Origin of the sequence: Amycolatopsis sp. NPDC023774, from assembly GCF_040639695.1 — a bacterium.
GTDB lineage: Bacteria > Actinomycetota > Actinomycetes > Mycobacteriales > Pseudonocardiaceae > Amycolatopsis.
In genome coordinates this window covers 230,687-283,107 of the sequence record NZ_JBFAAJ010000006.1, presented here as the reverse complement: position 1 = coordinate 283,107, position 52,421 = coordinate 230,687, and the positions used below count along the sequence as shown (strand labels likewise).

The window sequence follows — 52,421 nt, the reverse complement described above, 5'->3', positions numbered from 1 at the left end:
TTCCACAAAGTGGTGATTTTCCCGGCCGCCCCCCCCCACTCTTTTTGGAGACCCGCCCCCGGGGGGGGCCGGGGGCCGGGGGTCGGGGGCGCGCGCCGGATCCCGGAGGCGCCGGCGGTGATCTGAGGCCGCGTGCCGCGCGGGTCGACGTCGGCGAGGATGGGGTCGACGTCGGCGAGGATGTCGTGGCGAGGGCGGCGTAGGCCGTGGAGACGCGCTCAGGCAGGCTGCTGCTCGAGGTTGCGCAGGTGCGCCATGATGCGGTGCAGTTCGACGGGAAGATCGCCGGGTTTGCGGGCAGTGAAGATGGTGCCGTCCTGGACGACAGGCTCGTCGATCCACGTGCCGCCGGCAGCCTCGATCTCGGGGCGTACCCCGTACCACGCGGCGAGCCGGCGTCCTTCTGCCAGCCCCGCGGAGATCAGAACCTGGGGACCGTGGCAGACCAGGCCCATCGGTTTGTCCGCGGCGGCGAAGGCCCGGATGAACTCCAGCGCCAGAGGGCTGTCCCCCAGCTCGACCGGCGCGTAGCCGCCAGGCACATACAGCAGGAGGTAGTCGGAGGCGGCGACGTCGGCAACTGCCAGGGTCTGCCGGATGCCGAGGCCTGCAGCGCCGGTGAGGACGCCGCCCGACGGCGTGATGACGTCGACGTCGTAGCCGGCCTCGACGAAGCGGTAGTAGGGGTAGAAGAACTCGATGTCCTCCACCTTGTCGGCAGTGAGGACGGCGATGCGGCCCTTGCGGGGCTCGTTGGTCGGCACAGCGACGCGGATGTCGGCGACGGGCACGGTGTCGGACACGGGATACCTCCTGGGGTGATGCTTCTGCGGATCTCTTACAACCTCTAACCTAGGTCGAGGGAAGGAGACGTAAAATAGTGAACAGTCCAGTTCAGGAAATAGATCGTCCAGAACTGCTGGACCCTCTCGAAAGCATCCTGTCGTTGACCGGTGCTCGGGCCCGGCTCACGGCGAGGCTCGTCGGCCATGGTGACTGGGCGGTGCTGTTCCCGGCGCCGCCGGGGGCGAAGTTCAACGCCGTGCTGGAAGGCCAGTGCACGCTCACGGTCGACGACCAAGCGCCGCTCACGCTCCGGTCCGGGGACGTCTTCCTGCTGACCCGGCCGGCCGAATACGTGCTGGCCACCTCGCCCACAGTCGACGTGCAGCCGGCCGCGCCGTACTTCCGCTCCACGCCTGCCGAGGCGGCTCTCGTCGGACCACCGACGGAGCCGGTCACCGCCCGCCTCGTCGGCGGCAGCTTCGAGTTCGACGGTCGGGCCAGGCAGCTGCTGTTGGACGGGCTGCCCCCGGTCATCCACCTTCCCAGCCACGCCGAAGGCGCCCTGACGACCCAGCAGATGCTCACCCGGATCGACCGCGAACTCCGCCAGGACCGGCTCGGCTCCCGCATCGTCGCCGAACAGTTCGCCCTCGTCATGCTCATCGACCTCCTGCGCCACCACATCAGCGACAGAACAGCGGGCCGAGGCTGGATATACGGTCTCGCGGAGCCCGTCACCGCGACCGCGCTGCGGGCGATGCACGCCGACCCCGCCCGCCACTGGACGGTGAAGCAACTCGCCGACACCGCCCACGTATCCCGCTCCACCCTCGCCGCCCGGTTCAAACAGGCCGTCGGCCAGGGGCCGCTGGAGTACCTGACCGGCTGGCGCCTGGAACTGGGAGCCGACCGGCTGGCCAGGACCGACCAGAGCATCGCGGCCATCGCCCGCTCCGTCGGTTACGGCTCGGAGACAGCATTCAGCCTGGCGTTCAAACGGATGACCGGCCAGGCACCAGGCGCCTACCGCCGCCGGACCCGCGGCCACACCGATGAAGCCGCCTGAGCGGTGTGCTGGTGAACGAGCCGTCCGGACGTGCCGGCGATGGTGCCCCGGAGAGCGCTCGCTGCCGTGGAAGCGTCGCGGCTTGAGCAGACAGGCCGTTCGCGGGCGATCGCCAGTGGCATAACCGAGGTCGGATCGTAGGACTAGCTAGATTAGAACTAACTGCCGTGCTCTCCGGCGAGTGCCTGATACACCGGCCGGAGCAGCTCGGCGACGTCTTCGCCGCCCACCGTGATCGCGAACGGCGGGGCCTGGCCAAGCAGCGCATCGAACGACGTTCGCGGCCCGTGCAACGGCGCCGCGCCGCCCAGGCCCGGGGCCTGACCGCAGTCGAAGAAGGTGTCCAGGACGTCGGTCAGGGCCGGAGAACTGTCGTCAGGATCGAGCGGCTCGGCGGAGATGAGCCGGTTCTTCAGCTCCTCGAGCAGCGTCTCGCGGTCCCGGCCGCGCAGAGCGAGGATGGTGAACGGATCGTCGCCGACCCGCGCCACGAGCGCGGTGAACACGGCGTTCAGGTGCCCGCACGGCACCTCGACGTCCGGGCAGGTGCAGTCCAGTGACACCTCCCGCGCCGACGACGGGAACACGGGCAGCCGGACCGCTTTGAAGATCTGTTCGACGTCACGAGGCAGCTCGCCGCTGAGCAGCAGGACCGTGGACGACGCTTTCGCGGCGAGGGCTTGGGTGATCGCCGCCCAGTCCGATTTCCCGAACGCCGTCAGTCCGATTCTCACCTGGTACGGGCGCGGCCGGCTGTCCTGAACCGTGGCGTCGACGCGCCCGGCACCGACCTCCAAGAACACGACGCGCCCCTGGCCGCGCGCGGGCAGGAGGACGCCGATCGCCGTCAACGCCCGGATGAACCGGGTCGGCCACCACGGGAGTGGCTCAGTCATCGATCGCTTCCTCCCCCAGGGTGAGCACGCCGCGCAGCGCGTCCGTGGACAGTTCGGTGAGCCAGCTTTCGCCCTCGCCGACGACCATTCCCGCGAGCGCGCGTTTCTTGGTGATCAGGGTGTCGATGCGTTCCTCGATGGTGCCTGGGCAGACGAACTTCCGGACCTGGACGTGGCGTCCCTGCCCGATCCGGAACGCCCGGTCGGTGGCCTGGTTCTCCACGGCCGGGTTCCACCAGCGGTCCAGGTGCAGGACCTGGCTCGCGGCGGTCAGCGTGAGCCCAGAGCCGCCTGCCTTGAGCGAGAGCAAGAGGATCCGCGGCCCGTCGCCGGCTTGGAAGCGTTCCACGATCGCGTCTCGCGACCCTTTTGCCAGGCCGCCGTGCAGAAACGCGACTTCGGCGCTGAGTCGGTCCGACAGATGGGGCACGAGCATATGGCCGAATTCGGTGTACTGCGTGAAGCACAGCACCCGATCGCCCGACGCCAGAATCTCCGCCAGGACCTCTTCGAGGCGGATGATCTTGCCGGAGCGGTGGCCGATCGGGGAGCCGTCGTGCAGCAGGTGCGCGGGGTGGTTGCAGACCTGCTTGAGTTTCGTGATCGCGGCGAGGATGTTGCCGCGGCGCTTGATGCCCTGACTGTTCTCGATCTTCTTCATCATCTCGTCGACGATCGCGCAGTACAGCGTGCCCTGTTCGCGGGTGAGCCGGTATTCCTGCCTGATTTCGATCTTTTCCGGGAGCTCGGGGACGATCGTGGGGTCCGTCTTCACCCGGCGCAGCAGGTACGGCTGCGTGAGCCGGCGCAGGGCGGCGGCCGTGGCGGTGTCGCCCCGCCGCTCGATCGGGACGGCGAACCGCTGCCGGAACTCGAACCTGTTGCCGAGCAGTCCGGGGTTGAGCAGGTCCAGCACCGACCACAGGTCCGCCAGCCGATTTTCCACCGGGGTGCCGGTCAGCGCCAGCCGGTGTCCGGCCGTGAACCGGCGCACCGCCTTGGCCGTCGCGGTGTCGGCGTTCTTGATGGCGTGCGCTTCGTCGAGCACCAGGCGTCGCCAGGTGAACGTCTCGAGTTCGTCGGCGTCACGGGCGGCGGTGGCGTAGGTCGTGACGACGAGGTCGGCCGCGGCGACCTGCTCGGCGAGCGCGTCCCCGTGTGCGCGGGCGCTGCCGTGGTGGGCGTGGACACGCAGGCCCGGGGCGAAGTTCGCCGCCTCCCGCTGCCACATGCCGACCAGCGACATCGGGCACAGCACCAGCGTCGGCCGGTGATCGTGGTTTGCGCGCTCGACGGCCTCGAGCGCCAGCGTCTGGACGGTTTTGCCGAGGCCCATGTCATCGGCCAGGCACGCACCGAGCCCCAGCGCCGACATGAAAGCCAGCCAGGCGACACCCCGCTGCTGGTAGGGGCGCAGCGTGGCACGGAACGACGGCGGCAGCTCGACCGGCGCCACGGCCTGGTGCACCCGGTCGGCCAGGACGTCCCCGACCCAGCCGTCGGCGCTGACGTCGGTGACCGGGAGCGGCGTCTCCTGCGCGAGGTGGACGAGCTCCAGCAGCTCGGCCGCGGTGGGGCGCTGGGCGTGCCGGTGCGGGTCGCGGCGCAGGAACTCGAGACCGGCGCGGAGCCGGTCGGCGTCGACGCTGATCCACCTGCCCCGCAGCCGCACCAGCGGTGTCTTCGCCGCGACGAGCCTGGCCAGCTCTTCTTCGCCGATTTCGTCGTCGCCCACCGCGATCGACCAGCGGAACCCGGCCAGCTCGTCGCGGCCCACCCGGCTGCGGGTGACGACCTGCTCGGAGGGCGTGCTGCGGACGGCGAGCCGTAGTCCGAGCCGGCGCCTGCCGTCCCAGGTGGCTGGCAGCTGCACTTCGAACCCGGCCTCGATCAGCCGGGTCGCGCCCGAGGTGAGGAACCGTTCGGCTTCCTCGACGGTCAGGTCGTACTCGGACGGCTGGGTCCTGCGCAATGCCGGCGCCAGCACCGGTTCCACCAGCGCGGCCCGGCCCAGTTCGGCGACGAACAGCCCCTTCGGGTCCCTGACCAGCCCGTTTGCCCGGCCGGACCAGATCTGCCCCGCCGACAGCAGCAAACTCGGATCGGGCGTCGCACGCAGGAGGAACTGCAGCTGCCACTTGGTGCCGTCGCCGGTCTGGTCGTCGGGATCGGCCGCGTCCGGCTGACGCAGTGTGCCGACTTCGGCCAGCCGGAAACACGCCCGGCCGTCGACGACGTCGGTGTCGGCGACCTCGTCCCACTTCGCGACGGCGTCGGCCAGGACACCGAGCTCTCCCAGCGGCAGGCCGACGCGGGGAACGCCGCCCTGCAAAGCGGACAGCCACACCCCGGCCGCACCCCGGCCTCCGCGCAGGTCGACGAGTGGATCCGCCCGCGCCAGCCGGTCGCGGACCGCCGCGTCGACCAGGGCATGGAGCGCATCAGTGACGAGCGCGCGCGGTGAGGCGCCGGTGAGCGGCGCGATCTGCTCGGCCCGCCCGACCGGCGGCATGGCCGCGACCAGTGCGTCGAACGCGACGAAATCCACGCCCTGCAGCACCGGGCGCCATCGGGCCTCCGCCGTATCGCCCTGGCGGACCAGCGTCGGCAGAACCCGCCCGCGCCTCACCAGATCCGCGGCCATGCGGGCAACCGCCCGCAGGTAGGTGACCGAAGCGCCGTATGAGGCCGAGTCGTCGAGGTCGTCCAGCTCGGTCGCGTCCACGATCAACGCCGGCACCGACCACGGCCGCAACGTCAGCGCCGAGCCACGCCGCTTAACGCCCGCCGCCGGCTCGGAGGAGGCGAGCGGCCGGTTCGCCCGCGACGGGAGCAGCAACGTCGCCGACGTGGGCTTTCCGGGATGCAGAGCGGTCAGCTTCGCGCTGGAGACCGCGAACGGATGCGGGAGCGCGACCCGCGCCGAACGACTCGACGTGCCGGCCGGGCCTCGGTCGTGCTCCGCCCAGAGCAGCAGACCCCGGCCCGGAGACCACAGAGCGTGCACCAAAGGCAAGGTCTGAGGCTCCTTCGTCCGATCCGGATTCCCCGCAGATCGTCGCACGGCAGACGTAGAGGTCGCCGCCCGAGACCACGGCGGCCGTGACCCGACTGGCAGTGAACTGGTTCGATCCCAGTTTTGCGCACCAGCTGAAACCGCAGATCAGAAGCCCTGTTCCTCTTCGGAGGGCAGGTCTTCAGTCGTCGAACGGCGATGATCCGGCGGTGGCCCCGGGCTCGATCGCCCGACGGGCCCGAAAGTGCGGGGACCACGACACCAGCTTCGCCCGCTCCCCCGGAGGACAACGCCGCCGGCGATCGTCCGGCGCGTCCGGGGTCTGGTTCACCATCGCCGTGGTCACGTGGTCGTCGATCCCGCGCGATGCCTTTCGGCTTCTGCCGCAACCGGCGCCCGTCGCGCGACTTCCGGGAGTCCATTCTCGGTCGGCCACGCGCGTGCGTGTGCCGGCCCTCGGGTGACCGTCGGCAGAATCGACGGTCGCCACTCCCCCGCCCCGGAGGCATCGAGCTCGATCCCGTCCCCCGGCCGGCCGCCCGAACCGGATCCGGAAGTTCGACCACCGCCACGGATACCCCTCGGGTGTGCTGTGCACGAAGGGATGGCGATGGCTGTCCATCAGTTCCTCGCAGAGCACCGCGATCCCCGACGGCAGCGTCCACCAATCGCGTGCCCACAGGAGTCTTGGCCGGCGCCTTCTTCGGGCGGGTGTTGCCACGCCTCGTTGTGACCCCGCCTTCCACTGCGGGAGAGGCTGGTTGTCGAGGCCGACCCTGCCGCCGGCATCCCGCACGCCCGTTCACGTAACGCCGCCCGGCTGCAACAGGAACCGATTCGGACAGGTCGAGAACGTACAGTTCGCGAAAGTTCAGACCTTCGACGTCGAGCTCGCGTTCTCATCCGAGGTCGGAAAGCGAGAACTGTCGAGTACAGCTCGTTATCTGGCAATCGCGCACCACTTGCGGGTTGTTACCGGGCTTTCACACCGTCTGGGCGCTTGTGGCTCCGCTCGATCCCGGACAGCCGAAGCCACGGACGGTCTCGCAGGAATCGGCTCGCCGCCGGGCCGAAAAGCGGGTGTCCTCAGTGCACAGCGGGACTCGATCACTGCGCGGCCATCCCCGCGGTGAGGGAGCCCCGCCCCGCGCGCCGGGCCGGGAGCGCTGCGGCGATCGGGGCCGCGAGCACGGCTGCGGCCAGCAGTACTGCGAGGCGGGCCCAGGGCAGCGTGAACAGCACGGGCTCCGCGTCCGTCGAGGCCACGCGGGCGATCAGCCACGCCGAACCGATCCCGAGCAGCAGGCCGCAGGCCGCGCCGAAGACGGCCACGAACACCGACTCGGCCGCCAGCGCGGCGCGCAGTCCGCCCCGGGTCAGGCCGAGGGCTCGCAGCAGGGCCGACTCGCGCGTGCGTTCGAGGACCGAGAGCGACAGCGTGTTGGCGATCCCGGCGAACGCGATCAGCACGGCGAGCGCGGTCAGCGCCCACAGCAGGTCGAGCGTGCTGCGCAGCGGTGCCGACAGCTGGTCTTCGAGCTCCGCGATCGTGTTCAGCTTCGCCAGCGGAGTCGGTTCGAGTGCCCGGTCCAGCGCGGTTGCGACCTGGTCGGCGTCGGCGCCGTCGGCGAGTTTCGCGAGGATGCTGCTGTCGTGTTCGCTGTCCGGCAGAGCGATCTTCGGCAGCTCACCCAGGTCGACGAGCGCGAGGCCGAGGTCGGCGCCCGGTGCGTCGACGCTGTCGTAGACGGCCACGACCCGCAGCGGCGCCCCCGAACCCGTGCGTGCGGAGGCGCCCGCCACGAGCCCGGTCTCTTCGGACAACTGCCGGCTCACCGCCAGCTCACCGGGGCCGAGCCGGTCCAGCGCGCCCGAGAGGATCACCGGCCGCAGCAGAGCGCCGAGTGCGTCGCCGCGCACGGCGGTCATGCCGTAGGCGCCGAGCGAGCCGAGGTCGCCCGTGAACTCGGTGACCGGCGCGGTGGCCCCGACCCCCGGCACCGCCGCGAGCGTGGCCGGCAGGGTCGCGGGCAGTCCTTGCCCGCTGACCACTGACGTCACCGTGAACTCGGCACGCAGCTGTTGTTCGACGCCTTGGCCACGGCCGGCCTCGAGGCCCGCGGTCACCGTGGTCACGAGGGCGACGACGGCCAGTCCGATGGTCAGCGCGGCAGCGGTGGCGGCCGTGCGGCGGGGGTTGCGGTCGGCGTTGAGCGCCGCGAGCTTCGCGGGCTCGCCCAGCGCCGGGGAGGTGAGGGCACCCAGCACGCGCACGGCGGGCCCGGCCAGCAGCGGCCCGACCGCGAGCAGAGCGCCCAGTAGCGCGATCATCGCGACGACGGCCAGCACCGCGCCGTCCTGGGCCTCGGCCGTGAGCGCGGCGACCGCCGCTCCGATTCCGGCCACGAGCAGCACCGCCGCGACGATCGTGCGTGGCCGTCCCGCGCGGGCCTGGCGCCCTTCGACCGGCTTCCGCAACGCCGCCACGGGCGCCGTCCGCGTCGCGGCCCGCGCCGGGGGCACGGCTGCGAGCACGGTGACCAGCACACCGACGACGAGCGCCAGGACCGCGGTCCGAGCGGTCAGCGGGACGTGGACCGGTGCCCCTGGCGAGCCGGTGATCGCCTGCAGCGCGGCGGCGACGCCGAGGCCGCCGAACAGCCCGACGACGGAGGCCACCACGCCGACCACGGCCGCTTCGGCCAGCACCGCGCCGAAGACCTGCCGCTTCCCGGCGCCCACGCACCTCAGCAGCGCCAGCTCGTTGGCGCGCTGCGCGACCAGGATCGTGAAGGAGTTGGCGATCACCATCGCGGCCACGATCATCGCCAGCACGGCGAACGCGGTGAAGAACTTCGTGAGCCCCGCCGAGTCGGGCGCGGTCGTGCTCAGCAGTTCGGCGGCCGCGTGGCTGCCGGTGACCACGGAAACGCCATGACCGCCCACCGACCGGTCGAGCTGCGCGACGAGCTGCGCCGGGGCGACCCCCTGCGCCGCCCGGACCACGATCTCGTCGAACTCCGCGTCGGGCGCCACCTGGCGCAGCCCTTCGGGCGTGAGGACCAGGCTGTCGGCCCCGATCCCGGCGTCCGTCGGCCGGCTGAAGGTCCCGACGAGCGTGTACACGTGCGCTTTGCCCTGCTGGTCGAACAGCGTCACATGCCGGCCGAGCGAAAAGCCCTCGACGGTGGTCTTCTCCATCGCGAGTTCGCCGGGCTGCTGCGGGAACCGGCCACCGGCCAGGTCGAACGGCCGCAGCGCGGCGTCGGCGGGCAGCGCGGTGGCGGCCGCGTCGGTCGCGTGCCCGGAGGCGTCGCGGATCGGTGCGCTCACGGTGACGCGGCCCTCCGCCGCGGCCACGCCGGGCACTGCCCGAACCTTCGCGAGCAGCGCGTCGTCCAAGCCCGCACCGCGGGTCTGGCTGATCACCGCGTCGACCCCGCGCAGGCGGAAGGACACAGCGTCGCGGAGCCCGGCGCCGACGGCCCCGGAGAGAATGAACGAACCGGACACGAACGCCACCCCGAGGGCGATCGCGACGGCCGAGAGCAGCAGACGCAGGGGCCGGGCCCGGATCCCCGCGGCAACGACGCGCAGCATCACACCCCCAGGCCGGTCAGCGCGGCCAGCACGGAGTCGGCCGTCGGACGGGGCACGTGGGCGGCGACGCGGCCGTCGGCCAGCAGCACACCGTGGTCGGTGTAGGAAGCGGCGACGGGGTCGTGCGTCACCATCACCACCGTCTGGCCGAGCTCACGGACCGATGCGCGCAGGAAGCCGAGCACTTCGGTGCCGGAGTGCGAGTCGAGGTTGCCGGTGGGCTCGTCGGCGAACACGACTTGCGGCCGTCCGATCAGTGCCCGCGCGCACGCCACGCGCTGCTGCTGGCCCCCGGAGAGCTCACCGGGGTGGTGGCGCAGGCGTTGCCGCAGGCCGAGCGCGTCGACGACCACGCGCAGCCACGCCGGGTCGGGCTTGCGGCCGGCCAGACGCAGGCCGAGCAGGATGTTCTCCTCGGCCGTCATCGTCGGCAGCAGGTTGAACGACTGGAACACGAACCCCACGTGGTCACGCCGCAACCGGGTGAGCGCCGCGTCGGAGAGCCCGGTGAGCTCGGTCCGTCCGATGCGGACGCTGCCCGAGTCCACGGTGTCCAGTCCGGCGAGGCAGTGCAGCAGTGTGGACTTGCCGGAGCCCGACGGTCCGAGCACGGAGGTGAACCGCCGCGCCGGGAAGTCGAGGGACACGTGGTCCAGCGCCCGCACCGCGGTGTCTCCGCGTCCGTGGACTTTGACGACCTGCCGCACTCCCGCGGCGACGGGACTGTCCACTGTATCTGGTTGCATCCGCTCTCTCCCCGACCTCGGCGCGCCGCACTCGGCGCCTCGGCACGAGCTTGGCGAGGCCGCGCTGAAGCCTTCCTGAAGAACCCTGAAGAACGCTTCAGGAACCCGCGCGGGCGTCTGAGAAGATCAGTGGCATGAGGGTGCTCCTGGTCGAAGACGAGAAACGGCTGGCCGAGACGTTGCGGTGGGGGCTCGAGGCCGACGGGTACGCCGTGGACCTCGCCAGCGATGGCGAAGCCGGGCTGGAACTGGGACAACTGCACCCGTACCAGGTGATCGTGCTGGACATCATGCTGCCGAAGCTCAATGGCTACCGGGTCTGCGCCGCTCTGCGCGAGCGCGGGGTGACGACACCGATCCTCATGTTGACGGCCAAGAACGGCGAGTACGACGAGGCGGAGGCCCTCGACACGGGCGCGGACGATTTCCTCAGCAAACCGTTCTCCTACGTCGTGCTCACCGCCCGCCTGCGCGCGCTCGTCCGCCGCGGCCGGGCAGGTGCGGCGGCGGCTTTGACGTTCGGCGACCTGGTGCTCGACCCCGCGAAACGCACCTGCCGGCGTGGCGGCACGCCGGTGGCGCTGACCACTAAGGAGTTCGCGGTGCTCGAATGCCTGCTGCGCCACGACGGGCACGTGGTGGCGAAGCACGAGATCCTCGACCAGGTGTGGGACGTCGCGTACGAGGGCGATCCGAACATCGTGGAGGTCTACGTGAGCGCGTTGCGGCGCAAGCTGGACGCGCCGTTCGGGCGGCGCACGATCGCCACCGTGCGCGGCGTGGGGTACCGGCTGGTCGCCGACGAGCCTGGCGCGTCCGCATGAGTAGGTGGTGGCCCGAGTCGGTGCGCCGGAGCACGGCGCTCGCGGCGTTGCTGCTCAGCGTGGCGGTGTTCGGGCTGGGGTGGTGGGGGATCCGGCAGTTCGTCGTGACGCAGCTGTCGCGCAACGTCGTGCAGTCGACGTGGGCGCAGCTCGACCGGGTCGCCGACGCCTATCGCCTGGGTGCCCTGTCTTCGGCGGCTCTCAACGGCGACGCGATGTTCGAGGTGGTCACCGACGACGGCCGGGCCGTGGTCCACAGTGGCAACCTCACCCGGCTGGATCCAGCGTGGCAACCGCTGCCGCCGGCGCCTCGTGATGCGCCGCACGGCTGGACGACCACCACGACCGCCGCGCTGCACCCGGGCACACATCCGCAGTGGCGCGAGTACCGCACGTACACCGTGGTGGGGACCGTCGTCGACGACGTGCCGGCCGCCCTGGTGGAACCGCTCGGCCGAGAAGGCTCCACTGTGGACGCCGGACTTTCGCGTGCCGCCCCTTCGAGCGAGCACTACCGGCTGACGCTGTACCTGTTCGTGCTGCCGTGGGACACGCTCACCACGCTGGCGTTGTTCGACGACACCCTCGAGGTGTTCGTGCCGTTGGCCGTGCTCCTCACAGCGCTCGTCGCGTGGTTCGCCGCCGGCCGCGCACTGCGCCCCGTGGAGGCGATCCGCGGCGAGCTCGCCGAAGTGAGCGGCAGCCAGCTCGGCCGCCGCGTGCCGGTGCCACGCTCGCGTGACGAGATCGCCCGGCTGGCGCACACGACCAACGCCACGCTCGAGCGCCTGCAGCACACTCACGAACAGCAAGAACGGTTTGTCGCGGACGCGAGCCACGAGCTGCGCAGCCCGCTCGCGAACCTGCGTACCGGCCTGGAGGTCGCGCTAGCGCACCCCGAGCGCGCCGACTGGCCCGCCGTCGCCGAACGTTCGCTGCTCGACATCCGACGCCTGCACCGCATCACCGCCGACCTCCTGCAGCTGGCCGTCGACCCCGGTCGCGTCTCGCCGGTGGAGGTCGACCTGGCGGATGTGGTGGGTGAACAGGTCGCCGAACGTGCAGCCGCGCCCGACGGCCCGGTGGCTCATTCCTTTGTGGACGGTCCGGTCCGGGTGCTCGGCGAACCAGTGCAGCTCGAACGCCTGCTGCGCAACCTCCTCGACAACGCGGTCCGCCACGCGAGTTCCGCCGTGACCGTCACCGTGGGCCGCCACGGCACCACCGTGGTCCTCGAAGTCCTCGACGACGGCCCCGGCATCCCGCCGGCCGATCGTGAACGCGTCTTCGACCGCTTCGCCCGCCTGGACGACGCCCGCACCCGCGACGCCGGCGGCTCCGGTCTGGGTCTCACCCTGGCGCGGGAAATCGCCCGGCGCCACGGAGGTTCCCTGGCGGTGGCGGACTCGGAAACCGGCGCTCGCTTGGTCGCACGGCTGCCTGCCGCGGACTGAGCCGGCCACTGCGTGGCCGTCGGAGTGCTCGGCGCGCCGGCCTCGCCGCACACCGAGCAGCCGGCGCTGCGATGGGCGGCGACGCTGGTCGCCGGGCGGCGCCACCGGAGGAGGCGTTTGCCCCGGTCGCCGAGGCGCCACCTGAATCTGCACGAGGAGCAGGTGCTGTTCCCCCCTGCGCGACCACCGGCCGGCCGAATCGTGGCGAAGTTCTCCCAGTATGCGACCGCCACCGCGCCGCCCGTTTCGCCGCACCGGCCGGTCGGGTTGGATCGGGCCGGCACGCCGGAAGAGATCGGTGATCCTCTCCGCCTGCACGACCCGGGCAACCGGTGGCGCCGACGGTGTGCGAGCAGGGTGAACAGGTGCTGAAGGTCTTCGAAGGCGCAACCGCCTGAACCGTCCACCGCACGTCCGGCGCGGGGCCTGCGTCAGGGGCGCGCCCAGTACGTGCCCGCCCGCCACAGCCACTCGAACGGGCCGTAGGCGAACCGCTTCAGCCACAGGTGGCTGAAGACCAGCTGCACCACCCAGATCGGCAGGCACAGCAGCAGGAGCACCGACGTCGGGATCGTCCGGGTCGACGCGAGCGCACCGACCAGCGCGACGCCCAGAATCGCGTGGGTGAGGTAACTGGTGAGCGCCATGCGGCCGTAGCTCTGCAGTGGCCGCAGGGCCGCCCGCAGCCGGGCCGAGCGCAGCAACAGCACCAGCCCGCTGAGGTACGCGAGGGCCGGCACCACGGCCAGGTTCCCTTCGAGCACGTGCGCCAGATCGGCGTCGGTCAGCGACAGCGTCCACGCCCACAGCGCGATCGTGGCGACCCCCGTCACCGCAAACAACTTCCGCACGGCCGGCACGCGCGCATCGTCGGTCAGCAGACCGGCCCGGAACGCCCAGCAACCCAGCACCGTGTGCCCGAACGACTGCACCACCACACCCGCCGCCAGCCACGAGTTCTGCCCGATCCCGGCGCCGCCGTAGTGGTTCGCCAGGGCGATCGCGGTGGTGCCCAGGTTCCCGGCGAGCGCGACCACGAGGCCGACCGTGAGCAGAATCCGTTGCGGCGCACGGAAAAGGAGGGCAAGCACCGCGCCGTTGAGCGCGTAAACGGCCAGCACGTCGGGTGCGCGCAGCAGCACCAGGTTGGCCAGCCCGAACACGAGCAGGATGGCCATGCGCCGCAGGTACGGCGCCCAGAACTTTCCGCGCCGGGTCATGTTGCCGAACAGGATCGTCGCGCTCACGCCGAAGAGGAACGCGAAGATGAAGTGGAACTTGTCGAGTACCAGCAGGTCCACGAGCCGGGCCGACCACGAGTCCACCGCCGACGCCGTCGGCGCGGGCCGGTGCCCGGGGCTCGCGTTCGCGTAGTAGTCCCCCATGTTCACCAGCAGGATCGCCATCACCGCCAGCGCGCGGATGATGTCGATCGATTCGATCCGCTGCCGGACCACGGGGGTCGCGAGCGGGTTCACAACCGTTTCCACGGAGGATTCCCTTCTGTGTGCTCTGGTGCGATGAGCGTGCCTCAGTCCTGAGTGGTCGGACATCGATCTTCAGGATGACTCCGGGTCGCAGATTCACAGGTGGTGGCACGATCCTTCCGGTGATTGGCACGGAAGCTTCTCGTCAGCCGCGCGGAAGTGATCTATCGCCGGCCGGCGGCGCCGTATCCGCACCACACGTTCACCACCTGCGGGCCGCCAGGTGAAGCGCGCAGGGTTCCTTCGACGGCTGGGAAACGTCGTCGCGGACAGCACCACCACGGCCCACGTCGTCAGCGCGACCGGCGCCTGGCCCGGCGTAACGAAAGCGGCCGGGTCGCGCCGCACTTCACACCGTTCGGTGAGGCGTTCTTCCACCGCGACCAAGGCTTTTCCCGACGCATCGACGAGCACGCCACCGGCGGCGCTCACCAGGCCACCGAGGACGACCGCCCCGGGTTGAGGCTGGCGCACAGATCGGCGATCGCCCGGTCCAGTGTCCGCCCGGCGTCGGGCACGATGCGGCAGGCCTGCGGTTCCGCGTCGCGCACGAGCTGAACGACCCCGTCAAGGGTCACGGGTTCGCGGCGGGCTTGAACTCCGCGAGGCTTGCCGCGGTGATCACCGCGGCTGAAGTCGCCACCGGTTTCCCTCGATGCCCGACGCCGGCAAACCAACCCCAAGACGCCGCCAACGCACACAGGGCGCAGCCCGCGGGGGCGCGGCGTCTGAGGTGGCGACAGTGCTCGCGCCAGGTCGGGCGCGGATCGATGTTCGGCTATCGGGCCGGTGCGGTGAAAAGTTCGTCGTGGAAAGCTGCGTGAGCTGCCGCGGACTCACGAGAGAACGTTCCCCTCGGGTTCCTGGGCATCAGATCCGCGACTTTCCCACTCGGTACCTGATCGAACAATAGGTTGCCGCGCGGCCGGTCAGCGTTTCGTGATGATCGTGGTGACCGGCAGGCCGAACCGGCGCTCGGCTTGGCGCGGCAGGTCGGCCCGGAGCCAGCGGGAGGCGCGCCGGGGCAGCGTGGCCACGATGATCTCGTCGAACTCGCGGCTCGCGAGCACCTTCTCGATGGCTTCGAGCGGCTGGGCGCTCCCGAGGTCGCCGTTCGCGTGAACCTTCCGCACGGTGAGGTCGGCGAGCACCTGGTCCAGCCGTTGCCGGGCCTGCGCTGTCGCCTCCTCGTCGGAGGCAGGTCGGCCGAAGTCCATCACCACGGTGGGCATCGGCATCAAGCCGCCGGCGGCCGGCACCGTGTGGTAGTGCACGGCGGCGGTGTTCGGGACGAGCACGTAGAAGGAACTCGGGCCCGCCTCGATCCTCTTGTGGAGCTCGTTCAGCAGCTCCGGACCCAGAAGGGTCTGGTTCGCGACCACGAGGTACCTGCGCATGAAGACCACCCACTCGGTCAGCCCTTGACACGCTGTGCACTCTCATGATAGTTCGCCGCATGGGCTGTGGTCTACGGGCGAAAGCGCCGCGACGGTCGCCGCCGAGAAGGGGTGAGAACCCGCGCACCACCCGGGCCGAGGAGTCCACAAAGGACTTGCCGGTCGAGAATCCCGACCGACGCCTCGAACCCGCCGGGCTCACCGCAGGTGGGACAGGTCGGCGGCGCCCACGAGTCCGGCATCGTTGCCCAGTTCGGCGATCCGCACCTTCGCAGCCGGGCGGTGTCCGCGGCCGGTGAGGTTCTTGCGGAAGACGGCCTCCGTCGGTGCGCGGAGAATTTCCCCGGCCTCGCTCACGCCGCCGGCGATGACGAACATGCCCGGGTCGAGGATCGCGGCCAGCGCGGCCATCCCGCGCCCGAGCCACCTGCCCAGCTCGTCGAAGCAGTTCAGGGCGGTCACGTCGCCGGACCGCGCGGCCTCGGTGACGATGTGACCGGTGATGCCCGCCGGACGCCCCCCGGCGAGCCGCAGCAGCTCCTGGGCCATCGAGGGCGCGACGGTCGCCTGCTCCTGCGCCTCGAGCACGAGCGCACGCCCGCTGCCGTACTGCTCCCAACAGCCGTGCAGGCCGCATCCGCAGCGTCGTCCGTCGGGGACGATGGTGAAGTGCCCGATCTCGGCGGCCAGCCCGTAGCGGCCCCGGAAGAGCTTCCCGTCGAGGACGACACCGCCGCCGATCCCGGTACCGATGGTCAGGATGACGACGTGGGTCTCGCCGCGGGCGGCGCCGAACCGGACCTCGGCCCACGCGGCGGCGTTGGCGTCGTTCTCCACGATCACCGGAATGCCGAGCCGGCTCTCCAGCGATTCCCGCAAATGCTCGTCGCGCCAGGCGAGGTTCGGCGCGAACATCACGGTCGAACGCTTCTCGTCGACGAAACCCGCCGCGCCCAGGCCAACCCCGACCACGGTGTACTCGCTGGTCAGCTCCCGAACGGCGTCGGCGATGGACTCCTGGGTCTTCGACGGGTCGTCGGCGGGTGTCGGACGCCGGGTGCGGGCGACGATGTGCCCGCCCTCGTCGACCACCCCTGCGGCGATCTTGGTGCCGCCGATGTCGACGCCGATGGCGAGCGTCCCCTCAGCGGCCTTGTGGACCGGCCGGGGAACCGTCTCCGTCGCCGGGCTGTTCATGACGCCCGCCCGGCCAGCACGTGACGGCCGAGCGCCGCTACGTCGATCTCGTCGAGAGAGGTCACCACGAGGTCGGCCCGCGCGGCTGCGAGCAACGCCTCGTCGTCGGCCCTCGCGACACCCAACGCCGACATCCTGCCGGCCTTGGCGGCCTCGATGCCGCTGGCCGCGTCCTCGACGACGAAGCAGTCTTCGGGGGCGACGCCGAGTTCGGCCGCGCCGGTCAGGAAGATCTCCGGGTGTGGCTTGCCGTGGGCGAAGTCGCGGCCCGAAATGTCGGCGTCGAAGGAGTCGAGCAGGCTCAATCCGGGCGTCACGAAGTCGTGGGAGAGGCCGTTCTGCGCGGCGAAGGTGTCGAGGCGGATCTGACGCAGGAAAAGCCCGGCGTTCTTCGACGACGACGCCGCCGCGGTCGGGATGCCCGCGGCCTTCACCGCGAGGACGAAGCGCAGCGCGTCGGGGTAGGCCTCGAACTCGCCGGCCTCGATGAGCTTGATGACCATGTCCTGTTTGTGCGCACCGTAGACCTCGACGCGCGCCTTCGCGTCGGGGACCTCGAAGTACTCGAGGGCGGCCAGTGCTCCGGCGGCCCTGGGTTTGCCGGACATCACCTGCTGGTAGACCTGGGGAGTGAAGCGGTCGTCCGACCACCTGGTCCGGTCGCGGATGTCGGCCCACTCGGTCTCCATCAGCTCGCGCAGCGAGTCCTTCCAGGCCCGCTCATGCGGGGAGTCGACGAGCACGCCGTCGACGTCGAAGATCGCGCCCTCAAAGCCCTTCGCCATGGTGACTCCCTTCCGCGTGGCCCGGGTGGCTCCCCGCCGCCACCGGCCCGTGCTCGTGGGACAGGGTGAAGACCCGGCTGTCCCCCGCCCCGAGCTCGTGGACCTCGTCTCCGACGCCGATGAAGACCGGCCCGCGGAAGCCCTGGGGAAGCGCGAAGACGGTCAGCTCGTCGTCCGTGATCGACACCCGTAGCGGCACGCCGCGGTACTGCATCGAGAAAACCAGGCCGTCGAGCCGGTTGAGCTGGGTCGGCGCGAAGTACAGCACGCCGTCCCGCACGGCGCTGCCGACGTAGTAGCGCTGCAGCAGGTCCAAGGTCCCGGACATGACACCCATGTGGATGCCTTCCTTGGTCGTTCCTCCTTGGACGTCACCGATGTCGCTCTCCAGCGCCACGATGAACCGGTCCCAGGAACTCTTCGGGTCCAGCGCGGCGAGCACGCCGGCGTGGGTGACGAGACTCAGCGTCGAACCGTGGGAGGTGCGCCGGTCGTAGTAGTCGATCGTGCGCCGGGTCAGCTCCGCATCGTGCTCGTAGCCGAGCCGGCGGAAGAGAGTGCGTAGCTCCGCGTCGGAGAACAGGAAGAACAACATGACCGCGTCGGCCTGCTTGGCCAGTTTGAAGCGGTCGGGTTCTTCGCCCTCCGCCTTGAGGATCCGGTCCAGCCGCTGGATGTTGGCATGCTCGGCCCGGTAGTGCTCCCAGTCGAGTTCCTCCAGGTCCAGGTAGCCCTCGAACTGGCTGATGATGCCGTCCGGGTGGAACGGCACGTACATCTTGCGGCTCATCTCGTCCCACGTGTGCAGCTCGTCATCGGTCAGTCCGAGGCGGGCGCGCAGCGCGGCGCGGCGGCTGGCCGGCAACAGCCTCAGCACACGCGGAGCGGTGTCGGCGATCCAGGCCACCATCACGTTGGTGTAGGCGTTGTTGCGCAAACCGCCTTCTTCGCTGCCGGGATAGCGCTCGTGAAACTCGTCGGGTCCCATCACGCCGTGGATCTCGTAGCGGTCGCGCTCCGGGTCGTACCGGGCGATCGAGGCCCAGAACCGCGCGATCTCGAGCATCAACTCGGCGCCGTAATCGCGCAGGAACTCCCGGTCGTCGGTGGCCTGGTAGTACTGCCAGACGTTGTAGAAGATGGCCGCGTTGACGTGGCGCTGGTTGTGGCTCAGGTCGGGGTCCCACTGACCGGAAAGCGGGTTGAGGTGGACGACCTGGGTCTCTTCGGTGCCGTCACTGCCGCTCTGCCACGGGAACATCGCGCCGCGGAAGCCCGCTTCCCGGGCAGCCGCGCGGGCCTCGGTGAGCCTGCGATAGCGGTAGAGGAGCAAGCCGCGGGTGATGTCGGGCAGCCGGAAGTTGAGGAACGGGTAGATGAACAGCTCGTCCCAGAACACGTGGCCGCGGTAGGCCTCGCCGTTGAGCCCCCGGGCCGGGACACCCGCGTCGTGCCGTGCGGTGTGCCGGGAGCAGACCTGCAGCACATGCGCCACGTGGAACCGCAGCAGCAGTTCAACCCGTGGTTCCCGCGGGAGCTCGAGGTCGCACACCTCCCACAGCTCAGTCCACGCCGAAGCATGCTCCACCAGTGCCTCGGCGAAGTCCGGGTAGCGCAGGACGCCCCGGCCCGCGGCTGCCAGTGTCTCGGTGATCGCGTTGTCGTGCGAGGTGAACAGCGACACCATCTTCTCAACCCGAACCGGCCGGCCCCGCGCCACGTCGAAGGTGATGACCTGCTGGATGTAGTCATCCATCTGATCCAGGCTGCGCTCCACCGGAAGCTGCTCCCCGTCGAGGAAGACACGGGTGCGGGCGGCCTCGGTGACGTAGATGTCCGACTGCCGGGTCTGCACCTTCAGCGCGATGGTCTCCGGACCGAAAGTGCGCGGAGACACCGGGTCGAGGTGACGTCCCTCCAGCTCGCGGTAGCGGGCGACCATCTGGTTGGTCACCCGGCCGTCCAGCCCGGAGATCACCTCGACGCGACCCGACCAGTTCTCGGGTGTCAGCGTCCACTCGATGCCGGCCTGGTGGCTGTGGGCCATGCTCACGAAGCGGCGGCTGCGCAGCGTCGTTTCCCGGCCGGCGCGGTCGCGGAAGCGCACGACGCGCTGAACGGTCGCGAGCCGGATGTCGTAGGAGTGCTCGTAGGAGATCAGTTCGACGTTGCCGAGCCTGATCGCGTCCTCGCCCTCGATGCGCAGCTTGAGCACCAGCCAGTTCGGCAGGTTGACCAGGTCCTCGTTCTGCACCGGGCGTCCCCCGAGGATGGTGGTTTCCCGGTTGAAGCCACCGTGCGCGTAGGTGCCCGGGTAGTGGACTCCGCCGGCGTCCTCCCACTCGGCGGCACCGCGGGTGCAGAAGTATCCGTTGCCCGTCGACGTCAGCGACTCCCGCAGACCCTCAGCGCTTGGGTCGAAGTGGTCGTAGACGAGCACGCAGTCGGAGACGGATTCCTCCTCGTCCGGGGGCCGGCCCTCGCCGACGGCCAGAGTGGACAGCAGCTGGGCCACTTCTTCCGGGGAGGAGAGGATGAAGTCGGCCGACGTGTTCCGGTCGCCCACTTCCGGATCATCGGCCGAGCCGACGAAGATGCCGGCGCCCCCGCGACCGGCCAGTGCCCGGAAGGCATCCTCGTCGGTGATGTCGTCGCCGAGGTAGATCGGGACCACCTCCGGCGAGTCCAGGTGCAGGTCACGGAGCAGGTGGAGCACGGCCTTGCCCTTGTGCCAGTCGATCTTCGGCTGAAGCTCGTAGACCATCTTGCCCGGCGTCATCTTCAGCCGATCCGGATGCTCGGCGAGGAGCGTCTCGACCACGGTGGCGATCCGTTGGCGCCGGTCCGGGTCGACGAGTCGGTAGTGCACCGCGACCGAGGCCTTCTTCGGTTCGATCACCACGCCCGGGATCGAGGCGGTTTCGGTGCGCAGGCGATCGGTGACCTCGCCGATGACGTCCTCGAACCCGCTCGCGGCATCGTGGTGGATCTCGCCGGCGGCCGGGCTCCAGATGTCGAAGCCGTGGCTGCCGGCGACCACCAGGTCGTCGATCCCCATCAATCGCTGCACGTCGAGCCGGTCACGCCCGCTGACCACACAAACCGGGCAGCGCGTCGCCAGCGCCCGCACCGTGTCTCTCATGCGGTCGGAAATCAGGGCGTCTTCGGGGTGGTCCACGATCGGGGCCAGCACACCGTCGTAGTCGAGGAACACCGCCGGGCTCCGTCCGGCCAGCCGCTGGGCGAATCGATCACCGTCACGCAACGCGTGGGGAAGTTCCCGGACCATCGACGTCGGCTCGGTCATCGTCAGGCCATCTCCTCCAGCTCACGCCCCTTCGTCTCCTTGACGTACTTGATCACGAAGAAGATCGACACGAAGGCGAAGAACGTGTAGACGCCGTATGCAAGTCCCAGCCCGGCGGCCGACAGCGCGGGGAAGGTCGTGGAAATGGCGAAGTTGGCCAGCCACTGCGCCGCCGCGGCGACGGACAGGGCCATCGCGCGGATCTTGTTGCTGAACATCTCACCGAGCAGCACCCACACCACGGGGCCCCACGTCGCTCCGAAGAACACGACGTAGACGTTGGCGGCGATGAGCGCGATCGGCCCGGCCGAACCCAGGTCCGGCGTGCCGTTCACGATCGGCGCGGTGCCGAAGAGCAGGGCGAGGACGCCCAGACAGACGAACTGACCGATCGAGCCGATCACCAGCAGTGGCTTGCGGCCGATCCGGTCGACCAGTGCGATGGCGATGACCGTGGTGAGGATGTTGGTCACCGACGTGATCACGGTGATCGCCAGGGCGTTCTGCTCGCTGAACCCCACCGCCTGCCACAGCACCGAGGAGTAGTAGAAGATCACGTTGATGCCGGTGAACTGCTGGAAAATCGACAGGCCGATGCCGATCCAGACGATCGGCAGCAACCCCAGCCTCGGACCACGCACCGTCACGAAGCCGGTGCGTTCGGTCTTTCCTTTGACCGTCCGGATGATCTCCGTGATCTTCGCGTCGACGTCGCCGCCGACGAACCGCCGCAGCACCTCTGCCGCTCTGGCCAGCTGCTCCTTCTGGACCAGGTGTCGCGGCGATTCCGGGATCGTCAAGGCCAGGAGGCCGTAGGCGAGGGCGGGAACCAGCAGCGACAGGAACATCCACCGCCACGTCGCGAGGCCGAACCACAGGGGATCCAACGCACCGCCCGATCCGGCGACCAGTGCGAAGTCCACGAGTAACGCCACGAAGATGCCGGACACGATGGCCAACTGCTGCAGTGAGCCCAGCCTGCCGCGCAGGTGCGCCGGCGAGATCTCCGCGATGTAGGCGGGAGCGATCACGGAGGCGGCACCGACACCGAGACCTCCGACCAACCGCCAGAACGCGAGTTCCCAGATCGAGAACGAGAAGCCGCTGCCCAGCGCGCTGATTGCGAACGCGATCGCCGCGAGCCACATGACGCGGATCCGACCGTAGCGGTCCGCGATCCCACCCGCGAACCAGGCGCCGATCGCGCAGCCGATCAGCGCCGCGGCGACTGCGAAACCGAGGACGAAGGGCGACGCGTTGAAGTTTTCCCCGACCGCCTTGACGGCGCCGTTGATCACCGCGGTGTCGTAGCCGAAGAGGAAACCGCCCAGCGCCGCCGTCGCGGCGACGAGCACGGTGCGCCCGGTACTCGGGGTGGGATAGCTGATCCGATGGGCAGGATTGCCCAGCTGCCAAGGGGGTTCGCTCGACGGTGGCTGTTCGCCCGGTGTGGTCCCCATCTGGACCTCCCCTGCGTGAGGGTCTCCGAGGCGGGCTGCGACGGCTCCCTCACAACTCCCTACAGGGTGTGGCCGAATTCACATTCCGTCAAGAGGGCGGTTGTCTGCGCAAATTTGCACGCGAGCCCCGCACGGTGTGGACGCACCGCTTCCTGGCACACGGTCACGAACACGGCCGGCCGACCACAACTTTCCACCCGCTGCGGTGCGCCCGGACATCCCAGCTTGGCGGCAGCGGCCGGCGACGGCGGCGCTCGGGCGCGGTTGTGCGACCGCGACCTCCGGCGAGACACCGAGCCCAGCGCGTGGGCCCGGCATCACCAGTCAGTGTCCACAGCGGATAAGACCACACGCACGGTGAGAACCGACGGCCGCTTCCGTTGGCCCATCCGTAACCAAGAGCGGACTGCAGCATTTTTCCGACCCGATCCATGTCCGGACCACCGGCCGCAGTGGTCGCCCCGACGGCCGGCGGGGAGTTCGAAGGTCCGACGTGGCGTTGCGACAGCGCGAGCGCCGGAGGCCTGGGCCGGTGCGTAGTCGGGTATCCCGGCACGGAGGGCGGCGCGCCTTCGCCGGCCATGGCATCAGCAGTGTCGAACGGCTGGGAGTCAACTCCCGAACCATTCGAACCACCCGGTCTTCCTTCGACCGCCGCCATCCGCGTCGGCTTGCGGAGCGCGCGCAGCCAGGCCCGTTGCGGTGGTCCGCCGTCCGAACCGGTTCCGCGTGACCGATCACCGGCGACCGGTGGCGTTCGTCGAGTATCGCTCGCTCGGGCAAGACAGCCGCAGCGAAACGCTCGACCGGGAGTCCCGGCCGAGCGTTTCGCCACTCTCCGTCGAGGCCGAACGAAGTCCGGCCTCGCTGACCCCCTCTGCAGGTCAGGACGTGACCGCGCACTGTCCGCGATCGGCCCTCACCGGGCCTTCGCTCGTCGGGCGCACGTCGAAATCGAAGATCTCCGTGGGCACGTAGAGCGTGCAACACGCGTTGGGGATGTCCACGATGCCGCTGATCCGGCCCTCGATGGGCGCCGAACCGAGCAGCAGGTAGGCCTGCTCACCGGTGAAGCCCCACTTCTTGAAGTACTCCACCGCGTTCAGGGCGGCATTGCGGTAGGCCATGGTCGCGTCGAGGTAGAGGTTCTCGTCGGTCTCCCGGTCCACCGAGACGCCCACGAACGACAGGAACTCGGAATACCGGGGTTCGACGTTTCCCGGCATGAACACCGGATTCGTGGTGATGCCGTACTTCTCCATGCCGCCTTTGATGAGGTCGACGTGGAAGTCGATGTACCCGCCCATCTCGATGGCGCCGCAGAAGGTGATCTCGCCGTCGCCCTGGCTGAAGTGTAGATCTCCGCCGGAGAACTTGGCGTCGTCGACGTAGACCGGGTAGAAGACCCGCGATCCCCGGGTGAAGTTCTTGATGTCGTGGTTCCCCCCGTTCTCCCGGGCCGGCACCGTGCGGGCGCCCTCGCGGGCGATGTGGTCTGCGGTCGACCCGTCGGCGGTTCCGGCGAGCGTCCCGTCGAGCAACGGCGGCAGGCCCAGCGGAGGTACGCGGTCGGGCTCGCGGTCGATCAGCGCCTGCTCCCTGCGGTTCCACCGCTGGAGCAGCTCGGCCGAAGGCGCGGTGCCGAACAGGCCGGGGTGGGTGATTCCGGTGTACCGGATGCCCGGCAGGTGGCGGGAGGTGGCCTGCTGACCGTGGAAGTCCCAGATCGCCTTGTAGGCGTCGGGGAAGTAGTCGGTCAGGAACCCGCCGCCGTTGGCCTTGGCGAACACCCCGGTGTAGCCCCAGCCCTGCCCCGGCGCGTCGCCGGTCTCCTGTGGAACCGGGCCGAGGTCGAGGATGTCGACGACGAGCAGGTCGCCGGGTTGGGCGCCCTCGACGCCGATGGGACCGCTGAGCATGTGGCAGCGCGACAGGTCGACGTCCCGCACGTCGTTGGCCGAGTCGTTGTTGCCGAGCTGGGCGTCGGTCCATTCCCGGCACTCGACGCGGAACTCCTGCCCGGGCCGGACCATCGCGGCGACCGGTACGTCCGGGTGCCACCGGTTGTGGCCCGGCACCGACTGGTCGCGCATGGATTTCGTCTGGTCGACACTGAACACTACTTCTGGCATGCGACTTCTCCTCTGTTTGCGGGCCCTTGATCCGGTTCACCCGCCGTTCTCGGGTCAGTACCTGTGAACCTCCTGGTCATATCGGCGACGTCCGGCGGAAAACCGACGCCGGAATTTACGAAAAACCTTATTCTGCACAAAGACCTTCATCGTTCGGCGATCCGCACCCACGCCCGCGGCGGGCGTCGACGACTCCGGCCCACGTTGATCGCCACTGCGGCTGCGATCGCCACACCACTGCCGGCGGGCTACTTTCCGTGACGGCCGGGGCGGACTCACTGGGACGTTCGGCCACTCCCGAGACCAGGACGGCACTGGCCCGACGCCGCGTCTCGACCGGGGTCGCGCTGTGCGCAGCGTATTCGCACGTCGCGCAGGGATGTCAAGGGCAACGAAAAACCGCCTTCCTCTTGACTTGAGGTATATCGTTTCGTTATTTTGCCTCGTCTTGCGCCGGCTGCCCGTTACGGGAGTCGAGCCAAATGCTGATCAAGAAATCGGTGGAGCATCGTGGAAGCGAAGTCCGACGACGACGGCTCGATGGAGTTCGTCGTCCTCACCGCGTGGGAGTGCGCCAGCTGCGAGGTCGCCGGGCGGACTCCGCCGGGGATGGCGCTCGAGTGCTGGAGTTGCGGCGGCTCGGTCGTGATCACCGCACGGCCCAGCATCCGGCGCTTGGCCGGGTAGCCGCACGCGGCACCACCTGCGGATCCCTCCGCGACCCGCGAGGCCGTCGGCCGCCGGAGGGCCCGAGTTGACTAGCCTTCCGGAGCGTCTTACGGTGCTGAAAGGCAGAGTTTACTTTCTGTAGCTCAAAAAGCCGTCCGGATCCACAGTCAAGCGGGCTGGGAGGGCGCGCATGACGACCTACGAGCCACGAGATGTGCGACCAGGGATCGCGGCGCTGGCCGAGCGCCTGCGGGCGGAGCTGGGTCCTGATTCGGTCATCGACGATCACCAGCGGCTGCGTACCTACGAGTGCGACGGCCTCGCGCACTACAAGGTCACTCCCGCGCTCGCCGTGCTCGCTCGGGACACGACCGCCGTCGTGGAGACCGTGCGTGCGTGCGCCGAGGCCGGGGTGCCGTTCGTCGCGCGCGGGTCCGGCACGGGCCTGTCCGGTGGTGCGCTGCCGCGCGCCGACGGGGTCCTCATCGTCACCTCGAGGATGCGGCACATCATCGAGATCGACCGGGAGAACCAGCGCGCGGTGGTCGAGCCAGGGGTGATCAACCTGGACGTCTCCCGGGCTGCGAATCCCGAGGGCTACTACTACGCGCCGGATCCCTCGAGCCAGCAGGTGTGCTCGATCGGCGGCAACGTCGCGGAGAACTCGGGTGGCGCGCACTGCCTGAAGTACGGCTTCACCACCAACCACGTCACTGGCATCACCTTCGTGACCGCCGACGGCGAAGCCATGCAGCTCGGCGGCAAGGCGCCGGATCCGACCGGCTACGACCTGCTGGGGGCCATCGTGGGTTCGGAAGGCACGCTCGGCATCGCCACCGAGGTGACGGTGCGGCTCACGCGGCTGCCGGAAGCGGTCCGCACGTTGCTCGCGGCCTTCCCGAGCACCGATGACGCCGGCGCGGCGGTTTCGGAGATCATCGGCGCCGGAGTCGTGCCCGCGGCGATCGAGATGATGGACGCACTGGCGATCGAGGCGGCCGAGGCGGCTGTGCACTGTGACTACCCCGGTGGTGCGGGTGCGGTGCTGATCGTGGAGCTGGACGGACCGGCCGACGAGGTCGAGCGGCAGTTCGAGGAGGTCGAGCGGCACTGCCGCACGCGCCAGGCCTTCGAGATCCGCATCGCGAAGGACGACGTGGAGCGCGCCTTGTTCTGGAAGGGGCGCAAGTCGGCGTTCGCCGCCGTCGGGAGGATCAGTCCCGACTACATCGTCCAGGACGGTGTCATCCCCCGCACCGCGTTGCCCGAGGTGCTGCACCGGATGACGGAGCTCTCGCGCAGCAGCGGCGTCCGAGTCGCCAACGTCTTCCACGCCGGGGACGGCAACCTGCACCCGCTGGTGCTGTTCGACGACGCGGTGCCCGGCGAAGCCGAGCGCGCCGAGGAGGTTTCGGGGGCGATCCTCGACCTCTGCATCGAGTACGGCGGATCGATCACCGGCGAACACGGCGTCGGGTCGGACAAGGCGAAGTACATGCCGCGGATGTTCACCGAGGCGGACCTCGACACGATGCAGCTGGTGCGCTGCGCGTTCGATCCCGCTGGGCTGGCCAATCCCGGCAAGGTGTTCCCGACGCCGCGGCTGTGCGGCGAGGTGCCGGGCCGGCACCGGGGCGCGCATCCCTTGCAGGAAGCCGGAATCGCCGAGGTCTTCTGATGAGCGGGCCCGATCCGGCGACGCTGGACGCGCTCTGCGCGGCGACCGCGAAGCATGCCCGGCCCGCAGAGGCGGGTGACGAGGTCGACGGCATCGCGCCGGCGTTCGTCGCGGCACCGGGCAGCACCGCGGAAGCGGCGGACGTCATGCGGATCGCCGCCGACAACGGGCTCGCCGTCATCGTCCGGGGCTCGGGGACGAAACTCGGCTGGGGGCAGCGGCCCGCGAAGGCCGACCTGGTCGTGGACACCGGCCGCTTGGACCGCGTCGTCGAGCACCGCTCCGGCGACCTTGTCGTTCACGTGGACGCGGGGCTGCACCTCGCGACGCTGCAGGACCGCCTCTCCCCCGCGGGTCAGCGGCTGGCGGCGGATCCCGTGGTGCCGCCTGGCGCGGCCGACGCCGGAACGGTCGGCGGGCTCATCGCGACCGCCGCTTCCGGCCCGCTGCGCTTCTCCCACGGCGCGGTGCGCGACCTGCTCATCGGCATCACGGTCGTCCGAGCCGACGGCGTGGTGGCGAAGGCCGGCGGAAAGGTCGTGAAGAACGTCGCGGGTTACGACCTGGGCAAGCTGTTCGCCGGCTCCTGGGGAACGCTCGGCCTGGTCACCGAGGCGGTGTTCCGGCTGCACCCACGACCGGCGCTGGCGCGCTGGGTCGTGGTGCCGGTGGATTCGACAGGTGTCGCGTACGAGCGACTGCGGCGGGTGCTGCACGCACAACTCGTGCCGAACGCCGTCGAACTCGACCGCCCGGCCGGCGCGACGGGGACGCTCGCGGTGCTCGTCGAGGGCATTCCGCAGGGAGTCGCCGGCCGGGTCGAGAAGTTCCTCGAACTGCTCGGGGACGGCGCCCAACCGTACGACGCCGCGCCGGAGTGGTGGGGCCGAGCCCCCTGGCAGCGCGGCGACGTGGCCCTGCGCCTCACCCACCGGATCACGGGCCTGCCGGCTTTGCTGAACGCGCTCGACGAGCAGGCGCGGCGTCACGGTGTCCCGGTCTCGGCCCGCGGTTCGGCCGGCGTCGGGCTCCTGTACGCCGCGGTGCCGGGTGCCGCCGAGCCCGCCGTGATCGCCGAGCTGGTCCAGGTCCTGCGCGACCGGTCGGCCACCTGGGGTGGGGATGTCGTGGTGCTGGACGCTCCGCCTGCGGTCAAGGCGGCGCTCGACCCGTGGGGGCCGGTACGGGGGATGAGCTTGATGCGTCGGGTGAAGGACCGGTTCGACCCCGAGTACCGGCTCGCTCCCGGTCGCTTCGCCGGAGGGATCTAGATGTCCGAACCTGCCTTCGATGACCACCACCCGCCGTCGGCGGCGCTCGTCGGTGACTGCGTGCACTGCGGGTTCTGCCTGCCGACGTGCCCCACGTACACGTTGTGGGGCGAGGAGATGGACTCTCCGCGCGGGCGGATCTACCTGATGGAAATGGGCCTCGGCGGCGAGCCGATGACACCGGAGATGGTGCAGCATTTCGACGCCTGCCTCGGCTGCATGGCCTGTGTGACCGCGTGCCCGTCCGGGGTGCAGTACGACAAGCTCATCGAAGCCACCCGTGCGCAGGTGGAGCGGCGTCACCACCGCCCCGCCCGCGACCGGCTGATGCGCCGCGCGATCTTCAGCGTCTTCCCGTACGCCAAACGGTTGCACGCCTTGCGCGGTCCGCTGCGGGCCTATCAGGCCACCGGCCTCAGCCGCTGGTTGCGGCACGGCCGCTTGCTGCGCAGGACTTTCCCGGCGCTGGCGGCGCTGGAGTCGCTGGCACCCGAGCTCGAGCCGTTCGAGCAGGTGCCGGAACAGTCCCCTGCCCAGGGGGCGAAGCGGGGCACCGTCGGCCTGCTCCTGGGCTGCGTGCAGCGGGAGTTCTTCCCCGGCGTCAACGCGGCGACCGCCCGCGTGCTGACCGCGGAAGGCTTCGACGTGATCGCGCCCGCCGGGCAGGGGTGCTGCGGCGCGCTGAGTGTCCACAACGGACGGGAGGGGGAGGCGCAGTCTTTCGCCCGCAAGCTGATCGACACCTTCGAGGCCGCCGGGGTCGAGCAGGTCGTGGTCAACGCAGCCGGTTGCGGTTCGGCGATGAAGGAGTACGCGGACCTCCTCGCCGACGATCCCGCCTACGCCGAGCGCGCGCGCGGATTCGCCGAGGGCGTCCGTGACATCACGGAATTCCTCGTGGAGCGGGGAACGGTGGCCGCCCGCCACCCGCTGCCGGTCATGATCGCGTACCACGACGCCTGCCACCTCGGGCACGCGCAGGCGATCCGCACGCAGCCCCGCGCCCTCTTGCGGGACATCCCGGAGCTTCTGCTGCGGGAGATCGCCGAAGCCGAACTGTGCTGTGGTTCCGCGGGGATCTACAACATCCTGCAGCCCGAGGCCGCGGGGGAACTCGGGGACCGCAAGGCGCGCAACGTTCTCGCCACCGGCGCACCCCTGCTGGTGACGGCCAACCCGGGCTGCCTGATGCAGCTGGCCGCTTCGGCCGAGCGGCTCGGCGCGCAGCTGAAGGTCGCCCACACCGTCGAGGTTCTCGACGCTTCGATCCGTGGCCTGGCAGCGGACGTTGTCGGGCGGTCCCGCTCTGGGGCGTAAGCAGGCAATTCCCAGGTTGTCGTCCTCGACGATGAGGTGACACATGTATCAACAGATTCTCGATCCCGTCGCCGGTTCGCTCGCTTGGTCCTCGCTCGTGGCGGCTGTCCCGTTGATCGTGCTGTTCGTGCTGCTCGGCATCCTCCGGATGACGGCGTGGCTCGCGGCGCTGATCTCGCTCGCGGTCGCGCTCGCGGTGGCGATCTTCGTCTACCCGATGCCGGCCGGCCCGGCGTTCCTCGCGGCGGCCGAAGGTGCCGCGTTCGGGTTCTTCCCCATCCTGTGGATCGTCATCAACGCGATCTGGATCTACAACATGACGGTCCAGACCGGACACTTCGACGTGCTGCGCCGCTCGTTCGCCCGGGTCAGCGACGACCAGCGGATCCAGGGCGTGATCGTCGCGTTCTCGTTCGGTGCGCTGCTCGAAGCGTTGGCCGGGTTCGGCACCCCGGTCGCCATCACCAGCGTCATGCTGATCGCGCTGGGCTTCCGGCCGTTGAAGGCCGCGATCGTCGCACTCGTCGCCAACACCGCACCCGTCGCCTTCGGCGCGCTCGCGGTGCCGATCACCACGCTGGCCACCGTCACCGGCCTGCCGCTGCACGACCTGTCCGCAATGGTCGGACGCCAGACCCCGCTGCTGGGGTTCGTCGTCCCGCTCGCGCTCGTGTTCATCATCGACGGCACCCGCGGGGTCCGCCAGACCTGGCCGGCGGCGCTCGTCTGCGGCGTGGTCTTCGCCGTCGCGCAGTTCGCGATCTCGAACTACGTGAGCGCACCGCTCACCGACATCGTCGCGTCGCTGCTGAGCGCCGGCGCGGTCGTGCTGTTCCTGCGGGTCTGGCGGCCGGTCGAGGGGTTCACCGAGACCGGCGGACCTGAGGTCGCCCGCACCGGCGCGGGCGCGGACGGGCGCGCGGAGGCGGCGACCTCGACGGCCACGATCGACCGGCAGGCTCCCCGGGCGGGCCGCGACGGTCCACCGCGCGGAGGCGGTGATGGTGACACCGAAGCCGGCCGCCGCGACAGCGGCGCCGAGGTGTTCCGCGCCTACTCGCCCTACCTGATCATCATCGTGGTGTTCGGGCTCGCGCAGATCCCGGCGATCCAGCACGCGCTGACCAGCGTCACGCGCACCTTCGCCTGGCCCGGGCTGCACATCACGTCCGCGAGCGGGAAAGTCTCGACGCTGCCGATGTTCAAATTCGACTGGCTCGCCGCGGCCGGCACGCTGCTCATCATCGCCGGGCTGCTCACGATTCCCGTGATCCGCATCCGGCCCGCGACCGCGCTGCACACCTATTTCGCCACGTATCGCCAGCTCGCTCCCGCGATCGTGACCGTGATGGCCGTGCTCGCACTCGCCTACGTGATGAACGCGAGCGGGCAGACCACGACGCTCGGCACGTGGATGGCCGGCGCCGGCGGGATCTTCGCGCTCATTTCGCCGATCCTGGGCTGGCTGGGCGTCGCCGTGACCGGCTCCGACACGTCGTCGAACTCGTTGTTCGGCGCACTGCAGGTGGTCGCCGCGCAGAAGGCCGAGCTGAGCGCCACCCTGCTCGCCGCCGCGAACTCGTCCGGCGGGGTGCTCGGCAAGATGATCAGCCCGCAGAACCTCGCCATCGCCGCGGCGGCGGTGGGGATGTCCGGGCGGGAGGGCGATCTCTTCCGCAGGGTGTTCCTCTGGAGCGTGCTCTTCCTCGCGGTGATGTGCGTGCTCGTCTACCTGCAGTCCACCCCTGTGCTCTCGTGGATGGTGCCCTGACCGGATGGCGTCGGGTGGCTGGTTGGGGGGGCGCGTTTCGGCCTACGCGGGCATCGCCCACCAATCCGTCGAGCACGACGACGTCGGCCCCGTGCACCTCGATCGGACAACTCACCGAGCGGGGACAACTGGACGCGCCGGTCGCCGAGGCACTGGCCACCACCGGCGTGGTCAACCCACGCGGACGCGACCGCCGCGCCCGCCTCACCCCTGACCGCGACCCCTTCGAGTTCCTCAGCGCCCGCTTCGACGAGTTCGGCGCGATCCCCCGTGGCGCCGTCGAGCCGGGGCCGGCGGTGCCACGTCACCCACGGAGTGCTCGATCGGCATGGACGACCAGTGCGTGAACCGTTCGACGAGGCGCTCCTCCCGCTCGGCGGGCAGGTGCGGCCGGTCGTCACAAAGATCTTCTGTGGGGAATCCGTTGCGGTTAGCGTGAGCCAGGTACCCATTCCGAGCTCGTGCCGATGTCGCTGCTGCCTGGTCGTGTGCGTTCCGGGCCTTCGAGCGGCTGTCACGAGAACGTTCGACCGACAGTTGGGGGTTTCCATGCCGCGCCCGTACGCCAGCGGAGTCGTCGCCGCGCCCGTAGAAAAGGTCTGGGCCCAGATCCGCGCATTCGGCGACGTGTCCGCCTTCCTGCCGGCAGTCGGCCACAGTGAGATCGTCGACGGCGTCGACGGCCAGGTCGGAGCCGTCCGGAGGCTGACCCTCGATGCCGGCGGCGACCCCTTCGACGAACGGCTGCTCGTCCTCGACGACCCTGGTCGCACGCTCACCTACGCGTTCACCGGCGCGAATCCGTTCGGCGTGCGCCGCTACGTTTCGACGGTCCGGGTCAGTCCGGTCACCGACACCGGCGAGTCCTTCGTCGAGTGGTGGGCGGAGTACGACGCCGACGCCGGTCAAGAGGAAGAACTCGACCGCACCTTCGCCCAAGACGTCTACGGCAGCGGCATCGCCGGGTTACGGAAGCTGCTCGCCTGAAGCCGGATCTCCGGTAACGAGAATCCGATCATGCCCGACTCGTCCGAACCGGCTCCCCTCCGATGACGACACGGTCGCTCAGGCGAGCCCCCACCGGACCACCGGGTTCACCGCGGCCGCGATCGATCCGCGCTCGACGGTCGCGGCGGACCCATAGGGTGCCCAGAGCCCTTATTCGATGCCGATCAAGGAAGGGAGTCGCTCACATGGCTTTCCCCGGCCTGCAGCACGTCGCGATCACGGTTTCGGACCTCAAGCGCAGCACCGAGTGGTACAGCCGCCTGTTCGATGCCGAACCCGTACTCGACGAGGACGAAGAAGGCGGCGAGTTCCACCACACGGTCTTCGCCCTCGAAGGCGGAATGCTCTTCGGTCTGCACACCCACCCCGGCCGCGAGTCGAAGGACCGTTTCGTCGAGACGCGCACCGGACTCGACCACGTGGGCTTCGCACTGTCCGGCACCGCGGAGCTCGAGCAGTGGCGCGATCGCCTCGACGAGCTCGCCATCACCCACGGCGGCATCAAGAAGGCGCATTACGGCTCGGGCGTCTCTTTCCGCGACCCCGACAACATCGCTCTCGAGTTCTTCATCGCCCCGGGGACATGACCTCCGATCCCTGCCGCTCGTACGCAGTATGCGTTTACCTGGTCAAGCCACGTGTCGCACCTCCCCCGACACGGAGGAGGTCGCCGGCCCCAGACCTGGGGTTGAGGCCCGGGATTCCTCCACGATCGCGAGCGGCCGAGAAGGTGGTCAACGCCCCGGTCCGGTCGACGACGGTCGTCCGTGGAGCCCGGTCGCTCTCGACGACGCCCAGCGCCCGACCACCAGGACGATGCCGACCACGGTGATCACGCCCGCCGTGCGCGGAACCCAGTCGCCCCACCGCACGTAGGGAGTGATCTCCTCGTACAACGGGGCATCGACCACGAAGATCCCGCGCTCGTCCGGCGGCATCCAGGCCAGCTGCCTGCCCCGTGCGTCGAACGCAGCGGACGTCCCGTTCAGCTCCACGAGGACGGCGGACCGGCCGGACTCCACCGCCCGCACCGCCTCGGCACTCGCCTGTTGCGGTTGCACCCAGGTTCCGTGGAACGACGTGAGCGAGCCCTGCACCACCGTGACGTCGGCGTGCAGCCGAACGAGTTCCCGACGCAGGTCGGGAAAGACCGACTCGTAGGAGATCAGTGTGCCCACCCGCGCCGCGCCGACCCGCAACACCACCGGCCCGCGGCCCGGGGCCCGATCTTCCTCGGCCATCGCGGTGCCCCGAAGCACCTTCCCCAGCAGCCACCGCATCGGCACGTACTCGCCGAACGGCACCAGCCGCCGCTTCTCATACGTACCAACCAAACCACCGGGGCCGTACTGCTGAGCCGTCTTCCTGATCCGACCATCCGCCCCTCGTGCGTCGACGTTGACCAGGACGTCACTTCCGGCGATCGCCGCGGCTTGCCGCAGCCGGCCCGCCACCTCGGGACGGCGCGCCGGGTCGAACGGCACGCTGCTCTGCCCCCAGACCACCATGTCCTGCCCCAGACCGGCGGCCCGGTGGGTCAAGTCCAGATGCGCCGCCAAACGCTCGTTGCCTCCGGACACGACGCCGGGCTGCACCCCCACCACGCGGACGCTGCCGGTCACCACCGGTTCCGGCCGGAGCAGCCCGTAGCCGATCGTGAGTGCGGCGAACACGACAGCGAGCCCTCCCCCGAGCAGCCGCGCTGCCCGGTCGGCGCCGGGAAGGACCACCGCGGCAAGCCCGACGTTGACCGCCACCAACACGAAGCTGAGCAACCACACCCCGCCCAGCGACGCCGCGGCCAGCACCGGCCGCACCTGCCACTGCGTCAGACCGACAAGACCCCAGGCACCGCCCAGACCTTCCCACGAACGCAGTGCCTCGACGCTGACCCAGACCGACGGCAGCACCACCACCGCCAAGGCCACCCGCGCACCGGACGGTTCTCGCAGCAACCCGTAGGTTGCCAGCCCGAACGGCACCCAGAGGACGCCCGCGACCACGCCCACGACAAGCGCCAGCATTCCCACGTTGGGCAGCAGCCATTGCAACACGACGAGAAAGAACCCGACCGCGCCAAGCGAACTCCGCCAAACCGCCTCACCGTACGAGCCCGCACGTCCGAGCAACAACACCAGCGGGACCAGCCCGGCCCACGCCAGCCACCACGCATCGGCAGCCGGGAAAGCAAGCGCCAACACGCAACCACACGGCAAAGCCAGCCCACGCACCGCCCACCGACGCACCCGCACGGCAACAGGCATTCGAGCACGCTACTCCCCGCCAGGCGTGCGTCTGGCCAGGTCACCGCGCGGCTCGGCCCGCCGAAGCATTCCGCGCGCCCGCCCCTACCAGGCGTTGCCTGCCAGCCATGACCGAGCCGACCACGATGGGCGCCCGCCCGATCCCACCACTACGTCTTTAATGATTCTTTACTTTATCGGCCGGCAAAGCCATACTGACTTCGAGGGGAGTACTTCCGCAGGGGCTGCCCGGTCAATACGGACATCCCGGTGATGTCCTCGGGAGCCCGCCCAGGTCCGTGGCACGGGGTGCCGGCGGCACAGGGTGAAGGAGACCTCGAACACGCGCCGGTGCGCGCTCGTTCGAGGAGGTTCCTGTGCCCACTGAGGTTGTTGCGGTGGCTCCGGCGGAGTCGATGGGGTCGCTCTGGTTGTGGCTGATCAGCATCGCGGTCCTGCTTTTGCTGCTGCTCGCCGATTTCATGGTGACGCGGCGTCCACACGAAGTGTCGATGCGAGAGGCTGTCGGCTGGTCAGTGTTCTACCTGGCGCTGCCGGTGGTGTTCGGGGCCTGGCTGTGGGTGGCGTTCGGGAGCGGCCAGGCGGTGGAGTTCCTGACCGGCTTCGTCGTCGAGAAGTCCCTGTCGGTGGACAACCTGTTCGTGTTCATGCTGCTGCTCGCCGCGTTCGCGGTCCCACCCGCGCTGCAGCAGCGGGTGTTGCTTTACGGCATCGTCGGCGCACTCGTGCTGCGGGGGGCGTTCATCGCGGCCGGCGCCGCACTGCTGGCGGCGGGAACCTGGGCGTTCCTTGTATTCGGGCTGGTCCTGTTCGCCTCGGCGGTGAAGATCCTGCACCAGGCGCTCACGGACGCCGATGCCGAGCCGGACCCCGCACGGATGCGATCGGTGCGGCTGCTGCGCAGGTTCATCCCGATCACCGACGATTACCAGGGAGCCCGGTTGACCGTGCGCCGGCACGGACGGCGGGTGTTCACCCCACTGGTGGTCGTGGTGGTGGCGGTGTTCACCACCGACGTCGTGTTCGCGATCGACTCGGTGCCCGCCGTCTACGGCATCACCGAAGACCCCTACCTGGTCTTCGCCACCAACGCCTTCGCCCTGCTCGGCCTGCGCGCCCTGTACTTCGTGCTGCACACCGCGCTCGCGAAACTCCGCCACCTCAACCACGGCCTGGCCGTCATCCTCGCGTTCATCGGAGTGAAACTGGTCCTGCACTGGGCACACGGCGTCTGGCCCGCCGTGCCGCAGATCCCCACCCCGATCTCCCTGGCGGTCATCGTCCTCGTCCTGGCGACGGTCACCACCACCAGCCTCCTGCCCCGCCGCACATCCGAGCCCGCTGACCACCGACGGGACTGAGCCATGGCAACCGAACTGCTCGTCAACGCCCTGGTCGAACTCTTCCTCACGTTGCTGATCCTCGCCGCACTGGTGATCACCTGTGCGGCGTTGACGCCACCTCGGCCACCGCGCGGCCCAGGCTCCTGAACCGGTCACCTGCGAGACCGACCGAACCTGGGCGACCGCGGCGCCCTGCCCACGGGAGAAAGTCCCTCAAAGGCCGAGTGCGCGCCGGACCTCGGCCAGGTGCCGCCGGGACACCGCGACGGTCTCGCGATCGGGCCCGTCCAGGACGAGCGCGAATCCGCCGTGGAAGGTCGGGGCGATTTCGCGCACCCGGTGCAGGTTCACCACACAGTGCCGGTGCACCCGCAGGAATCCGTGTGGTGCCAGCCGTGTGGCCAGCCGGCTCAGGGTGTGGTTGAGCGCCCGCAACCGGCCCCGGTCGGTCAGCAGCCACACGGTCTTGCCCTCGGCCTGCGCGACCCGGATCTCTGCCGGGGCCATGAGCAGGATGTGCCCGCCGTGGATGCCGGCGAGCCGGAACACCGGCGCTTGAGCGGCCCCGGTCGCCGGCGGTGAGTCAGTACTGGTGGTGACGAGCGTGCCGACGAGCTGCCCGTCGTGCTGGATGGGCTGGACGGTGATCGGGCACCCGTCCTCGGCGCACGCGGCCAGCCGCAGCGCGCCGGCCCGCGCGCGGGAGCCGAGCACCGCGCGCCCGACCTCGTTCGCCGCCACGAGCCGCCCGCGCCGGTCGATGACCGCCAGCGGTCCGTCGTCGGCGGCTTGCGGTCGCAGAGATCCGGCCAGCTCGGTGAGCACGTCGTCGCGCCGGCGATGCAGACCATGGCCCAGTTCCTGGGCGCAGCGGTGCAGCCGCGCGATCGCGAGCGCCGGCAGCGGGCGGCGATGCACCAGGAACGCGAGGACCGCGCACGGTCGGCGGCGGTCGGGGTCCGCGACGGCGACGCCCGCGCCGGACCAGTCGGCCAGGTCACCACGCCAGTGCTCGGGACCGGTCACCTGGGCCTGTCCGTCGAGCAGCGCGGTGCCGAGGGCATTGGTACCGCGGCTCTTCTCCGACCAGTCGTGCCCGGGCGCGAGCTGATGTGCATCGGCGAGAGCGAGGGCCGAACTGCTCCCGAACACCGCGACGACCCGCCCGTCGCCGGCCGCGACCGCCACCACGCCGTCGGTTCGGGTGAGGTCGGCCGCCAGCGAGCGGGCGGCCGACACCACGGTGCGCGGCGCCGCGGCAACGGAGTCCGCCGACGGGTCGGGCGGACAGGTGCCGGGGGCGATGCCGTGGACCTCGCGGCAGCGCCGCCAGGACGCCTGGATCGCCGGCGGGATCGCGGCGATGCCGTTCGCTCCGGGTTCGTGGCCGCCGACGCCGGCCCGCTGACCGTCCATGCCGACCTCCTCGCGTTCGGGCGGCCCCCTGAACAGACTAGGGCGGACGTCGCCGGCCGGGATAGCGTCCGCGTGCTCCTCGCCCGGGCAGATCGACGATACCGGCCGATCCGACGACCCGATTCAGGGAGGTTTCGTCATGGCCATCGACTTCACCCTCACCCCCGAACAACGGGAACTCCAGGCGAGCACCCGTGCCTTCGCCCGCGACATACTCGCGCCGGTGGTCCGCGCGGCCGACGCCGAGACAGACCCGTTGCGCGCCTTCCAGATGACCAAGGACGTGTATGTGCAGGCTTACCGCGCCGGCATCGCGTTCTGCATGTTACCCACGCAGTACGGTGGCGGCGGGGTGTCCAATGTGGACCTCATCCTGGCCGCCGAGGAGATGTGCGCCGTCGACCCGGGTTTCGCCTGCACCATCCTGGTGAACGGGCTGGGCCTGATGCCCGTCTGGTACTGGGGCAGTGACGAGCAGAAGGACCGCTTCCTGCGCGCGGCCACCTCGGACCCGACCGGCGAGTACCTCGTCGGCTACGCGGTGAGCGAGCCGGCGGGCAGTCCTGGCGGCACGGCGAACTTCGACGCGCCCGATGCTTCACCCGTCGGGATCGGTGTCACCGCCACGCTCGATGGCGACCACTACGTGCTCAACGGCCGCAAGTACTGGCCGTGCAACGTCGCGGGCTGGGACGGGCAGGGGGCCAACGCGAGCATCGTCGTGGTGCGCACCGACCCGTCGAAGGGCGGCACCGAGGGGCTGTCGGCGATCATGGTCGAGCGCGGCACCCCCGGTGTCAGCTACAACCTCATCAGCAAGATGGGGCATCGGCTCACCCCCAACGCCGAGATCGTCTTCACCGATGCCCGGGTTCCCGCGAACAACCTCGTCGAGGGCACCCGCGGCAACGGCGACCTGCTGATCAACCGCAACTTCGCCTGGTCGGGGCCGGTGGCCGGGATCGCGGCGGTCGGTGTGGCCCGGACGGCGTACGAGTCCGCCCTCGAGTGGGCGCGGACCTACACCGCCGGTGGCCCGAGCCCGATCATCAACCACCAGAACGTCGGTTATGTGCTCGGGGACGTCGCGGCGCGGATCGAGATGTGCCGCTGCTTCTGCTGGAAGACCGCGCACTTCCTGGACCAGCATGACTACCACGGCGAGCTGATCGGCGCGATGTGCAAGATCCAATGCACGGAGCTGATGTTCGACGCGGTCTACAAGTGCATGCAGGTCGTGGGCGTGAACAGCCTGGACAAGCAGCACGAGTTCGAGAAGCTGTTGCGCGAGGCCGCGGTGCTGCCGCTCTACGACGCCGGCAACTTCGGCATGCAGCGCCGTCGCGTCCACGGCGTGCTCGCCAGCCCGGACTACGACCCGCGCGCACTGATGAACGACGACTTCGTGCCCTTCACGAAGTTCATGGAGACCATCGACACGGTCCCCACCTACCAGGAGACGCCGCTTCCCGTGTGACGGGCGAGCGCCCGGGCGCGTGCCGCACCGGACGCGCCCGGGGCGCTGGCCGCCGGCCAGGCGGAACCGGTCAGCTTCGGTTGTCGAAGACCACCGGGTCGCAGTGAGTTCCGGGCGGCGCTCAATAACGGTCATCGGACGCTTTCCACGGCCGCGAATTCGGGTTCTCCCGCGTAGGCCGGTAGTCGGCGTGGCCACGGGGACCGCCTTGGTGGAAGGTTTCGCGATCGACGACGGGGTTGACCTGCCCCGCCGGTGGCCTCGGGAGCCGTCACCGCTTCGGCTCCGGTCGGACCACGAGCACGGGGCAGGACGAGTGATGGATCAGCGCCTGGGCGGTCGAGCCGAGAAGCATGCCCGTGAAGCCGCCGCGGCCGTGACTGCCGACCACCACCAGCTGTGCCCGGTCGGACTCGGCGAGCAGCGCGTGCCGCGGCCGGTCCTGGGCCAGAGCCCGCCGGACCTGAACCTCGGGGAACTTCTCCTGCCAGCCGGCCAGCCGCTGGGCCAGCAACCGCTCCTCCGTCGGCTCGAGCGATTCCGGCTGGGGCATCAGCCGGGCGGTGCTGTCCGTGGAGTCGTACGTGACGTCGTTCCACGCGTGCACGGCCACGAGCGGCACACCTCGGAAACCCGCTTCTTCGAAGGCCGCCGCGAGGGCGGCCTCGCTGTTCGGGGTGCAGTCCACGCCGACCACGACCGGTCCCTCCAGCGGAACCGGGCCGTCGCCGTGCCGCCCGCGGACCACCGCGACCGGGCACTCGGCGTGGCCGGCCACGGTGGCGGCCGTGGAGCCGACCAGCATCCCGGCGAAGCCACCCGTGCCGGTCCGGCCGACCACGATCAGCCGGACCCGCCGCGACCGGTCGAGCAGGGCGCTGGTCGAAGCGTCGAACAGCACGGCGGTTCGTACGGTGAGGGACGCGTCCACGGACAGAGCCAGCTCGCGAGCCGCGGTGAGGAGGCGATCACCTTCCCGCCGGAATTGCTCGAACAGCTCGTCGCTTCCGGCCAGGCCGCCACCGTAGTAGATCGCGGCGCCCTGCAAGCAGTTCACGAGGTCCAGCTCGAGCCCTCGTCCGGACGCGAGCCGCGCGGCCCAGCGGACCGCCTCGTCCGCACCCGCGGAGCCGTCGACGCCGACCACCACTGTGTTGCTGGTGTGTGCCGTCATGACCACGGGTCCTCTCTCGACGAAACCGTCTCGGCGCCGACTACGTCCGGCGGGTCCAGGGCGAGCAGGGTCGCGACGTGGCGGCCGGTCCGGTCGTCGTGGCGGTTGGCGACCGGCACGAGTCCGTCGTGGGCTTCGGCCTTCCGGCGACCGGTGCCGCCGTCGATCTCCAGCCGCCCTTGCACCGAAAGTAGCCACCGGGCAAGGCCGGCCACGCCGGTCCCGAGTCACCACCGCGAAGGGCCAACGTCACCGGGTGCGAGCCGACCGGGTCCTCGCCGCGCTGAGGCGGTTCCGGGGCGGGACTGTCCACAACAGACGTCGACCACCGCGCAGGTTCATGGATCCCGATCACCGCACAGCGGATCGCCAGCCGCCTTGCGAGCACGGCGCGAACACCGTATCTCGCACGGCGACCGACCGCGGCGCCGTCGTGCTGCGCCGGTTCATGACCGCGGACCATCCGGGCGGACGACCGCGACCGGGCACGCGGAGTGCACGAGCAGCGCTTGGCTGGTGGAGCCCAGCAACATCCCGGTGAACCCGCCACGGCCACGGCTGCCCACCACGACAAGTCGCGCGTCCGCTCCGAGCTCCAGAAGAGTCCGGACCGGCCGGCCTTGGACCACCACCACGTCGATCGTGAGATCGGGGAACTTTTCGCGCCAGGGCGCGAGCTGCTCGTCGACCCGCCGTCGTCCGGTTGCGGCAACGTCCTGCGGGCGGGTGCCCGGTGCCCGCAGCTTGCCCTCGGGCGTGATCTCGTTCCAGGTGTGCACCGCCGCCAGTGCGGTGCCGCGGGCCACGGCCTCTTCGCACGCATAGCCCAGAGCGTCGTTGCTGTCCGGCGACCCGTCGAGCCCGACCAGGACCGGGCCGGCCGCCGGCGGCGGGTCGTCGGGCCGGCGCCCACGCACCACGACGACCGGGCACGGCGCGTGGGCGGCGAGTGAGACCGCGGTCGAGCCGATCAAAAGCCCGGTGAACCCGCCCAGCCCGCGCGAGCCCAGCACCACCACTTCGGCGTTCGCGCACTCTCGCAGCAGGACGCCAACCCGGCCGCCGTCCACGACAGCCCGCTCGATCCGCGCCGACGGCCACTTCGCCAGCACGGCGTTCTCGGCCTCGGCCACCCCCGACTCGGCGCGGGACCGGAAGCCTTCGCGGACGGCGGTCACAGCCACGCCCGAGACTTCCGGCGAGGGGACCACGTACGCCTGCACGAGTCTCAGCACCGCGCCCCGCCGCACCGCCACCTCGGCGGCCCAGACCGCGGCGTGCCGGGCCGAAGCCGAACCGTCCACACCGGCCAGCACCACCCGCTCGTCACGCCGGGACATGGTGCGCACCTCCGCCCGGTTGCCGCAGCGCCCGCGACGGCTCGAACCGCGCACAGTCCGCTTCCTCACGCGCGGTGGTGTCCGCTTCGATCACGACGATGGCTTCCGGGCGCGGGAACACCGTCGATCACCGTCCGCGGCCGGCCGGCGGACGGTGAACGGAACGGTGCCGTCCGGCCCTCCGACGGCGAAGACCCGGCCCCGCTGTTCGGGCAGATCGACCCGAACTCCCTTCACCACGAGCCGGTCGCCGGGTCGTGCGCGCATCACTCCTCCTCGGCATCAGATCCGGCGGCCCGAATCGCGGCCGCACAAGTCAGTTCTTGCCGGCCAGTTCCACCGCGGTGACGCCCTCGACCGTCTTCGCGAGAGCGGCGACGAGCCGTCGTTCGGCTTCGTCGGCGAACGTGCCGCGGACCGTCACCAGACCTTCGGTGACGGAGACGGACCACAGGTCGCGGTACCCCGTGTAGTCCTTGAACAAGCCGCGGACCCGCGCCGCGATGGTGTCGTCGTGCCGCACGAGCGCGCGCAGCAGATCTCGCCGGCTGACGATCCCCGCCAGACCGCCCGCGTCGACGACCGGGATGCTGCGCAACCGGTCGACGAGCATGCGGGCGGCGATGTCGCTGACCTCGGTATCAAGCTCGACAACGTCCACCGGCTTGGTCATCACGGACTCCACGAGCCGGCCCGGCGCGACCGGTTCTCCGGTCAGCACCCCGCACAGGGCGTCGGCCTCCGTGAACGAACCGACGACGCGGTTTTCCTCGTCGACCACGGGCAACGCGGCGATGCCGTGCTCCATGAGCAGCACGATCGCCTCCCGCACCGGCGTCGCCGGCCCGACCCCGACCACCGGCCGGGTCATGATGTCCCGTGCGCGCACGGCTTTCCTCCTGACGTCTCAATGAACGACCGCGACCGGGCACCTCGCAGGAGCGAGCAACCGGCTCCCGGTCGAGCCGAACAAACCGCCCGACACCGGGACCGGTCCGGGCGAGGTCGTCGACCCGGCGCCGGAGCGCTCGCCCTCCGCCGCTGCTTCGACCGGTTCCGGATTGCCGAGCAGTCCCTCGTGCCGGCCCACGTCCGACCCGCGACCGACTCCACCGTCGCTCAACCCCGACGAGCGCGGTCAGGGGAGGAAGTCCCTTCCGGGTGGGACGAAAGCGCGGAGTGTTTCATCAGCGTCGCCGCGTAGTCGGGGACCTCGCGCTGCAACCGCCGGTCCGTCCGGGCGTACCCGCCGTCGCTGGGCCGCGGCGGAATGGTCACGGCTTCGCGCGGGATCTCGTGGTACGGGACGCCGGCGAGCAAGTGCGCGATCATGTTGATCCGCCCATGGCGCTTCTGGTCGCTGTCGACCACGTACCACGGTGCTTCGGGGATATCGGTGTGCACGAACATGTCGTCCTTCGCCCGGGAGTAGTCCTCCCACCGCGACACCGACTCCAGGTCCGTCGTCGACAGCTTCCAGCGGCGGAGCGGGTCGTCGATCCGCGCGCGGAACCGGCGCTCCTGCTCGTCGGCTCACCGAGAACCAGTACTTGTACAACAGGATGCCGTCGCCCACGAGCAGGCGCTCGAAAATCGGGCACTGCTGCAAGAACCGGTGGTACTCGTCGGGTGTGCAGAACCCGAGGACCCGCTCCACGCCGGCGCGGTTGTACCAGCTGCGGTCGAACAGCACGATCTCACCGGCAGCGGGCAGCAATTCCACGTACCGCTGGAAGTACCACTGCGTGCGCTCCCGCTCGGTCGGCTTCGGCAACGCCTCGACCCGCACCACCCGGGGGTTGAGGTGCTCGGTCAACCGCTTGATCGTGCTGCCCTTTCCCGCCGCGTCACGTCCCTCGAACACCACGACCAGCCGCGCGCCCTCCGCGCGCGCCCATTCCTGCATCTTCACCAGCTCGATCTGCAGCCGGGCGAGTTCCTGCTCGTAGACCGCGCGCGACAGCCGCGCTGTGGGGTGCTTTCCGGTCATCGGGCCACGTCGTCCCACACGAAGTCGAGGCCGTTGCACACCTCGACCACCCCGGGCACCGCTTCGACGCGACCGGTCACGGACGCGATCTCGCTGCGCCGCTCGACCCGGCCCGCCACCGTCACCACACCGGCGTGGACCATCACCCGCGCGTGATCCGGTCCGATCCGCAGGGCATTTCTCAACAGGACAGTCACCTCGCGCTCGATCTCGGAGTCCGGGCGCGAGATCAACCCCACGAGGTCGCGCCGCGCGACAACACCCACCGGCCGCCCGGCGGCGACGACGAAGAGCCGGCGCAGCCCCGATTCGGCCATCCGTGTGGCGACATCGGCGACCGGCGCCCCGGCGGCCACGGTCAGAGCCGGGCTCGTCATCACGTCTCGCGCCGTCCGCGGCGGCGACGCGTTCCGGCGCCTCCAGCCGCGACGGCGATCCGCACGCAGCAGCGGCAGCAAGTCCCGTTCGGACACCACACCGGCGATCACACCGTGGCGATCGACCACGGCCACCGCGCTGACCCCGCGGCGGACCAGGGCTTCCGCGATCTCTTTGACCGGCGTGTCCAGCCGCGCGCACACCGGGCTCGGCGTCATCACCGCGGAGACGGGTGTCGTGCTCGTGTTCATCGTTCCTCCACTGTCCGGGTCCGTCCGTTCCGCTCCCGGCTGACCACCAGCACGGGGCAATCGGCGTGGTGCAGCAACGCGTGGGTCGTGGAACCGAGCACCATGCCCGTGAAGCCGCCTCGCCCGCGGCTGCCGACGACGATGACGGCCGCGTACTTTCCGTGTTCGATCAGCCGGTCGCGCGGCCGGTCCCGCGCAACGACGAGGTCGACGTCGACGTCGGGAAAGCGTTCGCGCCGACCGGCCAGCCGCTGAGCGAGTGCGCGCTCTTCCGCTTCGCCGACGTCGACCCACGGGGTCGAGGGCAGGCCGCTGTAGCTGTCCTGCCACGCGTGCAGTGCCACCAGGCGGGCGTGTCGCCGCGAAGCCTCCTCGAACGCCCATCCGATCGCGGCCTCGCTCGTCGGGCTGCCGTCCACGCCGACGACGACCGGCCCGTCCACCCGCGTGGTGCCGCTGCCGCGGACGATCGCCACCGGACAGCCGGCGCGGGCGATGAGGTCGGCGTCGGGTGAACCCGCCAGCAAACCGGACAGTGTTCCGGTGGGCCGACCCAGCACCAGCAGCAGCGCGTCCTGCGACGCCTGCCGCAAGGCGTTCTCGACGTCGGCGCCGCCCGTCTCGGTGGTGATCGGCACGCCAGGCTCGGCCGCCGCCAGCTCGTCGCGCGTCGTCCGTGCCACTTCCCGTGCGAGTGCCTCCTTGGCCGCGCGCCACTCGGCGCCGCCGACGGACGGTGCGTCGACCCCGCTCACGGTGAGCACAGTCAGCGGCGTGTGCCACCACGCGGCTTCCCGGGCCGCCCAGCGAGCAGCCACCGCGGCCGGTTCGCTGCCGTCGACACCCACGACCACGTGATCGATCACGACTCGCTCCCTCGCTGCCCGATCAGGACTTCACCCGGTCCGAGCGCGATCGCCTCGTGCCGGCACCGCTCCAGCGCGTAGCCCGCGCGGACGTGATCCGCGCGGCCGTCATCGGTGGTCACGAAGAGCCGGCACGTCTCGCCCGCCGGCCGGGACCGCAGGACGGGCAGCTCCGGTGACTCGGTGGTGCGCCGGAGCAGCGCCGCCCACGGTAAATCGCCGCCCGGAACGACGGTGCGCCCTGGTTCCGTTCCGTGGCGGTGGCTCGGTTCGTCGCGAATCGTCCACAAGACGAGCTCGCATCGGTACGCCGCGCCGGCACGGATCGCGCGCGCCGCGTGGCCGGACGACGCCACCGGCTCAGCGGCGTCGGGCGGCGGCACCGCCTGGGCGCCGGTCGTCGTCGCGGTCCCCGCCACCTGTGCGACCAGTCTCCGCACCGCGAGTGCTCCCGTGAATCGCGTCCGATGACTGCGCCGGGTCGTGCTCTCGGAAAACCGCCTCACCAGTGCCGCCCCGCACGACATCACGAGGTCGCGCCGATCGGGATCGTGCCGCGCCAACGCGACATCCGTCCGCTCGCGCGGCACCATCGCTCTCGCGCTCGGCTCGACCGTCCGGGGGGCCGGGTGTTGTGCGCTGACGGCGCGCACAGGACCGCGCAGCCCAGCGCCTCCACTTCGGCGCTCGACCAGGCACCGGCCCGCGGTCGGGGTGCCGAATCGGCTTCGCTGGTCACTGCTTCTCCTGTAGGTGTCGGCCGGACGCACTCAGCTAACCCCTGGCCGCGGGATCGGCGCGCCGGCCACAAGGCATCGCGACGAGGGACCAACGTCACCGAAGGGCTCCGGTGTGCAGGTGTCCACAGCGGACTGGGATTTGCCGTCCGCTTGTCTTTCCGGCCCGCGCGGACCGTCGGTCCGGCTTCCGGCGAAACCCCGGTGCATGATGGCGGCATGCAGCCCCGCGTCCTGCTCGCCGACGACGACCGCGCCATCCGCGAGTCTCTGCTGCGCGCACTGGAGCTGGAGAGCTACGAGGTCACGGAGGTGACCGACGGGGTCGCCGCGCTGGCCGTGGCGCGGCGGGACCGCTTCGACGTGCTGATCCTCGACGTGATGATGCCCGGAGTCGACGGGCTCGGCGTGTGCCGCGTGCTGCGCGCTGACGGTGACCCGACACCGATCCTGATGCTCACCGCGCGCGTCGAACCGCCCGACCGCGTCGCCGGGCTCGACGCGGGAGCGGACGACTACCTGGTCAAACCGTTTGATCTCGACGAGCTGCTCGCCCGCCTGCGGGCGCTGCTGCGGCGGACCTCGCCCGACGCCGCCGTGCCGCGGGTCCTGCGGCTCGGCGCGCTGACCGTGGACCCGGCCGCACGACGGGTGCGGTGGCAGGACTTCGAGGTCGACCTGTCGAAGACCGAGTTCGACCTGTTGGAGCTGCTGGTCCGCAACGCCGGGATCGTGCTCGACCGCGCCACGATCTACCAGCGCATCTGGGGCTACGAGTTCGGCTCGGACTCGAAGAACCTGGCCGTCTACATCGGATACCTGCGCCGCAAGCTCGAGAAGGCGGGTGCGACCGAGCTCATCCGGACCGTGCGCGGGGTCGGCTACTCGGTGCGGGCGTCGTGAACCTGCGCGGCAAGCTGGTCATCGCGTTCGCCGCGGTCGGTGCGGCCGCGAGCGTGCTCGTCGGCGTGTTCAGCTACCAGACGGCGTCGCAGCGGATCAGTGCCGAGCTCGACCGCTCGCTGCTCACGACCTCGGCCGAAATCCAGGCCGGGGCGACGCAGGTGCTCGCGCCCAGCCCGTTCACCTCCGGCCCGAAGGACAACGACCACGACGAGGCGCAGCCCATGGTCGCGCAGGCCATCGCCCCGGACGGCGAAGCAAGGCGGATCGGCGGCCGTCCGGCGGTCTCCTTCACCGTCGACGACACCGACCGGGCGCTGGCGGCGAACGGCCGCCCGGGTGTGCACTCCTACCGTGACCTGACCGTCGGCTCCGACGACTACCGCGTGATCACCGTCGCACTCGGACAGGACCGCGGTGCGATCCAGCTCGGCGTCGACGTCGACGAGTCCCGTCACGTCCTGGCCTCCCTCGCCACGCGGATCACGCTCGTCAGCGCAGCGGTCCTGATCGCCGCTGCACTCGCCGGCTGGCTGCTCGCGCGCCAGATCACCCGCCGGCTCGTGCGGCTCACGGCCGTCACCGAGCAGGTCAGCGACGGCGGTCTCGGGCACGCGGGCGTCCCCACCGGCGGACGCGACGAGGTCGGCCGATTGGCCACCTCCTTCGACCGCATGCTCGGCCGCCTGGCCGACGCCCGCGCCGATCAGGAGCGGCTCGTTCAAGACGCCGCGCACGAGCTCCGGACACCGTTGACGAGCCTGCGGACCAACGCGCAGGTGATGCGGCGCTTCGACGAGCTGTCCCCCGGCTCCCGCACCCGGCTGCTCGACGACGTCGACGGCGAAACGCGCGAGCTGGCGCACCTCATCACCGAGATCGTCGGCCTCGCGACCCGGCGCTATGACGGCGAGGACGCCGGACCGGTCGAGCTGGCCGTGGTCGCCGAACACGCCGCCGAACGGGTGCGGCGCCGGACCGGCCGAACGATCGTGGTCGACGCCGACGACACCGTCGCGTCGGGTCAGGCGAGGCGGCTGGAACGCGCGGTGACGAACCTGCTGGAGAACGCGGTCAAGTTCGACGCCGGCGGAACCGAGCCGATCGAGCTGACCGTCCGAAGAGGACGAATCGAAGTCCTCGACCGCGGCCCGGGGATCCCCGAGCGGGACCTGCCGCACGTGTTCGACCGTTTCCACCGCGCGGACGCGGCCCGGGCGTTGCCGGGCTCCGGACTCGGTCTGGCGATCGTGCGTGAGACAGCCCTGGCCCACCAGGGCGAGGTCCTTGCCCGCCCGCACCCGGGTGGTGGCGCCGTCGTGGGGTTCACCGTCGGCAGTGATCGGCTCTTACCGTCTTCTCACCTGGATCACGCCGGAGGCTAACCAGGCTCCGCAAGGGTGGTGGCACCACGAACACCACCAGGAGCACGATGTCCACCGTTCCCCTCTCGATCCGGCCCGGCGAGGCTCGCGTCCAGCGCCGCGCCCGTCCGGTACACCGCTGGTGGCGCGACGCCGCCGGGCTGGTGGCGTGGACGACGGTCGTGTTCGTCACGGCGCTGTGGGTTTCGGACGGGGGCGTGCAGCAGCTGGGCTCGCCCGCGTCCGGGCTCACGTCCGCGGGCCGGCTGACCGGCCTGGTGTCCGCCGCGCTCCTGCTGCTGCAGGTACTGCTCATGGCGCGGATCCCGTGGGTCGAGCGCAGCTACGGCCAGGACGCGCTGGCACGCCGGCACCGGCTCGCCGGGTTCACCTCGTTCGTGCTGCTGTGCCTGCACGTCGTCCTGATCTCGCTCGGCAACGCCGCGACCCGCCGGTTGCGGTACGAGTCGTGGCACCTGCTGCACCTCCACGCCTACCTCGGCGTCGGCCTTGCCCTGCCGCACCAGCTGTGGACGGGCGCGGACTTCACCGCCTCACCCACGGCCACCGCCTTCTGGTGGAGCGCCTACGCCACCGCGGCCGCCGCGGTGCTGGTGTTCCGGGTGGCGCTGCCGCTGACGCGCAGCCTGCGGCACCGGCTCGTGGTCGACCGCTTGGTGCGGGAAGGGAACGGGGTCGTCTCCGTCCACCTGCGCGGCCGCCGGCTCGAGACGTTGCCCGTGCTGGCCGGGCAGTTCTTCGTGTGGCGGTTCCGGCACGGCACGGGCTGGACGCGCGGCAAGCCGTTCTCCCTGTCCGCCACCCCGGACGGCCGCGGCCTCCGCATCACCGCTCGTGACCTCGGCCACGGCCAGCGCGCGACTCGCGCAGCTCCCGGTCGGGACGCGGGTGTGGTTCGAAAGCCCCTACGGCACCCTCACCAGCGCGGTCCGGACCAGCCGCAAGATCACCATGCTCGCCTCCGGGATCGGTATCACGCCACTGCGGGCGTTGCTGGAAGAACTGCCCTACACCCCCGGCGACACCGTGCTGCTCTACCGGTTCGGCGCCGCCACGGAGGCAATGTTCCACCACGAGCTCGAGCACCTCGCGAGGACGCGCGGCGTGACCGCGTCTCGTGGCTGCCCGCGGGCTACGTTCCGGCGCTGAACCGGGAGGTGCTGCAGGCGCAAAGCGCGCAGATCGACACCGTCAGCGGCGCGACGTGCACCTCGCAGGGCTACCTGCAGTCCCTGCAGTCCGCGATCGACGCAGCCCACCGGTGACCGGGCCGGACCGGCGCGCGTGGGCGCGCTTCATCATGGGGATGCCGATCGGACTGCACCTGCGAGGCCGGGGTGTCCGCACCGGCCCTGCGGCGGAATCCGTTGCCGCAGAAGTGTTGTCGCACCTGGGCACGATCGGCGGCCTGTTCCGCCTGCACCGGCCAGGAAGCGAGGTGAACCGCATCCGCCGAGGCGAACTCCCGCCCGGCGACCGGCGTCCGTGGGTCCGCGAAGTCGCGCGGCTGTGCGTCGAAGCGCGTGAGCGCACTGACTGCTGGTTCGACGCCGACCTGCCCGGCGGTCACGCCCCGTCCGGACTCGTCAAGGGTTGGGCCGCGCAGACCGCCGCCGCGCTGCTCGACCGGCTGCCGGACCACGACTACTGCCTCAACGCGGGCGGCGACGTCGTGGTCGCCGTGCGCGGCCCGGACTCGGCGGCATGGCGGGTCGGCGTCGAAGACCCCCGCGACCGCGGGGGCCTGCTGGCCGCGCGAACCGTGCGCGCGGGCGGCGTGGCCACGTCCGGCACGGCGGCCCGTGGACACCACATCATCGATACCCGCACCGGCGTCCCTGCGCGGGCCCTGATGTCCGCCACGGTCGTCGGCGCGAGTCTTCTGTGGGCCGACGTCTACGCAACCGCCGCGGTCGCCCGCGGCGGCAACGTCGAACGCTGGGTGCGTGCCCGAGCTCCCGGCCACGAAGCCTGCGCCGTCGTCCGCTGTCCCTGAACCCCCGTCACCGCTCGAAGGAACCGATGACCACGCTCAACGGCCTGCCCGCCCACATCCTGCTCGTGCACGCCATCGTCGTGCTGCTCCCCCTCGCCGCGCTGCTCCTGGTCCTCTGCGCGCTGTGGCCCACCGCGCGACGCAAGCTGGCCGGGCCCAATGCCGTGCTCGCCGTCCTGGTGCTGATCCTCGTCCCGATCACCACCGACGCCGGCGAATGGCTCGAGCGACGCGTGGCCGCCACACCACTCGTGCGCGCGCACACCGAACTCGGCGACACCGCCGTCTACTCGGCCATCGCCGTCGCCGCGCTCGCCCTCGTGATCTGGTGGCGCCACCGCGAAAGCGCCTTCCCGGACGACGGCGGCCCCAGGCGCGTACTGCGGCTGCCGGCTCCTCGCCGCACCCTCCTCGCACCCCGTTCCACGCCGGTCACCATCGTCCTCGCGGTCGCGGCGATCGTGGTCGCGGCCGGCGCGGCGTACGACATCTACCGCATCGGCGACTCCGGCGCTCAGGCCAGCTGGCAGGGCCAGTTCGCCGCCACCCCCGCACCCCGCGGCGGCCACCGGTGACCCGAGGGGGTCACCCGGCTCTTCGTGGCTCCCGCGGCTCCATTGAGGACGGTCGAGGACAACGCGAAGTACGACGACACCGACGACTCGGCGTAGTCCTCCTGCAGCTGCGAGAGCCGGCGCTCGATCTCGACATGGCCGGTGAAGATCGCGATCAACGCCCGCGCCTCCCGCGGCAGCAGCCGGTGGTCGAGGAAGGACGGTACTTCGCGACCGTGTTCGGCTCGAGCCGCGGCGGCACGGTCACGAGCCACTCCTCGGCGAAGTCGTCGCACGAGAAGTCACCGTCACGAGGTTCCAGCCACGAATTCCACCAACCCAGCGCAGCGGCGCCGCCCCTCAATTCTCGGCGGGGACAGGCACGGCCGCACGGACCGCGACCTCCACCGGTTCGCCTCGGTGGGGCGTCCGGATCGAGCCGCGGGAAGACCGGCTGACGACCACTCGATGACAAGGGTGGCATCGCGAGCGTCGCCAGTACCGACGAGGCGTCACCACGAAGGGACGCGCGACACCGTCACCCTGCGCTCGACGCGGGTTCCCACGCGGCGACCAGGTCCAGCAGACCGGGAAACCGGGCGTCGAGGTCTTCGGTGCGCACGCGGCTGCGGCGTTCCAGCCCGTACTGCCGCTGGCGCAGGACACCGGCTTCCCGCAACGCTTTGAAGTGGTGCGTCAAGGACGACTTCGGCCGGTCCAGCTCGAACCATCCGCAGGTGTGGTCGTAGGCCTCGCGTTCCAGCAGCAGCTTGCGCACGATCGTCAGCCGCAAGGGGTCGCTCAGCGCGCCCAGCACCGCCTCCAGCCGGAGCTCTTCGCGAGCCGGCTCCGGCAGCGCGGGTGGCAGATCCGCAGGAGGGGTGTCCGGGCCGGTCATGGTCGACGTGGTCATGGACACAGTCAACACCTCGGTACGAATAAAGTCGAACTACCGCGGGTTCCAGAGTCACACCCCGCATAGTTCGACCTCATGCGTACTGGAGTTCCCATGGTCGCCGTGCGCGACACCGCACCATCCCGAGCGAGCAGTCCGTGGCTGGCCGCGTGGCCGGTCACCGCCGTGTTCGTCCTGTCCAACGCCCCCACCCCGCTGTACGTGCTGTGGCAGCACCAATTGGGCTTCTCCGCCGGCACCCTGACGGTGATCTTCGCCGCCTACATCGCCGGCCTGCTGGCCGCGCTGCTGGTGGCCGGCCGTGCCTCGGACCGGATCGGCCGCAAGCCGGTCATCCTGCCCGGCCTGGTGCTCGCGCTGGTGGGCTGCGTGCTGTTCGCCACCGCCGGCTCCGTCGAGGTGCTGGCGCTCGCGCGCTTGCTCACCGGCGTCGCGGTGGGCATCACCGTGTCGGCGGGTATGGCGGCCGTCGTGGACGTCGGCGGCCCGGAACGGGCCCGCACCGCCACCCTGGCCGCGTCCACCGCGATGGTGTTCGGCGCCGGCCTGGGACCGCTGCTGGCCGGAGCCCTGTCCGAGACCCTCCCCGCGCCGACGGTGTCGATCTTCGTCCTCGCGGCCGTGCTCCTGCTCGCAGCCGCGGTCGTGGCCGCTCGGCTGCCGCTGAGCCGCCCGAGCGGCGACGCCGGCGGCGGCTGGGTTCGCGTGCCCGCCGTGCCGCGCGCCCACCGCAAGCACGTCGCGCTCGGCATCGCGGTCTTCGCGCCCGGCATCACCTCGACCTCGTTCGTCCTCTCGCTCGGCCCGGCCCTGCTGGCCGACGTGCTCGGCACCGCCAGCCGCCTGCTCGCCGGCGTCACCGCGTTCGTCATGTTCGGAACCGCTACCGCCGTGCAGTTCGCGGCGAAACGGCTCGGCCTCCGCGCCGTCCTGCTCACCGGCGCCATCAGCGCCCTGGCCTGCATGGCCTCGCTCCTGGCGGCCGTGCACGCCGGCTGGATCGCGGCCATCGTCGTCACCGCGATCTTCGCCGGTGCCGCACAAGGCCTCGGCCAGCTCGGCGGGTTGACGATGATCAGCACCCACATCGCCGCCCACCGGCGCGCGGAAGCCAACGCACTGCTCAACTTCGGCGGCTACATCCCCGCCGCGTTGCTCCCGGTGGCCACCGGCTACTTGAGCGACAGCCTCGGCCTCGCCACGGGAACGACCATCTTTGCCGTCGTACTCTCCCTCGCGGCACTGGCCGCCGCGGCGCTCGTATGGCGGCGCACCAGTACCACGCGGACGGACAGTCCCGCCGAATCAGTTCGCCGCCGGCGGAGTCGAGGCCCCGTCCGAGACGACCCAGCTGCCCAGCAGGTTCAGCGCTCGCTGTGACGGCGAATCAGGTTCCGCGGTGTAGACGTGGAGCGTGGTGTCCGGCTCCGCGGCCGGCGTGAAGGTTTCGCAGTCGACGGTCAGGTGTCCGACGAGCGGGTGCCACAGGCGGATCGCCCGGCAGGCGCGGTGGTGCACCCGGCGTTCGGCCCACCACTGCCCGAACTCGGCGCTCTGCGCACGC

The 52,421-nt window shown here is 70.6% G+C and carries 45 protein-coding genes and 2 pseudogenes (1 of these 47 cut by a window edge); 19 read left to right on the top strand and 28 right to left on the bottom strand.

Annotated elements, in window-relative coordinates; translation table 11 throughout:
- Window positions 1–218 precede the first annotated feature (218 nt).
- The gene (locus AB0F91_RS17525) at window positions 219–803 is read right to left on the bottom strand and encodes a DJ-1/PfpI family protein (protein ID WP_360598560.1); all 585 of its coding nucleotides are present in this window, start codon (window positions 801–803) and stop codon (window positions 219–221) included.
- 77 nt (window positions 804–880) lie between these two features.
- Here AB0F91_RS17525 and AB0F91_RS17520 point away from each other — a divergent pair, with 77 nt between their 5' ends.
- Window positions 881–1,852 carry an AraC family transcriptional regulator gene (locus AB0F91_RS17520; RefSeq protein ID WP_360598559.1) on the top strand — a complete coding sequence of 324 codons (972 nt, stop codon included), beginning with the start codon at window positions 881–883 and terminating at the stop codon, window positions 1,850–1,852.
- A 158-nt stretch (window positions 1,853–2,010) separates the two neighbouring features.
- On the opposite strand, the gene AB0F91_RS17515 is transcribed toward AB0F91_RS17520, so the two are convergent.
- From AB0F91_RS17515 to AB0F91_RS17500, 4 genes are all read right to left on the bottom strand, one after another.
- Window positions 2,011–2,748 (bottom strand): hypothetical protein, encoded by a 738-nt coding sequence (locus tag AB0F91_RS17515; protein ID WP_360598558.1) that lies wholly within the window; start codon window positions 2,746–2,748, stop codon window positions 2,011–2,013.
- Window positions 2,741–5,764: a DEAD/DEAH box helicase gene (locus tag AB0F91_RS17510; protein ID WP_360598557.1), complete on the bottom strand. Its 3,024-nt coding sequence runs from the start codon at window positions 5,762–5,764 to the stop codon at window positions 2,741–2,743. Before AB0F91_RS17510 ends, AB0F91_RS17515 begins: the two co-directional genes overlap by 8 nt.
- Before the next feature lie 1,107 nt (window positions 5,765–6,871).
- Window positions 6,872–9,364, bottom strand: coding sequence for an FtsX-like permease family protein (locus AB0F91_RS17505; protein ID WP_360598556.1), 2,493 nt, complete (start codon window positions 9,362–9,364; stop codon window positions 6,872–6,874).
- On the bottom strand, window positions 9,364–10,110 hold the full coding sequence (locus AB0F91_RS17500; protein ID WP_360598555.1) for an ABC transporter ATP-binding protein: 747 nt from the start codon (window positions 10,108–10,110) through the stop codon (window positions 9,364–9,366). The genes AB0F91_RS17505 and AB0F91_RS17500 overlap by 1 nt, the downstream gene beginning before the upstream one ends.
- Before the next feature lie 134 nt (window positions 10,111–10,244).
- Here AB0F91_RS17500 and AB0F91_RS17495 point away from each other — a divergent pair, with 134 nt between their 5' ends.
- Entirely contained in the window at window positions 10,245–10,934 is a 690-nt protein-coding gene (locus tag AB0F91_RS17495) for a response regulator transcription factor (RefSeq protein ID WP_360598554.1), read from the top strand.
- A complete protein-coding gene (locus AB0F91_RS17490; protein ID WP_360598553.1) occupies window positions 10,931–12,388 on the top strand; it encodes an ATP-binding protein in 1,458 nt (485 codons plus the stop codon). The genes AB0F91_RS17495 and AB0F91_RS17490 overlap by 4 nt, the downstream gene beginning before the upstream one ends.
- A gap of 431 nt (window positions 12,389–12,819) precedes the next feature.
- Here AB0F91_RS17490 and AB0F91_RS17485 read toward each other — a convergent pair whose 3' ends face one another.
- The 9 genes from AB0F91_RS17485 to fmdA all read right to left on the bottom strand — a co-directional run bounded on the left by AB0F91_RS17485 (window position 12,820) and on the right by fmdA (window position 24,153).
- The gene (locus AB0F91_RS17485) at window positions 12,820–13,878 is read right to left on the bottom strand and encodes a DUF418 domain-containing protein (protein ID WP_360598552.1); all 1,059 of its coding nucleotides are present in this window, start codon (window positions 13,876–13,878) and stop codon (window positions 12,820–12,822) included.
- A gap of 93 nt (window positions 13,879–13,971) precedes the next feature.
- Window positions 13,972–14,307: a hypothetical protein gene (locus tag AB0F91_RS17480; RefSeq protein WP_360598551.1), complete on the bottom strand. Its 336-nt coding sequence runs from the start codon at window positions 14,305–14,307 to the stop codon at window positions 13,972–13,974.
- Complete coding sequence (locus tag AB0F91_RS17475) at window positions 14,304–14,453, bottom strand: hypothetical protein (protein WP_360598550.1); 150 nt, start codon at window positions 14,451–14,453, stop codon at window positions 14,304–14,306. Before AB0F91_RS17475 ends, AB0F91_RS17480 begins: the two co-directional genes overlap by 4 nt.
- Before the next feature lie 351 nt (window positions 14,454–14,804).
- Window positions 14,805–15,272, bottom strand: coding sequence for a hypothetical protein (locus AB0F91_RS17470; RefSeq protein WP_360598549.1), 468 nt, complete (start codon window positions 15,270–15,272; stop codon window positions 14,805–14,807).
- A 198-nt stretch (window positions 15,273–15,470) separates the two neighbouring features.
- Window positions 15,471–16,469: an ROK family glucokinase gene (locus AB0F91_RS17465; protein ID WP_360598548.1), complete on the bottom strand. Its 999-nt coding sequence runs from the start codon at window positions 16,467–16,469 to the stop codon at window positions 15,471–15,473.
- Window positions 16,466–17,254, bottom strand: coding sequence for an HAD-IA family hydrolase (locus AB0F91_RS17460; RefSeq protein WP_360598547.1), 789 nt, complete (start codon window positions 17,252–17,254; stop codon window positions 16,466–16,468). The genes AB0F91_RS17465 and AB0F91_RS17460 overlap by 4 nt, the downstream gene beginning before the upstream one ends.
- On the bottom strand, window positions 17,238–20,561 hold the full coding sequence (otsB, locus tag AB0F91_RS17455) for a trehalose-phosphatase (protein ID WP_360598546.1): 3,324 nt from the start codon (window positions 20,559–20,561) through the stop codon (window positions 17,238–17,240). The genes AB0F91_RS17460 and otsB overlap by 17 nt, the downstream gene beginning before the upstream one ends.
- Window positions 20,562–20,563: 2 nt before the next feature.
- Complete coding sequence (locus AB0F91_RS17450) at window positions 20,564–22,021, bottom strand: sugar porter family MFS transporter (protein ID WP_360598545.1); 1,458 nt, start codon at window positions 22,019–22,021, stop codon at window positions 20,564–20,566.
- Between the two features lie 884 nt (window positions 22,022–22,905).
- Window positions 22,906–24,153 (bottom strand): formamidase, encoded by a 1,248-nt coding sequence (fmdA, locus tag AB0F91_RS17445; protein ID WP_360598544.1) that lies wholly within the window; start codon window positions 24,151–24,153, stop codon window positions 22,906–22,908.
- Window positions 24,154–24,663: 510 nt separating this feature from the next.
- Here fmdA and AB0F91_RS17440 point away from each other — a divergent pair.
- From AB0F91_RS17440 to AB0F91_RS17410, 7 genes are all read left to right on the top strand, one after another.
- On the top strand, window positions 24,664–24,840 hold the full coding sequence (locus AB0F91_RS17440) for a hypothetical protein (protein ID WP_360598543.1): 177 nt from the start codon (window positions 24,664–24,666) through the stop codon (window positions 24,838–24,840).
- 172 nt (window positions 24,841–25,012) lie between these two features.
- On the top strand, window positions 25,013–26,500 hold the full coding sequence (locus AB0F91_RS17435) for an FAD-linked oxidase C-terminal domain-containing protein (protein ID WP_360598542.1): 1,488 nt from the start codon (window positions 25,013–25,015) through the stop codon (window positions 26,498–26,500).
- The gene (locus AB0F91_RS17430; RefSeq protein WP_360598541.1) at window positions 26,500–27,771 is read left to right on the top strand and encodes an FAD-binding oxidoreductase; all 1,272 of its coding nucleotides are present in this window, start codon (window positions 26,500–26,502) and stop codon (window positions 27,769–27,771) included. The genes AB0F91_RS17435 and AB0F91_RS17430 overlap by 1 nt, the downstream gene beginning before the upstream one ends.
- Complete coding sequence (locus tag AB0F91_RS17425; RefSeq protein WP_360598540.1) at window positions 27,772–29,088, top strand: heterodisulfide reductase-related iron-sulfur binding cluster; 1,317 nt, start codon at window positions 27,772–27,774, stop codon at window positions 29,086–29,088. It begins immediately after the preceding gene.
- A gap of 43 nt (window positions 29,089–29,131) precedes the next feature.
- The gene (locus AB0F91_RS17420; protein WP_360598539.1) at window positions 29,132–30,859 is read left to right on the top strand and encodes an L-lactate permease; all 1,728 of its coding nucleotides are present in this window, start codon (window positions 29,132–29,134) and stop codon (window positions 30,857–30,859) included.
- A 549-nt stretch (window positions 30,860–31,408) separates the two neighbouring features.
- Complete coding sequence (locus AB0F91_RS17415) at window positions 31,409–31,846, top strand: SRPBCC family protein (protein WP_360598538.1); 438 nt, start codon at window positions 31,409–31,411, stop codon at window positions 31,844–31,846.
- 206 nt (window positions 31,847–32,052) lie between these two features.
- Window positions 32,053–32,454, top strand: a complete 402-nt coding sequence (locus AB0F91_RS17410) for a VOC family protein (RefSeq protein WP_360598537.1) — start codon at window positions 32,053–32,055, stop codon at window positions 32,452–32,454.
- A gap of 147 nt (window positions 32,455–32,601) precedes the next feature.
- Here AB0F91_RS17410 and lnt read toward each other — a convergent pair whose 3' ends face one another.
- On the bottom strand, window positions 32,602–34,131 hold the full coding sequence (gene lnt / locus AB0F91_RS17405; RefSeq protein WP_360598536.1) for an apolipoprotein N-acyltransferase: 1,530 nt from the start codon (window positions 34,129–34,131) through the stop codon (window positions 32,602–32,604).
- Between the two features lie 395 nt (window positions 34,132–34,526).
- On the opposite strand from lnt, the gene AB0F91_RS17400 reads away from it, so the two are divergent.
- Window positions 34,527–35,492: a TerC/Alx family metal homeostasis membrane protein gene (locus AB0F91_RS17400; protein WP_360598574.1), complete on the top strand. Its 966-nt coding sequence runs from the start codon at window positions 34,527–34,529 to the stop codon at window positions 35,490–35,492.
- A 3-nt stretch (window positions 35,493–35,495) separates the two neighbouring features.
- Window positions 35,496–35,621 (top strand): hypothetical protein, encoded by a 126-nt coding sequence (locus AB0F91_RS17395; RefSeq protein WP_255638153.1) that lies wholly within the window; start codon window positions 35,496–35,498, stop codon window positions 35,619–35,621.
- A gap of 66 nt (window positions 35,622–35,687) precedes the next feature.
- Here AB0F91_RS17395 and AB0F91_RS17390 read toward each other — a convergent pair whose 3' ends face one another.
- Window positions 35,688–36,890 (bottom strand): LytTR family transcriptional regulator DNA-binding domain-containing protein, encoded by a 1,203-nt coding sequence (locus AB0F91_RS17390; RefSeq protein ID WP_360598535.1) that lies wholly within the window; start codon window positions 36,888–36,890, stop codon window positions 35,688–35,690.
- A gap of 139 nt (window positions 36,891–37,029) precedes the next feature.
- Here AB0F91_RS17390 and AB0F91_RS17385 point away from each other — a divergent pair, with 139 nt between their 5' ends.
- The gene (locus AB0F91_RS17385; RefSeq protein WP_360598534.1) at window positions 37,030–38,367 is read left to right on the top strand and encodes an acyl-CoA dehydrogenase family protein; all 1,338 of its coding nucleotides are present in this window, start codon (window positions 37,030–37,032) and stop codon (window positions 38,365–38,367) included.
- Between the two features lie 271 nt (window positions 38,368–38,638).
- On the opposite strand, the gene AB0F91_RS17380 is transcribed toward AB0F91_RS17385, so the two are convergent.
- The 9 genes and pseudogenes from AB0F91_RS17380 to AB0F91_RS17340 form a co-directional block, all read right to left on the bottom strand.
- Window positions 38,639–39,541, bottom strand: a complete 903-nt coding sequence (locus AB0F91_RS17380; protein WP_360598533.1) for a universal stress protein — start codon at window positions 39,539–39,541, stop codon at window positions 38,639–38,641.
- The gene (locus AB0F91_RS17375) at window positions 39,538–39,726 is read right to left on the bottom strand and encodes a hypothetical protein (RefSeq protein WP_360598532.1); all 189 of its coding nucleotides are present in this window, start codon (window positions 39,724–39,726) and stop codon (window positions 39,538–39,540) included. Before AB0F91_RS17375 ends, AB0F91_RS17380 begins: the two co-directional genes overlap by 4 nt.
- A 261-nt stretch (window positions 39,727–39,987) precedes the next feature.
- Window positions 39,988–40,881 (bottom strand): universal stress protein, encoded by an 894-nt coding sequence (locus AB0F91_RS17370; protein ID WP_360598531.1) that lies wholly within the window; start codon window positions 40,879–40,881, stop codon window positions 39,988–39,990.
- A 90-nt stretch (window positions 40,882–40,971) separates the two neighbouring features.
- On the bottom strand, window positions 40,972–41,148 hold the full coding sequence (locus AB0F91_RS17365) for a DUF1918 domain-containing protein (protein ID WP_360598530.1): 177 nt from the start codon (window positions 41,146–41,148) through the stop codon (window positions 40,972–40,974).
- A gap of 49 nt (window positions 41,149–41,197) precedes the next feature.
- Entirely contained in the window at window positions 41,198–41,770 is a 573-nt protein-coding gene (locus AB0F91_RS17360) for a CBS domain-containing protein (protein WP_360598529.1), read from the bottom strand.
- A 230-nt stretch (window positions 41,771–42,000) separates the two neighbouring features.
- Window positions 42,001–42,871: pseudogene (ppk2, locus tag AB0F91_RS17355) on the bottom strand (polyphosphate kinase 2).
- Window positions 42,868–43,500, bottom strand: coding sequence for a CBS domain-containing protein (locus tag AB0F91_RS17350; protein ID WP_360598528.1), 633 nt, complete (start codon window positions 43,498–43,500; stop codon window positions 42,868–42,870). Before AB0F91_RS17350 ends, ppk2 begins: the two are co-directional and overlap by 4 nt.
- On the bottom strand, window positions 43,497–44,366 hold the full coding sequence (locus AB0F91_RS17345; protein WP_360598527.1) for a universal stress protein: 870 nt from the start codon (window positions 44,364–44,366) through the stop codon (window positions 43,497–43,499). Before AB0F91_RS17345 ends, AB0F91_RS17350 begins: the two co-directional genes overlap by 4 nt.
- Window positions 44,363–44,806, bottom strand: coding sequence for a hypothetical protein (locus AB0F91_RS17340; RefSeq protein WP_360598526.1), 444 nt, complete (start codon window positions 44,804–44,806; stop codon window positions 44,363–44,365). The genes AB0F91_RS17345 and AB0F91_RS17340 overlap by 4 nt, the downstream gene beginning before the upstream one ends.
- A gap of 516 nt (window positions 44,807–45,322) precedes the next feature.
- On the opposite strand from AB0F91_RS17340, the gene AB0F91_RS17335 reads away from it, so the two are divergent.
- The 5 genes and pseudogenes from AB0F91_RS17335 (at window position 45,323) to AB0F91_RS17315 (ending at window position 49,962) form a co-directional block, all read left to right on the top strand.
- The gene (locus AB0F91_RS17335) at window positions 45,323–46,006 is read left to right on the top strand and encodes a response regulator transcription factor (RefSeq protein WP_360598525.1); all 684 of its coding nucleotides are present in this window, start codon (window positions 45,323–45,325) and stop codon (window positions 46,004–46,006) included.
- Entirely contained in the window at window positions 46,003–47,391 is a 1,389-nt protein-coding gene (locus AB0F91_RS17330; RefSeq protein WP_360598524.1) for a HAMP domain-containing sensor histidine kinase, read from the top strand. Before AB0F91_RS17335 ends, AB0F91_RS17330 begins: the two co-directional genes overlap by 4 nt.
- A gap of 1,136 nt (window positions 47,392–48,527) precedes the next feature.
- Window positions 48,528–48,656: pseudogene (locus AB0F91_RS17325) on the top strand (FMN-binding protein); the annotation flags it as partial.
- Window positions 48,653–49,387, top strand: a complete 735-nt coding sequence (locus AB0F91_RS17320) for an FAD:protein FMN transferase (protein WP_360598523.1) — start codon at window positions 48,653–48,655, stop codon at window positions 49,385–49,387. The pseudogene AB0F91_RS17325 and the gene AB0F91_RS17320, both read left to right, overlap by 4 nt.
- A gap of 26 nt (window positions 49,388–49,413) precedes the next feature.
- Window positions 49,414–49,962, top strand: coding sequence for a hypothetical protein (locus AB0F91_RS17315; protein ID WP_360598522.1), 549 nt, complete (start codon window positions 49,414–49,416; stop codon window positions 49,960–49,962).
- Here AB0F91_RS17315 and AB0F91_RS17310 read toward each other — a convergent pair.
- Window positions 49,902–50,216, bottom strand: coding sequence for a hypothetical protein (locus AB0F91_RS17310; protein WP_360598521.1), 315 nt, complete (start codon window positions 50,214–50,216; stop codon window positions 49,902–49,904). The two genes, AB0F91_RS17315 and AB0F91_RS17310, sit on opposite strands and share 61 nt — an antisense overlap.
- A 263-nt stretch (window positions 50,217–50,479) precedes the next feature.
- On the bottom strand, window positions 50,480–50,854 hold the full coding sequence (locus AB0F91_RS17305; RefSeq protein WP_360598520.1) for an ArsR family transcriptional regulator: 375 nt from the start codon (window positions 50,852–50,854) through the stop codon (window positions 50,480–50,482).
- 78 nt (window positions 50,855–50,932) lie between these two features.
- Between AB0F91_RS17305 and AB0F91_RS17300 the strand changes: the two genes are divergently transcribed.
- Complete coding sequence (locus AB0F91_RS17300) at window positions 50,933–52,237, top strand: MFS transporter (RefSeq protein ID WP_360598519.1); 1,305 nt, start codon at window positions 50,933–50,935, stop codon at window positions 52,235–52,237.
- Here AB0F91_RS17300 and AB0F91_RS17295 read toward each other — a convergent pair.
- Window positions 52,163–52,421 carry the 3' end of a helix-turn-helix transcriptional regulator gene (locus tag AB0F91_RS17295; protein WP_360598518.1) on the bottom strand. The gene runs 662 nt beyond the window's last position, so the window shows 259 of its 921 coding nt (coding positions 663–921); the start codon falls outside the window, past its right edge; its stop codon occupies window positions 52,163–52,165. The genes AB0F91_RS17300 and AB0F91_RS17295 overlap by 75 nt on opposite strands.

Bases quoted from the DNA above. Each gene is read 5' to 3' on its own strand.
- AB0F91_RS17490 (WP_360598553.1), top strand. From the start codon at position 10,931: ATGAGTAGGTGGTGGCCCGAGTCGGTGCGCCGGAGCACGGCGCTCGCG.
- AB0F91_RS17350 (WP_360598528.1), bottom strand. From the start codon at position 43,500: ATGAACACGAGCACGACACCCGTCTCCGCGGTGATGACGCCGAGCCCG.
- AB0F91_RS17300 (WP_360598519.1), top strand. From the start codon at position 50,933: ATGCGTACTGGAGTTCCCATGGTCGCCGTGCGCGACACCGCACCATCC.
- AB0F91_RS17415 (WP_360598538.1), top strand. From the start codon at position 31,409: ATGCCGCGCCCGTACGCCAGCGGAGTCGTCGCCGCGCCCGTAGAAAAG.
- AB0F91_RS17305 (WP_360598520.1), bottom strand. From the start codon at position 50,854: ATGACCACGTCGACCATGACCGGCCCGGACACCCCTCCTGCGGATCTG.
- AB0F91_RS17400 (WP_360598574.1), top strand. From the start codon at position 34,527: ATGGGGTCGCTCTGGTTGTGGCTGATCAGCATCGCGGTCCTGCTTTTG.
- AB0F91_RS17505 (WP_360598556.1), bottom strand. From the start codon at position 9,364: ATGCTGCGCGTCGTTGCCGCGGGGATCCGGGCCCGGCCCCTGCGTCTG.
- AB0F91_RS17380 (WP_360598533.1), bottom strand. From the start codon at position 39,541: ATGACGGCACACACCAGCAACACAGTGGTGGTCGGCGTCGACGGCTCC.
- AB0F91_RS17385 (WP_360598534.1), top strand. From the start codon at position 37,030: ATGGCCATCGACTTCACCCTCACCCCCGAACAACGGGAACTCCAGGCG.
- AB0F91_RS17465 (WP_360598548.1), bottom strand. From the start codon at position 16,469: ATGAACAGCCCGGCGACGGAGACGGTTCCCCGGCCGGTCCACAAGGCC.
- AB0F91_RS17335 (WP_360598525.1), top strand. From the start codon at position 45,323: ATGCAGCCCCGCGTCCTGCTCGCCGACGACGACCGCGCCATCCGCGAG.
- otsB (WP_360598546.1), bottom strand. From the start codon at position 20,561: ATGACCGAGCCGACGTCGATGGTCCGGGAACTTCCCCACGCGTTGCGT.
- AB0F91_RS17470 (WP_360598549.1), bottom strand. From the start codon at position 15,272: ATGCGCAGGTACCTCGTGGTCGCGAACCAGACCCTTCTGGGTCCGGAG.
- AB0F91_RS17390 (WP_360598535.1), bottom strand. From the start codon at position 36,890: ATGGACGGTCAGCGGGCCGGCGTCGGCGGCCACGAACCCGGAGCGAAC.
- AB0F91_RS17515 (WP_360598558.1), bottom strand. From the start codon at position 2,748: ATGACTGAGCCACTCCCGTGGTGGCCGACCCGGTTCATCCGGGCGTTG.
- AB0F91_RS17435 (WP_360598542.1), top strand. From the start codon at position 25,013: ATGACGACCTACGAGCCACGAGATGTGCGACCAGGGATCGCGGCGCTG.
- AB0F91_RS17315 (WP_360598522.1), top strand. From the start codon at position 49,414: ATGACCACGCTCAACGGCCTGCCCGCCCACATCCTGCTCGTGCACGCC.
- AB0F91_RS17495 (WP_360598554.1), top strand. From the start codon at position 10,245: ATGAGGGTGCTCCTGGTCGAAGACGAGAAACGGCTGGCCGAGACGTTG.
- AB0F91_RS17430 (WP_360598541.1), top strand. From the start codon at position 26,500: ATGAGCGGGCCCGATCCGGCGACGCTGGACGCGCTCTGCGCGGCGACC.
- lnt (WP_360598536.1), bottom strand. From the start codon at position 34,131: ATGCCTGTTGCCGTGCGGGTGCGTCGGTGGGCGGTGCGTGGGCTGGCT.
- AB0F91_RS17425 (WP_360598540.1), top strand. From the start codon at position 27,772: ATGTCCGAACCTGCCTTCGATGACCACCACCCGCCGTCGGCGGCGCTC.
- fmdA (WP_360598544.1), bottom strand. From the start codon at position 24,153: ATGCCAGAAGTAGTGTTCAGTGTCGACCAGACGAAATCCATGCGCGAC.
- AB0F91_RS17395 (WP_255638153.1), top strand. From the start codon at position 35,496: ATGGCAACCGAACTGCTCGTCAACGCCCTGGTCGAACTCTTCCTCACG.
- AB0F91_RS17365 (WP_360598530.1), bottom strand. From the start codon at position 41,148: ATGCGCGCACGACCCGGCGACCGGCTCGTGGTGAAGGGAGTTCGGGTC.
- AB0F91_RS17370 (WP_360598531.1), bottom strand. From the start codon at position 40,881: ATGTCCCGGCGTGACGAGCGGGTGGTGCTGGCCGGTGTGGACGGTTCG.
- AB0F91_RS17500 (WP_360598555.1), bottom strand. From the start codon at position 10,110: ATGCAACCAGATACAGTGGACAGTCCCGTCGCCGCGGGAGTGCGGCAG.
- AB0F91_RS17450 (WP_360598545.1), bottom strand. From the start codon at position 22,021: ATGGGGACCACACCGGGCGAACAGCCACCGTCGAGCGAACCCCCTTGG.
- AB0F91_RS17460 (WP_360598547.1), bottom strand. From the start codon at position 17,254: ATGGCGAAGGGCTTTGAGGGCGCGATCTTCGACGTCGACGGCGTGCTC.
- AB0F91_RS17410 (WP_360598537.1), top strand. From the start codon at position 32,053: ATGGCTTTCCCCGGCCTGCAGCACGTCGCGATCACGGTTTCGGACCTC.
- AB0F91_RS17420 (WP_360598539.1), top strand. From the start codon at position 29,132: ATGTATCAACAGATTCTCGATCCCGTCGCCGGTTCGCTCGCTTGGTCC.